The organism is Burkholderia sp. Bp8984 (genome assembly GCF_003853755.1).
Classification (GTDB): domain Bacteria; phylum Pseudomonadota; class Gammaproteobacteria; order Burkholderiales; family Burkholderiaceae; genus Burkholderia.
The window spans coordinates 111,111-167,385 of record NZ_QTQN01000008.1 but is presented as its reverse complement, the minus strand read 5'-3'; the positions used below and the strand labels follow the sequence as shown (position 1 = coordinate 167,385).

The window sequence follows — 56,275 nt, the reverse complement described above, 5'->3', positions numbered from 1 at the left end:
GCCGTGCTGGACCGGCAGGTGCAGGTGGCTCACGAGCTTCGGCACCTTCGCGTAGGTGTCGATCAGGCGCTGCGTGAATTCCTTCGGATGCGAGGTCGTGTAGCGGATTCGCTCGATGCCGGGGATGTCGGCGACGTATTCGATCAGCGTCGCGAAATCGGCGATTTCGGACGAGCCGGCCGCCAGCGCGCCGCGGTAGGCGTTCACGTTCTGGCCGAGCAGCGTGACTTCGCGCACGCCCTGGTCGGCGAGGCCGGCCACTTCGGTCAGCACGTCGTCGAGCGGGCGCGACACTTCATCGCCGCGCGTGTACGGCACGACGCAGTAGCTGCAGTACTTCGAGCAGCCTTCCATGATCGACACGAACGCGCTCGGGCCCTCGACGCGCGCGGGCGGCAGGTGGTCGAACTTCTCGATTTCCGGGAACGAGATGTCGACCTGCGCGCGGCCGCTCTCGCGGCGCGCGTCGATCATCTGAGGCAGGCGGTGCAAGGTTTGCGGGCCGAACACGAGGTCGACGTACGGCGCGCGCGACACGATCGACGCGCCTTCCTGGCTGGCGACGCAGCCGCCGACGCCGATCAGCAGGCCCGGCTTCGCTTCCTTCAGCTCGCGCACGCGGCCGAGATCGGAGAACACCTTTTCCTGCGCCTTCTCACGCACCGAGCACGTGTTGAACAGGATGATGTCCGCGTCTTCCGGGGTATCGGTCTTTTCGAGGCCTTCGGCCGCATTGAGCACGTCCACCATCTTGTCCGAGTCGTACTCGTTCATCTGGCAGCCGAAGGTCTTTACGTAAACTTTCTTGGTCATGGGGATTCGCCGTTCGCAGTGGTTGACCTGGGGGCGTCGTCAAGGGTGAATCGGGACGGCTGCTGCGATGCAGCGGCGCGTGCCGGTGCCGCGTGGCGGACCGGGGCGCGCAGCGCGCGTCGGGCGAGCCTCTCGCGCAACGCGTGAACGCGTGAAAAGCCGTCGGGAAAGCCTTCCATTATAGCTTTACGCGCCGTGCCGGGCGGGCGGCGGGTTGCGGCCGCGCGACGCCTTTCGTTGCATTCCGACCCTGATATGGCGGCGCGGCGGCCGTCAGCGGCACGCGTTCAGCAGGTCGTCCAGCGCCGCTTCCTCGCGCGCGAAGCGTTCGGCGAGGAAGTCGAGCAGCACGCGCACGCGCGGCGCCATGTAGCGCTTGCTGTGATAGATCGCGTGCAGCGGCGCGTCCTGGTGCCGCCAGTCGGGCAGCAGCACGCGCAGCCGGCCGGCGCGCACGTCGTCGGCGATGTCCCACAGCGACTTCAGCGCGATGCCGTGGCCGCGCAGCGTCCATTCGCGGGTCAAGCCGCCGTCGTTGGTCTCGAACGCGGTCGACACCGGCACCGTGTGGGTCTGCACCTCGTCGCCGCGCGTGAAGCGCCACGTGTTCATCGGGCCCGACGCGATCGTGATCACGTTGCAGGGAAAGCGGGCCAGATCGTGCGGGTCGGCCGGCACGCCGTGGCGCTCGACGAACGACGGCGCCGCGCACAGCACGCGCCGGTTCGCGGCGAGCCGGCGCGCGATCAGCGCGCCGTCGGGCGGGGCGGCGAAGCGGATTGCGAGGTCGATCTCGTCCTGCCACAGGTTCGACGCCGAATCGGACGCCGTCAGCGAGAACGTGACGCCCGGGTGCAGCGTGGTGAATTCGTCGAGCCAGTCGAGCAGCTGGTTGCGGCCGAAATCGGACGTCGACGACAACCGCACCTTGCCGGCCACCACGTTGCGGCCTTCCTGCAGCAGCGCATGCGCGTCGTCGAGCGCCTGCAGCGCCTGCCGGCAGCAGTTCAGGTAGAGCCGGCCTTCGTCGGTGAGCCGCAGCTGCCGCGTGGAGCGCTCGAACAGCCGCGTCGCGACCTTCGCCTCGAGCTTCGCAAGGCGCGCGCTCGCGGCGGCCGGCGTGAGGTTCAGCTTGCGCCCGGCCGCGGACAGGCTGCCCAGTTCGGCCGCCTCGACGAACAGCCGGATGTCGCCCAGTCGATCCATCGGATTTTCCAGAAATTTTTGAAAATGGTTCAAATGCCACGCCAATTATCAAAGATAGGCGTATTCGGGACAATGCGCGCAGATCCCGCCTTTTGTGCGGTGCGGCACCGACCGGGCGCCGCGTCCGCCGCCCTTTCGGAGAACGTCATGCCCATTCCGCTCCTGGCGCTCGCGATCAGCGCCTTCGCCATCGGCACCACCGAATTCATCATCATGGGCCTGTTGCCCGAAGTCGCGCACGACCTCGCCGTGTCGCTGCCGTCGGCCGGGCTGCTGGTCACCGGCTACGCGCTCGGCGTCGCGGCCGGCGCGCCGCTGCTCGCGGTGCTGACGAGCCGCATGCCGCGCAAGGCCGCGCTGCAGCTGCTGATGGCGATCTTCATCGTCGGCAACGTGCTGTGCGCGACCGCGTCCGGCTACGCGATGCTGATGGTCGCGCGCGTCGTCACGTCGTTCGCGCACGGCTCGTTCTTCGGGATCGGCGCCGTGGTCGCCGCGTCGCTCGTGCCGGCCGACAAGCGCGCGAGCGCGATCGCGCTGATGTTCACGGGCCTCACGCTGTCGAACGTGCTCGGCGTGCCGTTCGGCACGTTCGTCGGCCAGCTGCTCGGCTGGCGCGCGTCGTTCTGGATCGTCGCCGCGCTCGGCGTGCTGTCGCTCGGCGGCGTCGCGCTGCTGGTGCCGAACCGCCACGACAGCGGGCCCGTCGGCCTCGGCCACGAAGTGCGCGTGCTGAAGGAGCCGCAGGTCTGGCTCGCGCTGCTGATGACCGTGCTCGGCTTCGGCGGCGTGTTCGTCGTGTTCACGTATATCGCGCCGATCCTCGAAACCGTCACCGGCTATTCGCCGCGCGCGGTCGCGTTGATCCTCGTGCTGTTCGGCGCGGGGCTGACGGTCGGCAACACGCTCGGCGGCAAGCTCGCCGATCGCGCGCTGATGCCGTCGCTGATCGCGATCCTGGTCGCGCTGATGGCCGTGATGGCCGTGTTCGCGAAGACGAGCCACCTGCCGGTCGCGGCCGCGGTGACCGTGTTCGTATGGGGAATCGCCGCGTTCGCGACGGTGCCGCCGCTGCAGGCGCGCGTCGTCGAGAAGGCCGCGAGCGCGCCGCATCTCGCGTCGACGTTGAACATCGGCGCGTTCAACGTCGGCAATGCGGCCGGCGCGTGGCTCGGCGGCCTCGCGCTGGGGCACGGCTTCGCGCTCGACGCGCTGCCGTGGGTCGCCGTCGCGGTGACGTTCGCGGCGCTCGTCGTCACGTGGCTCGCGATGCGGCTCGATGCGCGCGCGCCGGCGCGCGGCGCCGCACCGGCCGCGCATTGATGGTGCATCGGGCGGCGGTGCACCGGCGCTATGGCGACAGGAAAAGGTTCGCGAGAAACGCATTCCTCCGCGATGCTGATAACGGTGTGAAGATAACTTCGTTTGCCGGGTCGGGGCCGGGTGATAGCGTCTCGATACGCGCCGTTCGTGGCGCAACCCGATTCCGATTCAGGCTTACCCCATTCGCAGGGCCGCGCGGCGGCCCGGAGGCCATGCTATGTCTTCACCCCTTGCGCTGGTGCGCGACGTGTCTTCCTTCGAATCCGGCAATGCCGTCGACGCGCGGACGTCCGCGTCGCTCGACGTCCTCGAGCAGGTCGTCGGCGTGAACCTCGCGCGCCTGCGCGCCGAGCGGCAGCTGTCGCTCGATGCGCTCGCGCGGCTGTCCGGCGTGTCGCGCGCGATGCTCGCGCAGATCGAATCCGCGCGCAGCGTGCCGTCGATCAAGGTGCTCTGCAAGATCGCCGCGGCGCTCAAGGTATCGGTCGCCGCATTCCTGCGCCGTCACGCGGTGAACGGCTTCGAGCACCTGGCGGCCGAGCGCGCGGCGCGCGTCGTCAGCTCGAACGGCCGCTTCTCGGCGCGCGCGCTGTATCCGGAAGGCGAACCGGCCGCGGCCGAGTTCCACGAGCTGCGGATCGCGCCGCTGCACACGGAGCCCGGCACGCGCCGCGCGCCCGGCACGACGGTCAACCTGGTCGTCAGCGAGGGCACGCTCGAAGTCAGCGTGCACGATCGCCGCCAGTTGCTCGCGACCGGCGACGCAATCGTGTTCGACGCCGACCAGCCGTACAGCCTGCGCAATCCCGGCGACAGCGAGGCGCGCGCGTTCCGCGTGACGGTGAGCCCCGAGGTGCCGCCGCGCTGGCTCGTGCCCGACGCCGCGCACGCGGCCGGCTGAGCGCGCGGGCGGGTCGCCGGGCCGGCGCCGGTTCCATCGGGACGCGCGCAGGCCCGGTGTCGGCCGTTCGGACGATGCCGTTAGACGGCGTCGTCAGTAAGGTTTTAGGTGTGGTTCGCTGCGCGGTGCGCGCAGCTGATGTATGCTTGGCCGGCCGTTCCACGGGGAGATCCCCGTGGCCGGTAATCAGTGCGTCTTCAGGGCGGGGCGAAATTCCCCACCGGCGGTAGGCTGGCGAAAGCCGGCGAGCCCGCGAGCGCCCGCGCATATGCGCGGGGTCAGCAGATCTGGTCGAATGCCAGAGCCGACGGTCATAGTCCGGATGAGAGAAGATGTGCAGATAGTCATGTCCGTCAGGGCCGCTTTGCCGTCCGTGCGAAGCGGGTTGTCGTTCTGTCTGTTTGCAATGCCCTGAAACGTTTTTCGCCCAAATCGTAATCGCGAGGAGCGTTTCACATGTCCTTCAAGTCCGTTTCGTCGGCACCTGCCGACGCCTTTGCCGATCTCCCGTTGCTGGATTCCGAACCGGTGCCGCCGCGCATCGCCGCCGCGCTCGACGCGTTGCGCGCGGGCCGCGCGGTCGTGTTGCAGGACGATCACGACCGAGAAAACGAGGCCGACCTGATCGTCGCCGCCGAACGCATCACGCCCGAGACGATGGCGCTCCTGATCCGAGAGTGCAGCGGCATCGTGTGCCTGTGCCTGACCGACGACAAGGTCCGCGCGCTCGAGCTGCCGCCGATGGTGCAGACCAACGAGAGCCGCAACGGCACCGCGTTCACCGTGTCGATCGAGGCGCGCGAAGGCGTGCATACCGGCGTGTCCGCGGCCGACCGCGTGACGACGATCCGCGCGGCGATCGCCGACGATGCGAAGCCGTACGACATCGTGCGCCCCGGCCACGTGTTTCCGTTGCGCGCGCAACCGGGCGGCGTGCTGGCGCGCCGCGGCCATACCGAAGGCACGGTCGACCTGTCGATCCTCGCGGGGCTGAAGCCGGCGGGCGTGCTGTGCGAGCTGATGAATCCCGACGGCACGATGACGCGCGGCGACGACGTCGAGCGTTTCGCGCAGCAGCACGGGCTGCCGATGCTGACGATCGCGGAGCTCGTCGAATTCCGCGAAGCGCTGGCGGCCGCGCGCGAGCGCTGCTGCGAGCCGGCCTGAGGGCCGGCATGGCGGGCGCACCGTGGCGCCCGCGGGTACGGCGTGCGCAGCGAGCCGCACGCCGGTGATGTCGCTCCGGCGCGGCGGTCGGTCAGGACTGCACGTCGCCGAATTCGCCGCGCAGGCCGGCCGCGACGAGCGCCGGCAGTTCATCCATCCTGCGCATGATCCGCGTGATGCCCATCGCGCGCAGCGCGTCCGCGTAGTTGTCGGGGATGTGGCTCGCGCCGACGAACGCGATCGTCTTCATGCCCGCCGCGCGCGCGGCGTTCAGGCCCGACACGCTGTCCTCGACGACGATGCAGCGCGCCGGCGCGACGCCAAGCGTGCGCGCCGCATGCAGGTACACGTCGGGGTAGGGCTTTGGCCGCGCGACCTGCTCGGAGCTGAACACGCGCTCGCCGAAGATTTCGGTGAGCGACGCGCGCTTCAGCGAGCTGCGCACGCGCACGAGCCGGCTGTTCGACACCACCGCGGCCGGCAGGCCGACCTTCAGCAACGCGTCGCGCACGCCGGTGATCGGCGCGAGCGATTGCGCGAGACCGGTTTCGATGTTGCGCTCGACGGTCTCGATGAAGTTGTCCGGCATCCGGATGCCGAAATGCGCTTCGAGCCCCGCGAGAAAGCGCGACGTCTGCTGGCCGAACGCAGACTTCGCGGCGGCTTCGAAATCGAGATGCGGGAAGGTGGCGGACAGCGTTTCGAGCAGCACGCGGTCGGCAATGACTTCGCTGTCGACGAGCACGCCGTCGCAGTCGCAGATAAGGTGATCGAGCATGATGGTGAAGAAGCGGGGTGTCGGCGACGCCGATCATGCCGCCATGATACGTGCTTTCGCGGCTGCGCCGTGCGGCGCGAGTGCCCGGTCACGATGACGCACCTCGTTGACGGAGGCGTCGTCGCGGCGCGAGCGCGGCGGACTCGTCGTCGATCACCGTTCCGACCCGCGAGCCCTTGCGTGTCGCGAAGCGTGGTCCCGGCGTCGAAGTCGTCCGGTATCGGCCACGGGCGATTCGCGGTGCCGGCGAAGCGACGATCGCGCGACGAAGTGAGTGGCCGGAAGCGCGCGGCAGGCCGTGCCGCGCGCAGGCTCGAGGTCGAATGACGGCGTGCTCAGGCCATCGCGTGCAGGCGCAGATACAGGCCGGCCGCCGCGGCGCCGCCGAGCAGCGGGCCGATCACCGGCACCCACGCATAGCGCCAGTCGCTGTCGCGCTTGCCGGGGATCGGCAGCAGCGCATGCATCAGGCGCGGCGACAGGTCGCGCGCCGGGCTCATCGCATAACCGGTCGGCCCGCCGAGCGAGATGCCGATGCCGAGCACGAGCAGGCCGACCGGCAGCGCGTCGAGCGCGCCGAGGCCGACCTGCGGCGACGCGAGATACAGCACGCCGAGGATCAGCACGAACGTGCAGATCGCTTCGGTCAGCACATTGTGCGTGGTGCTGCGGATCGCGGGCGCCGTGCAGAATACCGCGAGCTTCAGGTCCGCATCGACTTCCTTCGCGAAGTGCTGGCGATACGCGAGCCACACGAGCAAGGCGCCCGCCATCCCGCCGAGCATCTGCGCGAGGATGTAGCCGCCGACCTTCGACCACGCGAACTTGCCCGCGAGCGCGAGGCTGATCGTGACGATCGGGTTCAGGTGCGCGCCGCTGAACGATGCGGTCACGTAGACGGCGACGAACACGGCCATCGCCCAGCCCATCACGATCACGATCAGGTCCGCGCCCTTGCCCTTGGTCTTCGCCAGCAGCACGTTGGCGACCGCGCCGTTGCCGAGCAGCACGAGAATGGCGGTGCCGATGAATTCTGCAATATAAGGTGACATGTTTGTCTCTCGTAGGTCGCGGCGGACTCGCGCGTTGCGCGGTCCGCCGGTGTTGTTGTATTTCGTTCGGAGTTCTTGTGATTGCTGCCGCGGTGCTTACTGTACGTCGTCGGCCCACGCCTTCGCGGCGCGCACCGCGCGTTGCCAGCCGGCCATGCAGCGCTCGACCTGCTCCTTCGGCATCGACGGCGAGAAGCGGCGATCGAGCTGCCACTGGCTGCGCACTTCGTCGAGGTTCTTCCAGTAGCCGATCGCGAGGCCCGCGAGGTAGGCTGCGCCGAGCGCGGTCGTCTCGGTGATCTGCGGGCGCACCGCGTCGACGCCGAGCAGGTCCGCCTGGAACTGCATCAGCAGGTCGTTCGCGCTCGCGCCGCCGTCGACGCGCAGCTCGCCGATGCTGATGCCCGAGTCGGCTTCCATCGCGGCCAGCACGTCGAGCGACTGATAGGCGATCGCATCGAGCGCCGCGCGCGCGAGATGCGCGGACGTGGTGCCGCGCGTGACGCCGAACACCGAACCGCGCGCCCGTGCGTTCCAGTGCGGCGCGCCGAGGCCCGCGAACGCCGGCACCAGATAGACGCCGTCGGTATGCGGCACGCTCGCGGCGAGCGCTTCGATTTCGGCGGCCGTCTTGATGATGCCGACACCGTCGCGCAGCCACTGCACGACCGCGCCCGCGATGAAGATGCTGCCTTCGAGCGCGTACTGCACGTCGTTGCCGATCTGCCACGCGATCGTCGTGACGAGGTTGTTCTTCGACTCGATCGGCTTGTCGCCGGTGTTCATCATCAGGAAGCAGCCGGTGCCGTAGGTGTTCTTCACCATGCCCGACGTCGTGCACATCTGGCCGAACAGCGCCGCGTGCTGGTCGCCGGCGATCCCCGCGAGCGGGATCTTCGACGCGAACACCGTGGTTTTCGTATGGCCGTAGATTTCCGACGACGCCTTCACTTCCGGCAGCATGCTGCGCGGGATGTCGAGCAACTCGAGCAGCTCGCTGTCCCACTCGCGCGTGTGGATGTTGAACAGCATCGTGCGCGACGCGTTCGTCACGTCGGTCACGTGCAGCTCGTGCTTCGTGAAGTTCCACACGAGCCAGCTGTCGACGGTGCCGAACGCGAGCTTGCCCTGGCGCGCCTTGTCGCGCGCGCCCGGTACGTTGTCGAGGATCCAGCGGATCTTGGTCGCGGAGAAGTACGAGTCGATCGGCAGGCCGGTCTTCGCGCGCACCTTCGCCTCGAGGCCCTGTGCTTTCAGCGAATCGCAGAAGTCGGCGGTGCGGCGGTCCTGCCACACGATCGCGTTGTAGACGGGCTGGCCCGTCTCGCGATCCCAGACGATCGTCGTCTCGCGCTGATTGGTGATGCCGATCGCGGCGATCGACGTGCCGTTCAGGCCGGTGCGCGTGACCGCCTCGGCGGCGACACCCGCCTGCGTCGACCAGATTTCCTGCGGGTCGTGCTCGACCCAGCCGGGTTGCGGGTAGATCTGTTCGAATTCCTTCTGGGCGATCGATACGATGTTGCCCTGGCGATCGAACAGCATTGCGCGGGAGCTCGTCGTGCCCTGGTCAAGCGCGAGGATGTACTGATCCTGCATGTCTCTCATCTCCATCCGTGGATTGGCGTAGTTGTGATGCGCGCCGCATGTTACGCGGCGCGTCGGTGAATCAACGTCGGTCAGGCAACTGCAACTGCAAACGGATCACGCGTGCGGCGCGTGCGCGGCGGCGAACCACGCATCGACCGCGGCCGTCACCGCGTCGAGCGTGCCGGGCGCGACGTGCAGGCCGAGCTTCGAGCGGCGCCACAGCACGTCCTGCGCGCAGGTCGCCCATTCGACGTCGCGCAGGTAGCGCAGTTCGGCGTCGTGGATGCCCGGGGCGATCTCGGCGCCGAGGTCGGCGAGCGACGTCGCGCCGTCCACAACGCGTTCCGCGCGCGTGCCGTATGCGCGCGCATAGCGGCGCGCAAGCGCGGCGGGCAGCCACGGATGGCGTTTCGCGAATGCGTCGGCGAACACGTCGAACTTCGCGTTCGCGATGTCGCCGCCCGGCAGCGGCGCGCCGGCCGTCCAGGTCTTCGCGTCGCGGCCGAGCGCGCGACACAGCAGGTCGGCGGCTTCCTCCGCGAGCTTGCGGAACGTCGTGATCTTGCCGCCGAACACCGACAGCAGCGGCGCGCCGGCGCCGTCGTCCATCTCGAGGCGATAGTCGCGCGTGACGGCCGACGCGTTCGCCGCGTTTTCGTCTTCCAGCAGCGGGCGCACGCCCGAATAGGTCCAGTGCACGTCGGCCGGCGAGATCTTGCGCTTGAAGTAGCGGTTGATCGAGTCGCACAGATACTGCGTCTCGTCGCGATCGATCGCGACCTTCGCGGGATCGTTCGTGTATTCGACGTCGGTCGTGCCGATCAGCGTGAAGTCGTGCTCGTACGGAATCGCGAAGATGATCCGCTTGTCCGGGTTCTGGAAGATGTATGCGTGGTCGTGATCGAACAGGCGCCGCGTGATGATGTGGCTGCCCTTCACGAGCCGCACGCTGTGCTGCGCGCCGCGACCGAGCGCGCCGTGCAGCACTTCGCCGACCCACGGGCCGGCTGCGTTCGCGACCGCGCGCGCACGCACGACGCGGATCGAGCCGTCCGCGTGCCGCAGCCGCGCTTCCCATTCGTCGCCGCGGCGTTCCGCCGACACGAGTTTCGTGCGCGTGAGGATCTCGGCGCCGCGCTCCTTCGCATCGAGCGCGTTCAGCACGACGAGGCGCGCGTCGTCGACCCAGCCGTCCGAATACACGAAGCCGCGCTTGATCGAGTCGATCAGCGGCGCGCCGGCCGCGTGGCGGCGCATGTCGATGCCGCGGGAGCCGGGCAGCAGTTCGCGCTTCGCGAGGTGATCGTAGAGGAACAGGCCGATGCGGATCAGCCAGGCCGGCCGCAGGTTCGGCATGTGCGGCATCACGAAGCGCAGCGGCCACATGATGTGCGGCGCCGCGCGCAGCAGCGTCTCACGCTCCTGCAGCGCTTTGCGGACGAGTCCGAATTCGTTGTATTCGAGGTAGCGCAGGCCGCCGTGAATCAGCTTCGTGCTGGACGACGACGTGTGCGACGCGAGGTCGTCCTGCTCGCAGAGCAGGACCGACAGGCCGCGGCCGGCCGCATCGCGCGCGATGCCGGCGCCGTTGATGCCGCCGCCGACGACGAGCAGATCGTAGCGATTCGGTTGGGTCACCTGCTGTCCTTATCGTCTGATGGAAATGGACGAACATGAAATGTTCGAATTCGAAATTTAACGAACGAAATCGAAAAAGTAAAGTTCGAAAAAGCGGGGCCAGTAGCGCGTGGCGCGATCCCGGACGATACTGGCGCAATCGACCGTTTCGCGAGGTGAATCATGCGTATTGGGATGTGGGCCGGCGCGTGCGCCGTCGTCCTGGCAGGGTGCAGCGCCGGCACGCCGCCGCTTGCCGGCAACTGGCGGGCGCCGTCGTTCGTCGACCTGCAGACGTCGTGCGGCGGCACCGCGCGCGACTGGGGCGCGGACGCGCAGCCGGTCTATTCGACGCTGTACGACGCGTATGTGGCGAAACGGTATCGCGGGCTGACGCAGGCGAACTATTGCGCGTTCGTAAACGAACTTTCGGCGCACTATGCGGCGCCCGACGCGGCGGGGCGCGCCGGATGGGTCGCGTATTTCAACGGCGCGCGCGCGCAGGCCGTCAGCTGGCGGGCCGCGGTCGATCCGACGCTGCGCGGCGGCTGACGCCGGAGCGCTGCGGGAGGCGGGAAAAGCGGCTCGGCCGGAAATCCGGCCGGCGCGCTCAAGTCAGGAACAGCGGGACTTCAGGAATAGCGGCATTTGATGGATCGCAACGCGGCGTCGCCGGTTTCGGTCACGCAGTATTTGCGTCCCGATCCCAGCCCTTCCAGCCGCACGAGCTGCTGTTCGAGCAGCGCGTCGAGTTCATCGCGATCCATGTCCCCATGATCGGGGGCATCCTTCACAAGCAGTAGCGTGGCGAATTCATGCGGACTCAGCATCGTTCTCTCCATGGCAATCGGTTTGCCCGCGCAGCCGGCGCAAACGCCGCTGCGCGATACCCGGCGGGGTATGGCTTGGGGGGAAAGCTGTATTCGCCGGCCTTCGGATTCGCACACGCCTTGGCACGGGCGGATCGCGCGAACGGGCCGGGGAACTGGAGTCTAGTCGAGCGCGCGGGCAACGACAAATCGTGCCCCGTTAATTTTCAGTTTGACAGGCACGCAAACCGCTAGCGGTTCAGCGGGCGCGCCAACTTCTTGATTTCACTTGAAGTTTCAGGTGCGGTGCAGCATCGCGCGGGTCATTCCGCGGGGTCATTCCGCGACGTACACCTGGGTGCCCGCGTTCGCCACCGCGTCGGCCATCTCCGGCGGCAGTGGCTTGTCGGTGAAGAGTGCATGAACCTGGCTCAGGTGGCCCTGGCGCACCAGCGCCGGACGGCCGACCTTCGAATGATCGGCGACGAGGTAGACCGTGCGCGCATGCTGCATGATCGCCTCGGCCACGCGCACCTCGCGCGTGTCGAAGTCGCGCAGCGTGCCGTCGGCTTCGATCGCCGACGTGCCGATGATCGCGTAGTCGACCTTGAACTGGCGGATGAAGTCGATCGCGAGCTCGCCGACGATGCCCTTGTCCCACGGCCGCACGATGCCGCCCGTGATCAGCACCTCGCAGTCGGGATAGCCGCTCATCATCGACGCGACGTTCAGGTTGTTCGTGATCACGTGCAGCCCGTGATGACGATTCAGTGCGCGCGCAACTTCCTCGGTCGTGGTGCCGAGATTGATGAACAGCGACGCCTGGTCGGGGATGTGCGACGCGGCGAGCGCCGCGATGCGCCGCTTCTCGTCATGGAACATCCGCTGGCGCGCGGTGTACGACACGTTTTCCGAGCTGGTCGGCAGGCTCGCGCCGCCGTGGTAGCGGCGCAGCAGGTTCAGGTCGGCGAGCCAGTTCACGTCGCGGCGGATCGTCTGCGGCGTGACCGCGAAGTGCGCGGCGAGATCGTCGACGGTCACGAAGCCGTCGCGCTGCACCCATTCGAGCAGTTCCTGCTGGCGCGCGTTGAGGGTGAGGCGGGGATCTCGGGTCATGGCTCGGCGGTCGGATCGTGAGGCGGAGCGGGTATTGTAAGGGCGGGAAGGGCGTTCGACCGGCCTGCGGCGCATCACCGCCCGGAATTCATGCGGAAAGTACATGGATTCATGTGACAAATGAATTTGTGCGATCGCGCGGATCGCGCTGCAATGGCGGACTGTCCGCGCATGCCGGTCGTGCGTCCGGCGCGTTCATTCAGCTTTCGACGAGGTGGAACCGATGACTGGCTTCAACTGGCACAACCCGTATCCGACGACCCGCATCCCGGTATTCGCGCGCAACGTCGTGTCGACGTCGCACCCGCTCGCCGCGCAGGCCGGGCTGCGGATGCTGTGGAAGGGTGGCAATGCCGTCGATGCGGCGCTGGCCGCCGCGGCCGCGATCACAGTGGTCGAGCCCGTGTCGTGCGGGCTCGGCGGCGATGCGTTCGCGCTCGTGTGGGACGGCGGGCGGCTGTCCGGGCTGAATGCGTCGGGCGTCGCGCCGGCCGCATGGAGTCCCGACTATTTCCGCAAGCGCCACGGCGAGGACGCGCACGGCATCGCGAACAAGCCGACGCGCGGCTGGGACACCGTCACGGTGCCGGGCGTGATCGCGGGCTGGGAAGCGCTGCATGCGAAGTTCGGCTCGCTGCCGTTCGCGGATCTGCTCGAGCCGGCGATCGAGATCGCCGAGCGCGGCTATGCGGTGTCGCCGATCGTCGCGCACAAATGGGCGGCCGCGGTGCCCGAACTGCAGGGACTGCCGGGTTTCGCCGACACCTTCATGCCGCGCGGGCGCGCGCCGCACGTCGGCGAGCGCATGTGCCTGCCGGGCCACGCGCAGACGCTGCGCACGCTCGCGAACGACGGCCCGCGCGCGTTCTACGAAGGCGCGCTCGCCGCGCAGCTCGCGGCGTTCGCGCGCGAAGGCGGCGGCGCGCTGACCGAAGCCGACCTGCGCGCGTACCGGCCGGAATGGGTCGAGCCGATCGGCAAGCGCTTCGGCCGTCATACGATTCACGAGATCCCGCCGAACGGGCAGGGCATCGCCGCGCTGATCGCGCTCGGGATCGCCGAGCAGGCTGGCCTGAGCGAATGGCCGGTCGATTCGGTCGACTCGCAGCACCTGCAGATCGAGGCGATGAAGCTCGCGTTCGCGGACGTCTATCGCTACGTCGCCGATCCGCGCGCGATGGACGTGACGCCCGCGCAGATGCTCGACGATGCGTATCTCGCGGAACGCGCGAAGCTGATCGATCGCGCGCGCGCGACGCACTTCGCTGCCGGCCGCCCGCAGTCGGGCGGCACGATCTACCTGTCCGCGGCGGACGAGCGCGGGATGATGGTGAGCTTCATTCAGTCGAACTACATGGGCTTCGGTTCGGGGCTCGTCGTGCCCGGTACCGGCATTGCCCTGCAGAACCGCGGGCACGGCTTCTCGATGGACCCGGCGTCGCCGAACGTCGTCGCGGGCGGCAAGCGGCCGTTCCATACGATCATCCCCGCGTTCGTCACCGAGGAAGTCGACGGCCGCAGCGAGGCCGTGATGAGCTTCGGCGTGATGGGCGGCGACATGCAGCCGCAGGGCCACCTGCAGACCGTCGTGCGCATGCTCGGCTACGGGCAGCAGCCGCAGGCCGCCTGCGACGCGCCGCGCTGGAAGGTCAATCGCGACTTCACGCTCGACGTCGAGTCGACGATGAAGCGCGAGACGGTCGACGGGCTCGCCGCGCGCGGCCATACGATCAAGTCGATCGACGATCCTTACATGGATTTCGGTTCGGGGCAGTTCGTGTGGCGTCTCGATCGCGACGATCCCGACCGCGGCTACGTGGCCGCGAGCGACAGCCGTCGCGACGGTCTTGCGGCCGGTTTCTGACGGAACGCTTCCAGCGTTGTGCCCGACGGGCGGCCGGATGGCCGCCCGTTTTGCCTGGATGCAGCGCATGCCGTCGCGCGCGCGCAACCGGTTCGAACAACTCATCTAACGATCCGCAACATGCGCGGCGGAACTGCGCGCGGCGGGCATGGTCAGTGCTTTGAAGCACGAACATAAAAGTCCGGCTAAGATGCCAGCATGGTTCGGCCGGACCAATCCACTAATAAATGCAAGCAAAACGTCGCCTGCGGGCACGCCGGGCCTGAGCGAAGAGATGGGCCGGCCGGCCGCGCGACGACTGGGAGCGCATCACCATGCCTACTGAAACGACGCATGTCATGCCATGGCGTATCGAGGACATCGACCTGAACCGGATCGATCGTCAGCGCGCCGCCGCGAACGAGGATCTGCTGCTGTTGCTGTGCGCGTCGTCGTTCATCGAAAGCGGCTCGGATCTCTACACGAGCAACCTGAGCGAGTTCTTCAACGACGATCCGGAAGTGTCCGCGTGGCTCAACAATGCGTGGGAGCACGAGGAACTGCAGCACGGGCGCGCGCTGAAGGCGTATATCGCGCACGTGTGGCCGGAGTTCGACTGGGACACCGCGTTCGCGAATTTCTTCGCCGAGTATTCGAAGACCTGCTCGGTCGACGCGTTCGAGAAGACCCGCGCGCTCGAGATGGTCGCGCGCTGCGTCGTCGAGACGGGCACGGCCACGCTCTATCGCGCGATCAACGAATGCTCGGACGAGCCGGTGCTGAAGGAAATCACCGACAACATCCGCTCGGACGAAGTGCGTCACTACAAGCACTTCTTCAAGTTCTTCAAGAAGTACAACAAGCTCGAAGGCAACGGCCGTCTCGCGGTGCTCGGCGCGCTGATGCGCCGCGTGATGGAAATCAAGAACGAGGATTCCGAGATCGCGCTGCGCCACGTGTTCGCCGTCCGCTACCCGGATCGCGTCGGCGACAGTCAATACAACCGCGAGCGTGCCGCGCGCATCAGCTCGCTCGTGCGGCGCAACCTGTCGGCCGACATGTGCGTGAAGATGCTGCTCAAGCCGCTCGACCTGCCCGCGAAGATCCAGCCGAGCGTCCACTATCCGCTGACGAAGATCACGCGGCACGTGTTCATGCGCTGATCGTCACCGCGCGGTCCGGCGCGCGTATGCTGCGCGATCATCATCTGCTTTTCACCGGGGCCGCCATCATGACCGATTCCCATCGCCACGCGCTCGAACAATGGACGTTCGACGCGTGGCCGCCGGCCGTCGTTGCGCTGTTCGACGGCACCGCGCTCGAACGCCATGCCGACTTCGCCGCATCGCTGATCGTCGCGACCGACGACGGCCAGCTGCGCACGACGCTGCTCAGCGTCGGCGAGATCCACGCGCGCGACGCGCATACGCTGCTGCTCGCGCTCTGGCCGCAATCGCGCGCGGCGCGTGCGCTGACGCAACGGCGCGCGGCCGCGTTGACGCTCGTCGCGGACGGCGCATTCTTTCAGGCACAACTGAGGATCGAGCCGCTCGAAGGGGACTTCGGGGGCCTTGCCGGATTCGCTGCGACGATCGCGCACGGCGATGCGCAGCGGGTCGGCTATGCGCGTCTCGCGACGGGCGTCACGTTTGCGCTGGAAGGGGAGGCGCGCGCCGAGGTGCTCGCGCGCTGGCAGCGCCAGGTCGAGCACCTGCGGCGCGCGGCCGCGCGGCTTCAGTGACCGCGCTGGCCGCTGCGCGACGAACGGTTGCGGTTCGCGTGCGCGGCGTTGCCGTTCGCGGGGCGCGCGCCGTTGCCGCCTGACGGGCGGCCGCCGCCGCTGGCGTTGCCGCTCGCACCGCCGGCCGCGCGCGGCTTGGCCGCCTTCGCGGCCTTCGGCTGCGCATTGCCGTCGCGCTTCGCGGCCGGCTGGCCCGAGCCGCCTGCACGCGGCTGGCGATTGCCGCCACCGCCGCCACCGCCACCGCCGCGCGGCTGCTGGCCGCGGCGTTGCTGGATCGGCTCCGGCTTCGCGGTCGGATCGGGTTCGAAGCCCGCGATCACTTCCTGCGGAATCTCGCGCTTGATCAGCCGCTCGATGTCGCGCAGCAGCTGCTTCTCGTCGACACACACGAGCGACACGGCTTCGCCGGTCGCGCCTGCACGGCCCGTGCGGCCGATCCGGTGCACGTAATCTTCCGGCACGTTCGGCAGGTCGAAGTTGACGACGTGCGGCAACTGGTCGATGTCGATCCCGCGCGCGGCGATGTCGGTCGCGACCAGCACCTGCAGCGTGCTGTTCTTGAATTCCGCGAGCGCGCGTGTGCGGGCCGACTGGCTCTTGTTGCCGTGGATCGCCATCGCGCTGATGCCGTCCTTCGTCAGCTGCTCGGCGAGCCGGTTCGCGCCGTGCTTGGTGCGCGTGAACACGAGCACCTGGAACCAGTTGTGTTCGCGGATCAGGTGCGTGAGCAGCTCGCGCTTGCGATCGCGGTCGACCGGGTGGATCTTCTGCGCGACGCTTTCCGCGGTGGTGTTGCGGCGCGCGACTTCGATCAGCGCCGGCGAATCGAGCAGGTTGTCGGCGAGCGACTTGATCTCGTCGGAGAAGGTCGCCGAGAACAGCAGGTTCTGGCGCTGCGGCGGCAGCTTCGCGAGCACGCGCTTGATGTCGTGGATGAAGCCCATGTCGAGCATCCGGTCGGCTTCGTCGAGCACGAGGATGTCGAGATCCGACAGGTCGATCGTCTTCTGCTGCATGTGATCGAGCAGACGCCCCGGCGTCGCGACGACGATGTCGACGCCGCGCTTGAGCGCATCGATCTGCGGATTGATGCTGACGCCGCCGAACATCACGGTCGAGCGCAGCTTCAGGTACTTGCTGTACGCGCGCACGCTTTCCTCGACCTGGGCGGCGAGTTCGCGCGTCGGCGTGAGGATCAGCGCGCGCACCGCGCGCTTCGCGCCGCGATGCTCGGCGTAGAACGTATGCAGGCGCTGCAGGATCGGCAGCGTGAAGCCGGCGGTCTTGCCGGTGCCGGTCTGTGCGCCGGCGAGCAGGTCGCCGCCGCCGAGGACGGCAGGGATCGCCTGCTGCTGGATGGGCGTCGGCGACGTGTAGCCGAGCTCGTTGACCGCCTTGACAAGCGGTTCGGCCAGGCCGAGAGATTCGAAAGACATAGATACCACTCTTGAGTTTTATGATCGGCGACGCCTCGCGCGGCCAGCGCGGGGAACGGCGTCGCAAAAAAGCAAAGGGGCGCGGAACGCAGGTCGCTCACCTGTTGCGGCGAGATCGGCGTACCGTTGTTGCCCCACGACATCCGGATATACGTGACGACTGCCGCGACTTCCTGGTTCGACAGCGACTGTGCGAACGGCGGCATCCCGTACGGACGCGGATTCTTGAACGTGCTCGGCGGATAGCCGCCATTCAGCACCATGCGGATCGGGTTGACCGCCGATTCCATCACGATCGAATGGTTGCCCGCGAGCGGCGGATACGCCGGCGGCTTGCCCGCGCCGGTTTCGGCGTGGCAGGTCGCGCAGTTGTCCGCGTAGATCTTCTTGCCCTGGTCGAACAGCGTGTTGCCGAACTGCTTCGACGGCTCGTACTGCATGTTCTTCGGCGCTTCAGCCTTCTGCGGAATCGACTTCAGGTACGTCGACATCGCGCGCGTATCTTCGTCGCTCATGTACTGCAGGCTGTTGTGCACGACGTCGGCCATCGGGCCGAACACCGCACCCTTGTTCGACACGCCGGCCTGCAGCAGGTCCGACAGCTCCTGCACGTGCCAGTCGCCGAGGCCGAGTTCCTTGTCGTTCGTCAGCGACGGCGCATACCAGTTCTGCAGCGGGATCAGGCCGCCCGCGAAGGCTGCCGAGTTCACCGGGCCGCCCATCATGTTGATCGACGTGTGGCACATCGAGCAGTGGCCGAGGCCTTCGACGAGGTACGCGCCGCGGTTCCATTCGACCGACTTGGTCGGATCCGGCTTGTACTCGCCTTCCTTGAAGAACAGCGTGCGCCAGCCGATCAGCAGGTTGCGGTTGTTGAACGGGAACTTCAGTTCGTGCGGACGGCTCGGCACCGAGACCGGCGGGACCGAACGCAGGTACGCGTAGATCGCGTCCGAGTCGGCGCGCGTGACCTTCGTGTAGCTCGCGAACGGGAAGCCCGGGTAGAGCAGGCTGCCGTCCTTCGAACGGCCGGTGTGCATCGCGCGGTAGAAGTCGTCCGACGTCCACTTGCCGATGCCGTCCTTGTCGTCCGGCGTGATGTTCGGCGTGTACATCGTGCCGAACGGCGTCGCCATCGGCAGGCCGCCCGCGAACGACTTGCCGCCGCGCACGGTGTGGCACGCGATACAGTCGCCGACGCGCGCGAGGTATTCGCCCTTCTTGATCAGCGCGGCCTGGTCGGCCGGCGTGGCCGCGACGGCGGCAGCGCCGTGCAGCGTGTCGTTGCCCGGCCACAGGACCGGCACGAGGGCGGCGGCCGCGACGATCGCGACAGCCGAGAGTGCAAACAGGGACTTGCGTTTCATTGTGTCTGTCTCCCTTGCCTTATTGCGGTTCGCTGCCGCAGGCGAGCGGAGTCTTCATCGAACGCGCCGGTGCCGGCACGGGGTTGGCGGGCGCCGGTTGCGCGGCGAGCCATGCGGTCACGGCCGTCACGTCTTCGTCGGAAAGCTTCGCGGCGATGTCGTGCATGCAATCCGGTGCCTTCGCGTGGCGGTTGCCCGAGCGCCATGCGCCGAGCTGTGCGCTCAGATAATCGGCGTGCAGGCCGACGAGGCCCGGGATCGCCGGCTGCATGCCGGTCAGCCCTGCGCCGTGGCAGGCCACGCAGGCCGGCAGCTTGCGCGACGGATCGCCTTGCGTGACGAGCTGCTTGCCGCGCGCGAGCGTGGCAGCCGGCAGCGTCGGCTTGGCCGGCGTCGGGTACGGCGGACGTTCGGCCGAGAAGTGCTCGGCGATTTCCTTCAGGTAATCGTCGTTCAGGTAGGTCAGCAGATAGTTCATCGGCGGGTACTTGCGCCGGCCATCACGGAAGTTGACGAGCTGGTTGTACAGGTACTCCGCCGGCTTGCCGGCAAGACGCGGGAAATAGTCGTTGTCCGTGCCCTGGCCGTGAACGCCGTGGCATGCGGTACAGCCGCGCACACGCTCGGCCATCGTATCGGGTGCCTTGAGCGGCGCCTGCTGGGCGTGCGCTTGCTCCGTGGGCTTGGTCTGCGCTTGGGCAGCGCTCATAAGGCCCGCGCCACCGATCAGGAGAACGGCAAGCAACGGACGGAAGAGGCGTCTTGAAGACACACGAGACTCCATGTTTATTCGTCGGGGACCTGTCCGGGCTACGATCGGCTCGGCGCATGGACGGCAGGACAGCCGGGCTGCTGCGACGCGGCATTCTATCATCGATGGGTAATGACGGCTATTTGGCAAAAGGTCATCGGTTCCTGCCTGTTTACGACTTGCGACAATTTGACGCGCTATCTGCACGCATCGTGCGAACCGGCGTGCGCTTTGACCATCGAAGACCGTACACTCGCGGGTCGCGCGGCGCCGCCTCCGCCGCAGATCCAGTCATTTCTCCCGTTTCCGGATTCATCGATGACGTTCCTTACCGTGCCGTTGCCGTCTTCCCGCTGTCGTTCCACTTGCCGCCGCGCCGCCGGCCGGCCGTTCCCGGGAGGATGCGCGCGATGAGGATAGACAGCTTGTGGATCGGGCAGGTCGCGCTGGCGGCATTGATGGACGCGACGTTCGCGATGGCGGTCGGCTCGGCGCTGCTCAAGGCGTGGCTCGGCAAGGACGGCGCGCGGCCGGTCGTCGCGCCGTCGCATCCCGCATGGCTGCGCGCGCAACATTCGCTGGTCGCGGCGGCGCTCGCGCTCGTGCTCGCCGATCTCGGCTGGCTCGTGTACGAAGCCGCGGCGATGAGCGGCGCGGGGCTCGGCGGTGCGTTCGCCGCGATTCCCGTCATGCTCGCGCAGACCCACGCGGGCTTCGCGTGGAGCGTCGCGTTCGCCGGCGCCGTGGCGCTCGCGATCGTCGCGCTCGCGAAGCCGGACGGCCCGGTCGCGCACGCGGTGCTGTGGCTCGCGGTGATCGTGGTCGCGGGCGGCAAGGCGTCGCTCGGCCATGCGGCCGATACCGGCCTGCTGTCCGCGGCGGTCGGCGTGCAGACGCTGCACCTGCTCGCCACCGCGGTGTGGGGCGGCCTCGTGCTCGCGGGCGGGCTCGCGGTGCTGCCGGTGCTCGGCTCGTCGGTCGCGCGCGGCGCGCTGATCCGGATCGGCCAGCACCTGTCGCGTACGTCGGTGATCGCGGTCGTCTTCGTGCTCGGCACGGGCGTGCTCAATGCACTGCGCGGGCTCGGCGGCGCGCTCGCGCCGCTCGACGGCAGCACGTGGGGGCGCGTGCTGCTGCTCAAGCTGTTGCTCGTCGCGCTCGCGCTCGTGCTCGGCGGGTTGAACCGCTTCTCCGCGCTGCCGCGCCTGCGCCGTACCGCGTCGACCGAGGATGCGCACACGTTCCGCAACATCCTGCATCTCGAGGCGCTGACGATGATCGGCGTGTTCGTCGCGGCCGCCGTGCTGGCGTCCTGCGTGCCGGGGTTCGCGGCGCTCGGCTGACGGCCGGCTCGGCGCGGCGCAGGGCCGGGTGCCCGCGCGCCGCGTGCTGCGGATGCAAGAACGGCCGCCTGCCGGGCGGCCGTCTCGAAGCCGATGCGCGGCATGCCCGCCGCGCAACGCGTCTCATCTCACCTCGGCATCACCACTCGGCGACGCTGCCGTCCGCGTGGCGCCACACCGGGTTGCGCCAGCGGTGGCCCGTCTTCGCCATCTCGCGCACCTTCTCCTCGTTGACGTCGATGCCGAGCCCCGGGCCCTGCGGGATCGCGACGAAGCCGTCCTCGTAGCGGAACACCTCGGGGTTGCGCAGGTAGTCGAGCAGGTCGTTGCCCTGGTTGTAGTGGATGCCGAGGCTCTGTTCCTGGATGAACGCGTTGTAGCTGACCGCGTCGAGCTGCAGGCATGCGGCCAGCGCGATCGGGCCGAGCGGGCAGTGCAGCGCGAGCGCGACGTCGTAGCTTTCCGCGAGCGTCGCGATCTTGCGGCACTCGGTGATGCCGCCCGCGTGCGACGCATCGGGCTGGATGATGTCGACGTAGCCGCCCGCGAGGATGTGCTTGAAGTCCCAGCGCGAGTAGAGCCGCTCGCCGAGCGCGATCGGCGTGTTGGTCTGGTTGACGATGTCGCGCAGCGCCTCGGCGTTCTCCGACAGCACCGGCTCCTCGATGAACATCAGCTTGTACGGATCGAGCTCCTTCGCGAGCACCTTCGCCATCGGCTTGTGCACGCGGCCGTGGAAGTCGACGCCGATCCCGACGTGCGGGCCGACCGCGTCGCGCACCGCCGCGACGTTCGCGATCACCTGCTCGACCTTGTCGTAGGTGTCGACGATCTGCAGCTCTTCGGAGCCGTTCATCTTCACCGCCTTGAAGCCGCGCTCGACCACTGCGCGCGCATTGTTCGCGACGTCGCTCGGCCGGTCGCCGCCGATCCACGAATACACCTTGATGCGCTCGCGCACCTGGCCGCCGAGCAGTGCATGCACGGGCACGCCGTGATGCTTGCCCTTGATGTCCCACAACGCCTGGTCGACGCCCGCGATCGCGCTCATCGTGATCGGGCCGCCGCGGTAGAAGCCGGCGCGGTACATCACCTGCCAGTGATCCTCGATCAGCAGCGGGTCGCGGCCGACCAGGTAGTCGGCGAGTTCCTGCACCGCGGCCTCGACCGTGTGTGCGCGGCCCTCGACGATCGGCTCGCCCCAGCCGACGATGCCCTCGTCGGTCTCGATCTTGAGGAACAGCCAGCGCGGCGGGACGACGAAGGTTTCGAGGCGGGTGATTTTCATGTCGCTTGTCTCCAGGGTGGACCGGCGCGGACGTGCGGACGCGGCGGCGGTCGAGTACGTGACGACGATCCTAGCGTAGCGCGTTAAAAAATAGTATTAATAGCACTATTGTGCAGATAGTGGGCAGCCGCGGCGTTGCCCATCACCGGAGAACGATCATTCAACGCGACCTGCATGGACAGACGGCCTTCCGGCTGGCGACGGCGATCCTGCGGGGCGACTATCCGCCCGAGTCGCTGCTGCCGCGCGAGCCGGACCTGATGGCGATGTTCGGGGTGAGCCGCACGGTGCTGCGCGAGGCGCTGCGCACGCTGACGTCGAAGGGACTGGTCGAATCGCGGCCGAAGGTCGGCACGCGCGTGCGGCCGCGCCGCGCATGGAACCTGCTCGACGCCGACCTGCTCGACTGGTACGCGCGCGTCGCGCCGCCGCTCGCGTTCGCGCTGAAGCTGCAGGAAATGCGCGAGATGATCGAGCCGCATGCAGCCGCGCTGGCTGCTCGCACGCATACGCCCGAAGCGTTCGATGCGATCGATGGCGCGGCGCGCGCGATGGCCGCCGCGCGCAACGTCGACGAGTGGGTGCGTGCGGACCTGCGTTTTCACCTGAGCGTGCTGGAGGCCGGTGGCAACGAACTGCTGGTGCCGCTCGGCGCGCTGATCGACCGCACGCTGGAAGCGCAATTGCATCTGAACGCGCGCCGGGCGCACGTCTACAACGCATCGCTCGCCGAGCACGTTGCCGTCAGCGATGCGATCCGCGTGCGCGACGAGGACGGCGCGCGCCGCGCGATGGCGTCGCTGCTCGCGGTGACGCGCGCGCGGATCGAGATGGCGTGACGGAAAGGGACGGGCGGTGCGGCGCCGTCAGGCGTTCGCGCAGCCGCCCGGCTTGACGATGCGCTCCGTCGATGGCGGGTACTTCGCGAGCAGGCTCGCCGGCCGCCGCGGACGCGCGACCAGGTCGCCGCCGCAGTTCGGGCAGCGGCCCTTCAGCACGTCGTCGGCGCAGGTCGCGCAGAAGGTGCATTCGAACGTACAGATGCGCGCTTCCGCTGAATCGGGCGGCAGGTCCTTGTCGCAGCATTCGCAGCCGGGGCGCAGTTCGAGCATGACGGTTTTCCTTGGTCGGAGAGGGTCGGGACGGGCGCCGCCGGACGTTGCGTGCGGCGCATGCGAGCGCTACTGTACGCGTTTGGACCGGCCTGGCCAACGGTGTCCGCCCGGATACCGCCGACGCGCACGGGCCGCCCCGGGAGACGACCATGCTTTATCACGGAAGCTGTCATTGCGGCGACGTGAAGTTCGAGGCACAAGGCGACCTGCAGGGCGTGATGGCCTGCAACTGCTCGATCTGCCGGCGCAAGGGCGCGCTGATGTGGTTCGTGCCGCGCGATCACATGACACTCCTCACGCCCGACGACAATCTCGCCACCTACCTGTTCAACAAGCACGTGATCCGCCATCGCTTCTGCAAGCGCTGCGGGATCCACACGTTCGCCGAGGGGACCCATCCGGACGGCACCGCGATGGCCGCGATCAACGTGCGATGCCTCGAGGATGTCGATCTCGATGCGCTGCCCGTCACGCACTACGACGGCCGCTCGCACTGAGCGGCGCGTCGTTGCATGAGCGCGCGGGCCGCCGTCAGGACGGCTCGACCTGCGGCGCCGGCGTTTCCGCCTGCGGCGCGGGGCCCGTCGTGCGCGTGCCGGCCGCGGCCGGGCGTTCGATCAGCGGCGCGAGCGCCGGCGCCATCGACTTCAGCAACTGCACGGCCATCGCGCTCGTGAAGTCGTAGCGCGCCGCGTAAGGTTCGTGCGCGGTCGCCGTCAGCACGCCGAAGAAGCGGTCGCCGAGCACGAACACGAACGTGCCGCTGCGATTGACCTTGCGCGACTCGATCAGCCGCGCGCCGCGCGCGTAGACATTGAAGCGCTGGTCGCCCGTCCCGGTCTTGCCGTAGACCTGCAGCGTCTTGCCGTCGGGCAGCGTGAAGCCGCCCGACAGGCGCCGCGCCGTGCCGTTCAGCACGACGTCGCGCAGCAGCGTGCGCGCCACGTTGACGATCTCCGGCGACAGCATCGGCTGCGGCTGCGCGGCCGCGCGCACGAAGCGCGTTTCGTACGGCGTGCCCTTCGCGAAGTCGAGGCGCGTGATCGTCTCGGTCGGCGCCTTTCGGCCGCCGGTCGCGATCAGGCCGATCAGTTTCGCGAGCGCGTCGGGCTGGTCGCCCGATGCGCCGATCGCGGCCGCGTAGGACGGCGTGACTTCCTCGAACGGGTAGCCGAGTGCGCGCCACGCCTTCGTGATTTCCGCATACGCGCGCAGCTCGACCATGCGGCGGATGCGCCGGTCCTGGGTCGCGTGGTAGCGCGTCTTGTACAGCCACGAGTACGTGTAGAAGCGCGCATCGCGGCTGTCGCGCCGGACCTCGGCGAGCGACGCGTTCGGGTGGGCGCGCAGGTAGTTGAGCGTCCACAGCGCGAGTGGGTGGACGCTCGCGATATAGCCGCGATCGTTGAGGTTGAAGCGGTCGATCGCGTATTTCGCGTAGAGCGCGGCGAGATCGTCGTCCGACAGCGTCGCGGCCGGCGTGCCTTTCAGCTGCGCGCGCATCTGCGCATCGAACCACGCGAGCGATTCGTTCGGCGCGACGCTGCGCAGCACCGTCGCGATCTTCGGCGGCGACTTGCGCACGGTCTGCAGCAGCAGCGCGAGCGCATCGTCGGGCGCCTTGCCCGCATAGCGCGTGTAGTAGCGCTTCACGTAGACCTGGCTTTCGCCGTCGACGAACTGCTCGAGGTAATGCTTGCGCTGCGCCGGATCGTCGAGCCACGACGACGACGGGCCGGCCGCCTGCAGCATCTCGTAATGGACGATGTCGCGCATCAGCCGCACGAACACGAGGTTGACGGAGTGCTCGAACGCCGTATGCAGCGTCAGGATGCGGCCGTTGTCCGATTTCTCGAAGTTCGAGAACACCTGCGCGCCGCCGCCCGTGTAGAACACGTCGGGGCTCGCCGAGTACTTGCGTTCGACCGACGCGTCGAGCATCGCCTGCAGCGAGCGGTCGCGCGTATGCGACAGGTAGTCGAGCGCCCAGTGCGACAGCCCGTCGAGCGGGTCGGGCTTCACTTTCGCGAGTTGCGCGTTCGACAGGTTGCCGTAGCGCGCATGCAGGTCGGAGACGATCTGCAGGTAGGTGATCAGTGTGCGCAGCTTCGCGGTCGAGCCGAGGTTGATGCGGCCGCCGCGGTTCACGTCGAACGGCTGGTTCACGCTGTCGGTCTGCACGCGCAGCATGTTCGCGCCGTTGCGATGCTCGTACAGCGTGAAGCTGTACGTGAGGTGCGACGGGTCGTCCTTCGGCGCGAGCATCTCGAAGCCGTACAGGCCGGCGGCCTGCGCGCCGTCGCGGGTCGACGCCTTCGCGAGCCGTTCGGCGACCGCCTGCTGCACGCCGTTGTCGAGCGTGCTGGTGGCTTCCAGGTCGAGCTGGTCGAGCTGGTACAGGTCGCTGATCCCGAGTGCCGACAGCAGCGACGCGCGCGCGGACGACACGGCCTTGCGCGACACGAACGACTGCACGTGCGCGGCGGCCGGCGGCGCGCTGCGTTCGATCTGCGCGGCAAGCGCCGCATCGCGCAGCGCGGGCGAGATCACGCCGCCGTTCGACAGGAGCCGCAGGTAGCTGTCGGTCAGCTTCTGCAGCGCCGGATAGCCGCGATTCAGGAAGTACGACGGCGCGCGCTGCGCGATGATCAGCGACAGCACTTCGCGGAACGTCTTGCCCTGTTCGTCGACGTTGTCGCCGGTCGTCGGCGCGGACAGGATGCGGTTCACGTCGTTGAAGTCGCGGCCGTACCACGCGGCGAGACCGTCGCCGATGCCGGTGATTTCTCCCACGTGCGGCCGCGCGGCGAGCGGTACCGAGTTCAGGTAGCGCACGACGATCGCGCGGCGCGCGAGCATCGTCTGCGGGCCGTTCATGTAGGCGAGGATCGACGCGGACGCGATCTGCCGCAGCTTCTCCGGCGGCGTCGCGGTGCGGCCGTCCGGCGAATGGCGGAACTTCTCGATTTGCGTCGCGAGCGTGCTGCCGCCCGGGCGTGCCTGATGACGGTTGACGACGTGCAGCGCCTGGTCGGCGAGCGCGCGGCCGAAGCGGCCCCAGTCGATCGCCGGGTTGCGGTTCGGCTGGTTCGCGTCGAGCAGGTAGCGATCCTCGATGAACAGCAGCGAATCGGCGACGACGCGCGGCACCGTGTCGAAGTCGGCGTACACGCGTTGCGGGAACACGGTCGCGAACAGCGGCGAGCCGGTCGAGTCGAACAGCATCAGCCCGGCCTGGTCTTTCTCTTCGTAAGGCAGGAACAGGCCGCGATCGGCGAGCGACAGCATCCGTTCCGAATCGCGCGCCTGCTTGCCGATGACGAAGCCGCGCGCGAGCAGATGTTGCTGGAACGCGGGAAGCAGCGAATAGCCGAGGCGCTGGTCGTACGGCCCGTTGACGGGGAAGCGGATGTGATCGCTCGCGCCCGCCTCGACGGTATAGCCGATGTCGCGGGTGAGCTCGGACAGGTAGCGCGCCTGCAGGCGCGACGTCTCGAACTCGGTCATCACGAGCCGGGCAATGATCGCCACCGCGATCACCAGCGCGGCGAGCAAGGACCACTTGATCCACGTCCAGACCGATGCACTCCCGGTCACGCGCGGCAGGATGCGATTCAGCGGCCGATTCATGGCGGCGTCTCCCTGAAGGCGCAGGCTCCGGCCGCACCCCATTAAGGATTAGTGTAGTCCTCCGCAGCGGGCTGCCAAGGGTGGTTCACTACCGAGATGCGTCGGCGCAACGCGCATGCCTGTGACATGCGGGAACCGGCCGGTGGTGCGGTGGCGCGTGTCGCCGTGACGTAACGTTTGCGCGTTCCGCTCGCGTGCCCGCGTGTGTCAACGGCGACGAGGGTGGCCGTGCCGATCGCGCTGATCGTTTTACGCACCGGCCTTGTGCATTGCGAAATCGCGACAAATCGGGTCCGATCGTATTGCCGAAGTCATGGCGCGATGCGCGACGAAGCTACGCGTTTCCGAGATAGCCGGATGCACGGGCCGCAGGTACGATCGCCGGATATGGGCGCATGTCCGTTTTCGCCGGGGGTGCCATGTCGATTCATCCCGTCGCGCTCGTTTGCACGGCGATCCTGGGGTTGATGCTGTTCGGGCTCGGCCTGGTCGTGTCCGTCACGCGCTTCCGGCGTACCACCAATTCCGGGTGTGCGTCCGATCCGACCGACGGATTGCACAAGATCGTGCGCGCGCATGGCAACACGGCCGAATACGCACCGTTTCTCGCGGTGCTGTTTCTCTATTTCGGCGCACACGACCCATCGCGCGCGATCGTCTCGTTGATCGTCGCGGCAACCGCGTGCCGCTGCCTGCTCGTGATCGGATTGCTCGCATGGCCGACCATGGCGAGGCCGAATCCCCTGCGTTTCATCGGTGCGCTCGGCACGTATCTGTGCGGCGCCGCGCTATGCGTCGCGCTGTTCGTCTGAGCAGGCCGCTGTCGCCATGGCAGCTTCGCGGGATCGTGCCGCCGCGCGGTCTCGACGAAGCAGTGGATCAGCTGGCCGCACGACCGAATCGCGCACCTGCTTGCCGATGACGAAGCCGCGCGCGAGCAGTTGCTGCTGGAATGCGGGAAGCATCGAATAACCGAGGCGCTGGTCGTACGGCGACGCCGGCGTTGGTAAAAATGGCGCGTGATTACAGCCTTTCATTCACCTGACGAAATGATCGATCAGGTGATCGATGAAAAGCCGCGCGTTGCGAGGAAAATGGCGCCGGCTCGGGTATACGACGTTCATCTCGAGTTCCTCGAGCCGATAGTCGGCGAGCAGTTCGCGCAGCCGGCCGGCGGCGAGATCCGGTGCGGCGAGGAAGTCCGGCAGCACCGCGATGCCCATGCCGGCGAGCGCCCAGTTGCGGATCAGCCCGATGTTGTTGGGCTCGTGGTGCATCGACGCGATCGTTTCCTCGACGCGGTCGATTTCCTCGATTACGTGCCGGATCTGGGCGAGGTACAGATGACCGGCGTCGCTATCGCCACAGAAGCTTCGCGGGATCGTGCCACCGCACGGCCTCGACGAAGCAGTGGATCAGGTAGTCGCACGCGACCGTGTTGAGCGCGTCGCGGCGCGTCAGCACGCCGGCCGACACGGTCGGAATCGTCTCCTTCACGTCGATCGTGACCATCCGTTCCCGGATCCAGTCGACTTCCATGAAATGCTTCGGCACGCACGACACGGTGTCGGTGTGCACCGACAGCGAGAACGCCGCGCTGAACGAGGTGCATTCGACGATCGGCTGCGGCGCCCGGTAGCCGTGCGCGACGAACACGTTCTGCAGCAGCCGGCCGATGCTTTCAGGCGACGTGTTCAGCACCCACTGCGCATCCTGCAACTGCGCGAGCGACGTGCAGTGGCGCAGCGGATTGCTCGCGCGCGTCATCAGGATCAGCTCCGATTCGAGCAGCGGCCGGAACGTGAATTCGGGTGACAGCCGCGTCGCATCGACGATCGCGATCACGAAGTCGAGCGAGCCGTCGCGCAGGCGCGGCAGCGCCGTGTCGAGAAAGCCTTCGCGCACGTCGAGGCGGATCGTCGGCATCCGCTGCCGAAACGCGTCGAGCGCGGCCGGCAGGAAACCGAGCGACATCAGCGGCGTCAGCGCGCACGCGAGCGCGCCTTCCTTGCCGCCTGAAAGCTGGATCACGTCGTCGCGCGCGTGCTGCATCTCCGCGAGGATCAGGCGCGCACGCGCATAGACGGCCTGCCCGAAGCGCGTGAGCTGCGCGCCGCGCGCGTTGCGCGTGACGAGCGGCACGCCGAGGTCCTGCTCGAGTTCGCGGATCGCCTTCGTGAGCGCGGGCTGCGACAGGTGGATCGCGCGCGCGGCGGCGCGCAGGCTGCCGTGTTCGGCGATGGCGGCAAGCGCCCGGAGCTGGTGGTGTTTCACGGCGTGGCAGGGCGCGGCGGCAGTGGCGACCTTCGCATCCTACACCGCGGCGGCGCGCGAAAAGCACGCGATAACCGGGCGTTATCACGATCGGAAAATGTCGCTCCGGGCTGCGTATTTTGAATGCCTAGACTGCATGCGCAGGCCGTCGAACGGGCCGCGCACCAGACCCGCATAACCAGTACGGAGACTCATCTTCATGAAGGCGCCCCGAGCGGACAGCATGTTCGGCGGGCATGTCGGCGACGTTGCCGCATCCCCGTCCAATCGCCAGCTGATCGTCGCGATCACGATCGGCAACGGCCTCGAATTCTTCGATCTCACCGTGTTCAGCTTTTTCGCGGTGCTGCTCGGCAAACTGTTCTTTCCGGCCGCGTCCGCGCAGCAGCAATTGCTGATGTCGGTCGCGACGTTCGGCGTCGGCTTCATCGCGCGGCCGGTCGGCGGCGTCGTGATCGGGCTCGTGGCCGACCGCTTCGGCCGCGTGCCGGCGATGAACCTCACGCTCGTCACGATGGCGCTCGGCACCGGGATGATCGGCATTCTGCCGACCTATGCGCAGATCGGCATCGCGGCGCCCGTGCTGGTCGTGCTCGCCAGGCTGCTGCAGGGCTTTTCGGCCGGCGGCGAGGTCGGCGTGTCGACGTCGCTGCTCGCCGAACGCGCGCCGCCCGGCGAGCGCGGCTACTACACGAGCTGGCAGTTCGCGAGCCAGGGCGCCGCGGCGCTGGCCGGCTCGTTCGTCGGCTTCCTGCTGTCGCATTTCCTCGCCCCCGCCGCGCTCGAATCGTGGGGCTGGCGCGTGCCGTTCCTCGCCGGCGTGCTGATCGCGCCGGTCGGCCTGTATCTGCGCGCGCGCTTCAATGCGATCGAGCAGCACGCGCCGGCCGCGGCCGCGCGGCGCTCGTCCGCGGTACTCGGCACCGTGCTGCGGCGCGACGGCGGCGCCGTGCTGACCGCGCTCGGCCTCGTGGTCGGCGGCACCGCGGCGCACTTCATCGTCCTCTATTACATGTCGACGTACGCGATCCGCGTGCTGCACCTGCCGATGGATACCGCGCTGTGGTGCGGAATCCTGTCAGGTGCGGTGATGTTCGTCGCCGCGCCGATCGGCGGACGGCTGTCGGACCGCACCGGCAGCAAGCGCGTCGCACTGTGGACGCGCGTGGCGCTGACCGTGCTGATCCTGCCGGGCTTCTGGCTGATCCGTGCGGTGCCGTCGATCGCGACGATGTACGCGGTCGTGATGCTGCTCGCCGCGCTGCACTCGATCAATGCCGGCGCGAACGGCGTGATCCTCGCGGAACTGTTTCCGAAGAGCACGCGGGCGACCGCGCTGTCGATCGCGTATGCGGGCGGCGTGTCGATCTTCGGCGGCTTCGCGCAGTTCATCGTCACCTGGCTGATCGGGGCAACCGGCAATCCGGCCGCGCCGGCGTGGTACGTGATCGTCTGCGGCGTGCTGTCGCTCGTCGCGCTCGCGTTTGCGTCCGATCGAAGCGCTCAGGATGACTGACCGATCTTCCTTTTCTTCCATTCGCCCCATGACCACCACCGTTTCGTTTTCGTCGTCGCCGGCCGACGTTGCCGCCGGCGACCTGTGCGACCTGCCCGCACGCACCATGCTCGATCTGCTGAAGGCGCGGCAGATCAGCGCGTGCGACCTGCTCGATGCGCATCTCGCGCGCATCGCGACGGTCAACCCGCGCGTGAACGCGCTCGTCACTGTCGTCGATCCCGATGCGCTGCGTGCCCGCGCACGCGAGATCGACGCACGCTGGGCGCGCGGCGAATGGTTGGGGCCGCTGCACGGGCTGCCGGTGTCGCAGAAGGACCTGACCGCGACGCGCGGCGTGCGCACGACCTTCGGCTCGCCGCTGTTCGCCGATCACGTGCCGCAGCACGACGCGCTGATCGTGCGCCGCTGCGCGAGTGCCGGCGCGCTGATGATCGGCAAGTCGAACACGCCGGAATTCGGCGCCGGCTCGCATACGTTCAACGCGGTGTTCGGCGCGACCCGCAACCCGTGGGACCTGACGCGTTCCGCGGGCGGCAGCAGCGGCGGCGCTGCCGCGGCGCTCGCCTGCGGGATGAATCCGCTCGCGTGCGGCAGCGACATGGGCGGCTCGCTGCGCAACCCGGCCGCGTGGAACAGCGTGGTCGGGCTGCGGCCGTCGCCGGGCCGCGTGCCGCGCGCGCCGGACCTGAACGGCTGGGCGACGCTCGGCGTCGACGGGCCGATGGCGCGCGACGTCGCCGACACCGCGCTGCTGCTGTCCGCGATCGCCGGGCCGAGCGGCGAAACCGCGACTGAAATCGCGGAGCCGGGCGCGCGCTTCGCGCAGCCGCTCGAACGCGATTTCCGCGGCACGCGCATCGCGATGTCGCGCGGCTTGCCCGGCGTGCCGGTCGATCCGGAGATCCGGCGCGCCGTCGATGCGCAGGCGCGCGTGTTTGCGTCGCTCGGCTGCGAAGTCGAATTCGACGATCCCGATCTTTCGGAAGCCGAAGAAGTATTCCGCATCGAGCGTGCCTGGATGATCGGCACGCTGGTCGACGGCTTCGACGAACGGCAGCGTGCCGCGCTGAAGCCCGAACTCCTCGACGAATACCGGCTGCATCGGTCGCTCTCGGCCGCGGATCTCGGCCGCATGTTCGTGCGCAAGACACGGCTGTTCGACCGGATGCGTGCGTTCATGCAGCGCTATGCGTTCTACCTGCTGCCGACGACGCAGGTGATGCCGTTCGACGCCGCGCTGCGCGTGCCCGCCGATGTGCGCGGTATCGCGAACACGACCTACATCGACTGGATGCGCGTGTGCTGGCTGCTGTCGTCGACCGAGGCGCCGATCCTGTCCGTGCCGTGCGGTTTCTCCGCGACCGGCTTGCCGATCGGCATGCAGATCGTCGGCCGCTACCGCGACGACTGGGGCGTGCTCCAGTTCGGCCATGCGTACGAAGTCGCGGCCGGCAGTCGCCGGACGCTGCCGCCCGTCGTCGCCGACGCGCTGCGCTGACCACTTTTCCCGGCTGATAGCGGACCGTTCCGGTCCGTGCCGGCAGGCCGCGCGCCTGCGGGGGGCGCGCACGCCAGCGTTTGGCCATTCGACCCGCGCAATGGAGATCTCTCGATGAAACAACGGCTGTTGGCAGGCGCGGGCGTCGCGCTGATCGCGGGTGCGGCGCACGCACAGAGCAGCGTCACGCTGTACGGCATTATCGATGAAGGGCTGACTTACTCGAGCAACGTCGCGGTGACCGGCGCGAACGGCGTGGCAAGCGGCAAGCCCGCGCTGCGGATGCTCGGCGGCGTGCAGCAGGCGAGCCGCTGGGGGCTGCGTGGCAGCGAGGATCTCGGCGGCGGGCTGAAGGCCGTATTCACGCTCGAGAACGGGTTCGATCCGAGCACCGGCAAGCTCGGGCAGGGCGGGCTGATCTTCGGCAAGAAGGCGTTCGTCGGGCTGTCGGGACCGCTCGGCACCGTCACGCTCGGGCGGCAGTACGACACCAACGTCGACTTCCTCGGCCCGCTCGAGGCCGCTGCGCTGTTCGGCGGCTACATGGTCGCGCACCCCGGCGACCTCGACAACGTGAACAACGCGAACTCGACCAACGACGCGATCAAGTTCACCAGCAACGACTACGGCGGGTTGCGCGTCGCCGCGATGTACGGGGTCGGCGGCGTGGCGGGCGCGACGACGCGCAACCAGGTGTGGTCGGCCACGGCCGGCTACACGCGCGGGCCGCTCGCGGTGGCGGCCGGCTACCTGAATGCGCGCAATCCGAACGTGTCGTTCTTCGGCACGACCGGCAGCCCCGCGCCGACCGTGGGCGGCGTGCCGGGCAACAACATGCTGTCGCCGGTGTATTCGGGCTATGCGTCGGCGCGCACGTTGCAGGTCGTGGCGCTCGGCGGCACCTATGCGATCGGTGCGGTGACGCTCGGCGCGATGTACACGAACACGTCGTTTCGCCAGCTCGGCGATCTGTCGTCCGGCCCGAATCCGGGTGGCGTGTCCGGCAACGCGGTGTTCAACGACGCCGAGGCGAGCGTGCGCTATCAGTTCACGCCTTACCTGTTCGGCGGCGTGGCGTACGACTACACGCGCGGCGGCGGCGTGGACGGCCGCGACGGCGCGACGTATCACCAGGTTGCCGCGGGGCTCGACTATTTCCTGTCGAAGCGCACCGACGTCTACGTGAGCGCCGTGTTCCAGCGTGCGTCGGGCACCGACTCGACCGGGCATGCGGCGGTCGCGGCGATCAACGGCCCCGGCGCCTCCGCGAACGACCGGCAGTTCCAGGCGCGGATCGGCATGCGCCACAAGTTCTGATCAGGGAGACGGCGAGCGGCTGCGCGGTGATATCCTCGCGAAACGCCCGCGACCGACGGGTGGATACCGACTGCCCGCACGCGGCCCGACGCCGTGCTGCGCGGCGTTTCCGAGGGAGAGCCGAACCATGAGCCGCAAATTCATTCTGAAGGGCGACACGACCGATCACGGCGGCGTCGTGCTCGACGGGATCGCCAATTCGTCGTTCGACGGCCGCGAGCTTGCCTATCTCGGCGCGCCGGTGTTCTGCGCCGCGTGCAAGACCCAGGGGGTGATCGTCTCCGATGGCGGCGAGCGGACGATGACCGTGATGGGCAAGGTCGTCGCGCTCGAACACGACCTGTGCCAGTGCCTGTGCGCGCCGCAGCCGAAGCTGATCCCGTCGCAGGGGACGGGCACCATCTCGGGCTGATGCCCGTCGACTCCGTGCGACGCGCGCGGCGCGCCGCCCGTCGTCAGACGCTGCCTGCGGTCTCGATCACCAGAATGCGCGCTTCTCCGAGCGGATGCGCGACATGTTCGGTGCCGACCGTCGCATGGAAGACGTCTCCCGTTTCGAGCACCGTCGCGTGCTCGATGCCTGCTTCGCGGTAACGCATCTCGACGCGGCCGTCGAGCACCGCAAAGACTTCCTCGCCGTCGTTCACGTGCCACCGGTACGGCTGATCGGTCCAGTGCAGGCGGACCGTGATGCCGTTCAGGTTCGCGATGTCCAGCGCGCCCCATGCGCGCTGTGCGGTGAAGGCGGTGCTGCGGATGATGTTCATCGGTAGGTCCGGTCCGTGAATGTGAAGGCTGCGGAGCGCGGGCAGGCTGCACGTCCGCGCGCCGGTTTCCGTGTACCGGGGATCAGCGCGACATCGCGCGCAAGGCCGCGTCGATCGTCTGCTTCCGCTTCTCGAGCCCCGCAGCCGAACGCTCGGTCACGCGCTTCAGGACCGATGCCGGCGCGGTATCCGGCGAGCCTGCATCGAACGGCGGCGCGGGCGCATATTCGAGCGCGAGCTGGATCGCCTGCGCCTCTTCGTCGCCGACCAGTTCGGCGGCGATCGTCAACGCGAAGTCGATGCCGGCCGTCACGCCGCCGCCGGTGATCAGGTTGCCGTCGCGCACCACGCGTTCGCGCACGGGCACCGCACCGAGCGGCGCGAGCAGCGCATGAAACGCCCAGTGCGTCGTCGCGCGGCGGCCGCGCAGCAGGCCGGCCACGCCGAGCAGCAGCGCGCCCGTGCAGACCGACGTCACGTAGCGCGCGGCGGCCGCGCGCTGCTGCACGAACGCGATCGTTTCGGCATCGAGCAGCAGCTCGTTGATCCCGATTCCGCCGGGCACGCAGATGACGTCGAGCGGCGGGCAGTCGTCGAACGTGCAGGTCGGCGCGAGCGCGAGGCCGCTGCTCGACGCGACGGTGTCGCGCGATTTCCAGACCAGATGAACCGCCGCGTCGGGCAGCGATGCGAGCACGTCGTGCGGGCCGGTGAGATCGAGTTGCTGGACACCCGGAAACACGAGAAAGCCGATATGCACGGTCATGCGAACACTCCGAAGGGAAGGGGCGGCGCCGCGGCCGGCGCACGATGGACAGATCGATTCTAGGCGCGTAGTGTTTGGCGAAATTGCCAGATCGCCCACGTTTTCAGCCAATCGCCATGCCAGCCGCTCCGCGCTCGATCCTGATCCTCGCGTTCCCCCGTGCGCAGTTGCTCGACGTGACCGGGCCGCTGCAGGTGTTCGCCTCCGTCAACGAACTCGCGCAGGAGTGCGGCCGGCCCGCGCCGTATGCGCCGCGCGTCGTGGCCGCCGAGGCGGGGCCGGTCGAGACGTCGTCGGGGCTCGTCGTGATGGCCGATTCGCTGCGCTCGGCCGGGCGGCCCGACACGGTGATCGTGGCCGGCGGCAAGGGCGTGCAGGCCGCGTCGCGCGATGCGCGCACGGTGCGCTGGGTCCGTCAGCAGGCGCAGCGCGCACGACGTGTCGCGTCGGTCTGCACCGGTGCGTTCCTGCTCGCCGAGGCCGGCCTGCTCGACGGGCGGCGCGCGGTCACGCACTGGGCGCGCTGCGACGAATTCGCCGCGCGCTATCCGAACGTGCGCGTCGAGCCCGATCCGATCTTCATCCGCGAAGGCGCGCTGTGGACGTCGGCCGGCGTGACGGCCGGCATCGATCTCGCGCTCGCGCTGGTCGAGGAGGATCTCGGGCGGGCGATCGCGCTCGATGTCGCGCGCGAACTCGTCGTGTTCCTGAAGCGGCCGGGCGGGCAGGCGCAGTTCAGCGCGATGCTGTCGATGCAGCGCACCGACGACCGTTTCGGCGAACTGCATGCGTGGATCGCCGAGCACCTGACGGCCGACCTGTCGGTGCCGGCGCTCGCCGAGCGCGTCAGCATGAGCGAACGCAGCTTCGTGCGGCACTACCGCGCGGGGACCGGCCGCACGCCCGCGCGCGCGGTCGAACAGATTCGCGTCGAGGCCGCGCAGCGCTTGCTCGGCGAAACCGCGTGGCCCGTCAAACGGATCGCCACGCGGTGCGGCTTCGGTTCGGAAGAGACGCTGCGGCGCAGTTTCGTGCGCGTGCTCGGCGTGTCGCCGCAGGGCTATCGCGAGCGGTTCGTGCGATAACGTGCCGGTGCGCGGCGAGCATGCCGCGCGTGGCAACCGGGGACGGAGCCGTCGACGTTCGGAACTGCGCGAATCGCGATCACTTTCGAGTCCGAAACGCTGCGACTATTCGGGCGAGGAGAACAATGGGCGGGGGCTTGTGCCGCACGCGTTGCGCGCTCTATTCTGTTCCGTTGGCGATTCGAAGGGGGCGCAGCATGGACCGCATCCAGGCAATGGAAGTTTTCACCCGCGTGGTCGACGCGAACAGCTTCACGCGCGCGGCCGACACGCTCGCGATGCCGCGCGCGTCGGTCACGACCATCATCCAGAATCTCGAGGCGCTGCTCGGCGTGCGCCTGATGCACCGGACGACGCGCCGGCTGTCGCTGACGCCGGAGGGCGCCGCGTATTACGAGCACTGCGTGAAGATCATCTCGGAGATCGCGGAAGCCGACGCGAGTTTCCAGACCGGCAACCGCAAGCCGAGCGGCGTGCTGCGCGTCCACATGCCGAGTTCGCTCGGGCGGCGCGTCGTGCTGCCGGCGCTGTCGATCTTCCGGCAGCGCTATCCGGACATCACGCTCGATCTCGGCCTGGCGGACCGCTACGTGGATCCGGTCGAGGAGGGTATCGACTGCATGATCCGGGTCGGGCCGCTAGAAGATTCGTCGATGGTCGCGCGGCGGATCGGCATGCTCAAGCGTGTGACCTGCGCGTCGCCCGACTATCTCGCGCGTCACGGCGAGCCGCAGGAGATCGCCGACCTGGCGGACCATCATGCGGTGAATTTCCGCGCGAGCCACGGCGCGCGGGCGATTCCGTGGGTGTTCATGATCGAGGGCAAGCCGGTCGAGGTGCGGATGAACGGCAGTGTCACCGTGAACGATTCGGATGCGTACGTGACGTGCGGGCTCGAAGGGTTCGGGATGATCCAGCCGACGCTGTTCATGGTGCTGCCGAACCTGCGCGACGGCACGCTGGTCGAGGTGCTGCCCGATTGCAATCCGAAGCCCAAGCCGATCTCGATCGTGTATCCGCACAACCGGCATCTGTCGCAGAAGGTTCGCGTGTTCGCGGACTGGATCGCGGAGCTGTTCGAGTCGACGCCGGCGCTGGAGGGCGGGGAGAACTGGCGGGGGAAGGTGCGGGCGGCGGCCGTGGAGGAGCGGGGATCGGTGGTGGCGTAACGTGTGGGATGCGCGTGCCTGCAGGGCAGGCGACGCGCGAATTCCTCGCACGCGCCGGATGACGCAATGAAAAAAGCCGCTGATCCTTGCGGAACAGCGGCTTTTCGCATTTGGTGGCGAATCAGGGACTCGAACCCCGGACCTGCGGATTATGATTCCGTCGCTCTAACCGACTGAGCTAATTCGCCGAAGACTTGAATTATGCTGATGTGCCGCCGGGCTGTCAACACCTTTTTTCGTCTTCCCTGAAAAAAGTTGCCGGCGGCCCGTTCGGGCAGTGTAGCGGGCGGGGTGGCCGCCCGCTACCCGACCTCAATCCTGCGCGTAGATATTGGAGTCCTTCGTCTCCTTGACGAACAGCACACCGATCACGAACGTGGCCAGCGCGATCACGATCGGATACCAGAGCCCCGAGTAGATGTTGCCCTTCGCCGCGACGATCGCGAATGCGGTCGCCGGCAGGAAGCCGCCGAACCAGCCGTTGCCGATGTGATACGGCAGCGACATCGACGTATAGCGGATCCGCGTCGGGAACATCTCGACCAGCATCGCCGCGATCGGGCCGTAGACCATCGTCACGTAGATCACGAGGATCGTCAGGATCACGATCGTCATCGGCCAGTTGAGCTGCGCCGGGTCGGCCTTGGCCGGGTAGCCGGCCGCCTTCAGCGTCGACGCGAGCGTCTTGTCGAACGCCGCGCCTTGCGCCTTCGCGTCGGCCGCCTTGCCGTCATACGCGGGGATCACCGTATCGCCGACCTTGATCTGCGCGGTCGTGCCAGCCGGTGCCGCGACGTTCTCGTAGTTCAGGCCGGCCTTCGCGAGCGCGCTCTTCGCGATGTCGCACGAGTTCGTGAACTTCGACGTGCCCACCGGGTTGAACTGGAACGAGCAGGCGGCCGGATCGGCGAGGACCGTGATCGGCGCCTTCTGCGTCGCGAGTTCGAGTTGCGGGTTCGCGTAGTGCGTAAGCGCCTTGAACAGCGGGAAGTAGGTGAGCGCCGCGATCAGGCAGCCCGCGAGGATGATCGGCTTGCGGCCGATCTTGTCCGACAGCGAGCCGAAGAACAGGAAGAACGGCGTGCCGATCAGGAGGGCGATCGCGATCAGGATGTTCGCGCTGGCGCCGTCGACCTTCAGCGTCTGCGTGAGGAAGAACAGCGCGTAGAACTGGCCCGTGTACCACACGACGGCCTGGCCGGCGGTCAGGCCGACGAGCGCGAGGATCACGAGCTTCAGGTTCTTCCACTGGCCGAACGCTTCGGTCAGCGGCGCCTTCGACGTCTTGCCTTCCGCCTTGATGCGCAGGAACACCGGCGATTCGTTCAGCTGCAGCCGGATCCACACCGACACCGCGAGCAGCGCGATCGATGCGACGAACGGCACGCGCCAGCCCCAGCTGCCGAACGCTTCCTCGCCGATGAAGGTGCGCACGCCGAGGATCACGAGCAGCGACAGGAACAGGCCGAGCGTCGCGGTCGTCTGGATCCACGCGGTGTAGAAGCCGCGGCGGTTCGCCGGCGCATGCTCGGCGACGTAGGTCGCCGCGCCGCCGTACTCGCCACCGAGCGCGAGGCCCTGCAGCAGCCGCATCGCGATGAAGATCACGGGCGCCGCGATGCCGATCGATGCGTAGCCGGGCAGGAAGCCGACCACGAAGGTCGAGATGCCCATGATCACGATCGTCACGAGGAACGTGTGCTTGCGGCCGACGAGGTCGCCGAGCCGGCCGAACACGATCGCGCCGAACGGACGCACGGCGAACCCGGCCGCGAAGCCGAGCAGCGTGAAGATGAATGCCGCGGTCGGATTGACTCCGGAGAAGAAGCTCTTGCTGATGTAGGCCGCGAGTGAGCCGGCCAGGTAAAAGTCGTACCACTCGAACACGGTGCCGAGCGACGACGCGAAGATCACCTTCTTCTCTTCGCCCGTCATCGGCGAGTGCGAAATTTGCCCGCCTAACGTTGCCATGAATCGTCTCCAAGTCCCTTGATATAGATGTGTGGCCGCCTTGGGTGGGCGGGCCTGTCGACGATTATTGGCACGGAAACTTACGGCGCACTGACTCGCGGGCGCAAAACGACTGCACGTTAACCCGCGCCGAATCGGCCGTTTCGTGCCCCGATCGTGTCGCGGCAGGGCGGTAAAACGCCGGTTTCGATGCGATCGCAGCGCGTATGCGGCGGTATGCGGTTCGGATCCGCCCGTATCAGGATCGATCCGCGGCGGTGTCCGACAACGGCAGGCTGACGCGCACGAGCGTGCCAGCGAGGCGCGGTGCGCTCTGATAGACGTGATCGTCGAGCGTCAGCGTGCCGCCGTGCTGCGCGGCGATCTCGCGCACGATCGCGAGCCCGAGGCCGCTGCCGTCGCCTTCGCGGCCGAGGATCCGGTAGAAGCGCTCGACCACGCGCTCGCGTTCGCCGGCCGGGATGCCGGGGCCCGTATCCTCCACTTCGAGATGCACGCGCCGCGCCGCAGGCTCGGCCCGCACGCGCACCGTGATGCGGCCGCCTTCGGGCGTGTAGCGGATCGCGTTGTCGACCAGGTTGCCGAGCATCTCGCGCAGCATCACGGGATTGCCGTCGACGTCGAGCGGCGTGTCGTCCTCCGGGCCTTCGTAGCCGAGGTCCATGCGCTTCGCGAGCGCGGCCTGCACCCAGTCGCGCACCGTGCGGCGCGCGAGCGCCCCGATCTCGACCGGCTCGAAGGTCAGCCCGCTCGCGCGATTCTCGGCGCGCGCGAGCGCGAGCAACTGCGTGACGAGCCGGGCGGCCTGCTCGGAGCTCGTCGCGATCTGCTCGAGCGAACGCTGGACGTCGGGCGGCACGGGATGGCGCAACGCGAACTCGGCCTGCGTGCGCAGCCCCGCGAGCGGCGTCTTCATCTGGTGCGCGGCGTCGGCGATGAAGCGCTTCTGCAGCGCCATGTTCTGTTCGAGGCGCGCGAGCAGGTCGTTGAACGACGTGACGAGCGGCTCGATCTCGGGCGGCGCGCGCTGCGCCTCGACGGGCGACAGGTCGTCGGGCCGCCGCGCGCGGATGTGCGCCTGCAGCGCGTTGAGCGGCGCGAGCCCGCGCGACAGCCCGAACCACACGAGCAGGATCGCGAGCGGCAGGATCACGAATTGCGGCAGGATCACGCCCTTGATGATGTCGTTCGCGAGCGCGTTGCGCTTGTCGAGCGTCTCGCCGACCTGCACGAGCACGGGCTGCGTGCTGCTCGACTCCGGCAGCGCGACGGTCGTATACGCGACGCGCACGTCGTTGCCGCGCAGCAGGTCGTCGCGGAACACGACGACGCCCGGCGGCGGGCGGTCCTCGTCGCGCGGCAGCGGCATGTCGGCCTCGCCCGCGACCAGCTCGCCGCGCGTGCCGAGCACCTGGAAGTAAACGCTGTCGACGTTGTCCGCGCGCAGGAAGTCGCGCGTCTGCTGCGGCAGCGTCAGCTCGGCGACGCCGTTGACCGGATGGATCTGCCGCGCGAGCACGTACGCGTTGGTCTCGAGCGCGCGGTCGAACGGGCCGTTCGCGATCGTTTTCGCGACGAGATAGGTGACGGCGATGCTCATCGGCCACAGCAGCAGGAGCGGCGCGAGCATCCAGTCGAGGATTTCGCCGAACAGCGAGCGCGGGCGCGCGGCCTCGGGCGTATCGGTTTCGTCGGGCGGCGCGAACGGGTTCGCGTAGCGCGCGTCGCGCACGGCGTCGGCGGCGGACGATGGCTCGCCGGTCGGATGGCGGGAATGGGCCGGCGTGGCCATCGCGGCGACGGCCGGGTTCAGCGCAGCGGCGTGCCGGCCGCCGCGGGCTGGGGCGCGGCCGGGTCGGCTGGCGCCGCGGGCGCGACTTTCTCGAGGCAGTAGCCGAGGCCGCGCACGGTGGAAATCCGCACGCCGCTCGGCTCGATCTTCTTGCGCAGCCGGTGCACGTACACTTCGATCGCGTTGTTGCTGACTTCCTCGCCCCATTCGCACAGATGGTCGACGAGCTGCTCCTTCGACACGAGCCGGCCGATGCGCTGCAGCAGCACCTCGAGCAGCCCGAGCTCGCGCGCGGACAGATCGAGCACGCGCTCGTTCGCATACGCGATGCGGCCGACCTGGTCGAACGCGAGCGAGCCGTGGCGCACGACGGTCGGGCCGCCGCCCGCGCCGCGCCGGGTCAGCGCGCGCACGCGCGCCTCGAGCTCGTTGAGCGCGAACGGCTTGGCCATGTAGTCGTCCGCGCCGAGGTCGAGCCCCTTCACGCGCTCGTCGACGCTGTCGGCGGCGGTCAGGATCAGCACGGGGAGGTTGGAATTGCGCGCGCGCAGGCGCTTCAGCACGTCGAGCCCGGACATCTTGGGCAGCCCGAGATCGAGGATCAGCAGGTCGAAGGACTGCATCGACAGCGCGGTATCGGCCTCGATGCCGTTCTTCACGTGGTCGACCGCATAGCCCGATTGGCGGAGTGACCGGGTGAGGCCGTCCGCGAGTATGCTGTCGTCTTCGGCGATGAGAATTCGCATGTTGCTGACCGATGGCCGGCGGGGCGTGCGCGCCGGCGCGGCTGTCTCCGAAGTTATCCGTGTACAACGCAGCCTGCATTGCGGGCTTGCATAAAACACTGTTTTTTTATACAGTGTCTGCATTCGTGGGCAGCGCTTGAAAGCGGGCGCGCCTCTGACAGACGCTGCTCATCATAGCAAAGGACGATTCATGGAAGATAGCAAGAAGGGCTCCGGGATGACCGCCGAGAAGAGCAAGGCGCTGGCGGCCGCACTCGCGCAGATCGAGAAGCAGTTCGGCAAAGGGTCGATCATGCGGATGGGCGACGGCGAAGCGGCCGAAGACATCCAGGTCGTCTCCACGGGCTCGCTGGGTCTCGATATCGCGCTCGGCGTCGGCGGTCTGCCGCGCGGCCGGGTGGTCGAGATCTACGGTCCGGAATCGTCGGGTAAAACCACGCTCACGCTGCAGGTCATCGCCGAGCTGCAGAAGCTGGGCGGCACCGCAGCGTTCATCGACGCAGAGCACGCGCTCGACGTCCAATATGCAGCGAAGCTCGGCGTGAACGTGCCGGAGCTGCTGATCTCGCAGCCGGACACCGGCGAGCAGGCGCTCGAAATCACCGACGCGCTGGTGCGCTCGGGCTCGATCGACATGATCGTCATCGACTCGGTCGCGGCGCTCGTGCCGAAGGCGGAAATCGAAGGCGAGATGGGCGATTCGCTGCCGGGCCTGCAGGCTCGCCTGATGTCGCAGGCGCTGCGCAAGCTGACCGGCACGATCAAGCGCACGAACTGCCTCGTGATCTTCATCAACCAGATCCGGATGAAGATCGGCGTGATGTTCGGCAACCCGGAAACCACGACGGGCGGCAACGCGCTGAAGTTCTACTCGTCGGTGCGTCTGGATATCCGCCGGATCGGCTCGATCAAGAAGAACGACGAGGTGATCGGCAACGAAACCCGCGTGAAGGTCGTCAAGAACAAGGTGTCGCCGCCGTTCCGCGAAGCGATCTTCGACATCCTGTACGGCGAAGGCATTTCGCGCCAGGGCGAGATCATCGATCTCGGCGTGCAGGCGAAGATCGTCGACAAGGCCGGCGCCTGGTACAGCTACAACGGCGAGAAGATCGGCCAGGGCAAGGACAACGCGCGTGAATTCCTGCGCGAGAACCCGGAAATCGCCCGCGAGATCGAAAACCGCATTCGCGAGTCGCTCGGCGTTGCCGCGATGCCCGATGGCGTAGTCGACGAAGCCGAGGCGATGGACGAAGAAGAGTGATGGTCGGGCGCCGAGGTCACGCTGGCGAACCGGACCCGAGCGACGCGCCCGACACGGCGGGCCGCTCCGGCCGGCGAGCCGCGTCCTCGGGGGCCGACCGGCGGGGCGCGGGCAGTCAGTCCGCGCACCGCACCGCGACGAGGGCATCCGACGATGCCCTCGTTTCGTTTGAGATCACCGCACCGGTCGATCCGTTCGACGACGACGAATCGTTCGACGCGCACGACCGGTCGCGCCGTCGCGTGTCCGGTGTCGGCTTCCCGGGCGAGCGCGCAGCCGATGCGGCGGCGTCGGTCAAGGAAGATGTGTATACGCGCAGCAGCCAGCATCCGCGTCGCACACGCCGTGCGGCCGGCGGTTCAGGCAGCGCTGCTTCCGGCGACGAGGCCGGCGCCACCGGGCGCAAGTCGTCGAAACCGCCACGTTCGCTGAAGGGCCGCGCACTCGGCTATCTGTCACGGCGCGAATACAGCCGCGCCGAACTCGCGCGCAAGCTCGCGCCGTACGTCGGCGAGGACGAATCGGTCGAGCCGGTGCTCGATGCGCTGGAACAGGAAGGCTGGCTGTCCGATGCACGCTTTGCCGAGAGCCTCGTGCATCGCCGCGCATCGCGCGTCGGCGTCGCACGCATCGTCAGCGAACTGAAGCGCCATGCGGTCGGCGACAACCTCGTCGAGGAAGTGAATGCGCAGTTGCGCGAGACCGAGTGGACCCGCGCGCAGGCCGTCTGGCGCAAGAAATTCGGTGCACTGCCGCAAACGCCCGCCGAGCGCGCGAAGCAGGCGCGCTTCCTTGCCGCGCGCGGCTTTTCGAGCGCGACCATCGTGAAGTTGCTGAAGGTCGGCGACGATTTCCCGATCGACGACTGACCGCTTCGGTCGCGCGCGCTGCGCGCGATTTTGCTGCAATGCAACCGTTTCCGGACAGGCGGGAATACCCGCCGTCGCGGCCGGATGCCTCAAATACCCAATATGCTAAAATCCACGGGTTTTCCTCTTCGGCCTCAACCTCCAGCATGCCGCTATCCGAGCCCGTGCCCCGTCAGTTGCGACATCGACGCGCAATCCGAGCGGAAGCCTACGAGCGCGACGACGGCTTGTGGGACATCGAAGCCTGCCTGACCGACCACAAGCCGCGCGATGTCGCGCTTGCGTCGGGCATCCGGCCCCAGGGCCTGCCGATCCACGAACTCTGGCTGCGCGTGACCATCGATCGTGACCTCAATGTCGTCGACGCCGAAGCGTCTTCGGAGTGGGTTCCCTATCCCGGTCACTGTCAATCCGCCCCTCCCGCCTATCGGGCCCTCATCGGGCTCAACCTCTTCCGCAATTTCCGCCGCAACGCGAACCGGCTGCTCGCCGGCGTCGCGGGCTGTTCCCATCTGACCGAACTGTGCGCCGTGCTGCCGACGGCAGCGATCCAGGCGTTCGCCGGTGACGTGTGGAACGTGCGCGAAGAGGGCGGCGAAGGGCCGGACCATGACGGCGAGCACGTCGAGCCGCCTTTCCAGCTCGGCCGCTGCCGGGCATTGCGGTTCGACGGCGAGGTCGTGCGGCAGTACTACCCGCGGTGGTACGGCCCGCTTCGGCCGGATCTGCCCGGTGAGGGCAGCACGAAGGAATGAACGGAAATCATTCGAAGAAGCGTCTTAAGCGACATTTCATCCAACTCTCAGACTGAAGGGAATCACGCATGAAGATTCACGAGTACCAGGGTAAGGAAATCCTGCGGAAATTCGGAGTCGCGGTACCGCGCGGCAAGCCGGCGTTCTCGGTTGACGAGGCCGTCAAGGTGGCAGAAGAGCTCGGTGGCCCGGTTTGGGTCGTGAAGGCTCAGATTCACGCGGGTGGCCGTGGCAAGGGCGGCGGCGTGAAGGTGGCGAAGTCGATCGAGCAGGTCCGCGAATACGCGAACCAGATCCTCGGCATGCAGCTCGTCACGCACCAGACCGGTCCGGAAGGCCAGAAGGTCAACCGCCTGATGATCGAAGAAGGCGCCGACATCAAGCAGGAACTGTATGTCAGCCTCGTCGTCGACCGCATCTCGCAGAAGATCGTTCTGATGGGTTCGAGCGAAGGCGGCATGGACATCGAGGAAGTTGCCGAAAAGCACCCGGAACTGATCCACAAGGTCATCGTCGAGCCGTCGACGGGCCTGCTCGACGCGCAGGCCGACGACCTCGCCGCGAAGATCGGCGTGCCGGCTGCTTCGATCCCGCAAGCACGCGCGATCCTGCAAGGCCTGTACAAGGCGTTCTGGGAAACCGACGCATCGCTGGCTGAAATCAACCCGCTGAACGTCTCCGGCGACGGCAAGGTCATCGCACTCGACGCGAAGTTCAACTTCGACTCGAACGCGCTGTTCCGTCACCCGGAAATCGTCGCGTACCGCGACCTGGACGAAGAAGATCCGGCTGAAATCGAAGCGTCGAAGTTCGACCTCGCGTACATCTCGCTCGACGGCAACATCGGCTGCCTCGTGAACGGCGCAGGCCTCGCGATGGCGACGATGGACACGATCAAGCTGTTCGGCGGCGAGCCGGCGAACTTCCTGGACGTCGGCGGTGGCGCGACGACCGAGAAGGTCACGGAAGCGTTCAAGCTGATGCTGAAGAACCCGGACCTGAAGGCGATCCTCGTGAACATCTTCGGCGGCATCATGCGCTGCGACGTGATCGCGGAAGGCGTGATCGCCGGTTCGAAGGCCGTGAACCTGAACGTGCCGCTCGTCGTGCGCATGAAGGGCACGAACGAAGACCTCGGCAAGAAGATGCTGGCCGATTCGGGCCTGCCGATCATCTCGGCTGACAGCATGGAAGAGGCTGCGCAGAAGGTTGTCGCGGCTGCCGCAGGCAAGTAAGCGCGCTCAATGAATAGGTATGGCGGCGCGGTTTGCACGCGACGCCAATCGAACAGAGGTCAAAATACATGTCGATTCTGATCAACAAGGACACGAAGGTCATCACGCAGGGCATTACCGGCAAGACCGGTCAATTCCACACGCGCGCCTGCCGTGAATACGCAAACGGCCGCGAAGCATTCGTCGCGGGCGTGAACCCGAAGAAGGCCGGCGAAGATTTCGAAGGCATTCCGATCTACGCGAGCGTCAAGGAAGCGAAGGCCGAAACCGGCGCGACCGTGTCGGTCATCTACGTTCCGCCGGCAGGTGCTGCTGCTGCGATCTGGGAAGCGGTCGAAGCCGACCTCGATCTCGCGATCTGCATCACGGAAGGCATTCCGGTTCGCGACATGATCGAAGTGAAGGACCGCATGCGTCGCGAAGGCCGCAAGACGCTGCTGCTCGGGCCGAACTGCCCGGGCACGATCACGCCGGACGAACTGAAGATCGGCATCATGCCGGGTCACATCCACCGCAAGGGCCGCATCGGCGTCGTGTCGCGTTCGGGCACGCTGACGTATGAAGCGGTTGCGCAGCTGACGGCACTGGGCCTCGGCCAGTCGTCGGCAGTCGGTATCGGCGGCGACCCGATCAACGGTCTGAAGCACATCGACGTGATGAAGATGTTCAACGACGATCCGGATACGGATGCGGTCGTGATGATCGGCGAAATTGGCGGTCCGGACGAAGCCAATGCCGCCGAGTGGATCAAGGACAACATGAAGAAGCCGGTCGTCGGCTTCATCGCTGGCGTCACGGCGCCTCCGGGCAAGCGCATGGGCCACGCCGGCGCGCTGATCTCGGGCGGTGCGGATACGGCCGAAGCGAAGCTGGAAATCATGGAAGCGTGCGGCATCACCGTCACGCGCAACCCGTCGGAAATGGGTCGCCTGCTGAAGAAGGCGCTGTAATTTCCGCGTGGTTCATCCTGCAAAAAACGCCGGCTTCGCCGGCGTTTTTTGTTATGCTCGCGCAATGAATTTGTAAGCCCCGGGGCTGCGCGATGCATGTTCCGGCATTGACCCGGGCCGCCTGTTCGACAGCCGTTGCCCCGCACCCGATCACCCGATACTGCTCATGCTTGAATTCCTGACGTCGCTCCACTGGGGCGCGGTGTTTCAGATCGTCATCATCGACATTCTCCTCGGCGGCGACAACGCGGTCGTGATCGCGCTCGCATGCCGCAACCTGCCCGCCAACCAGCGGCTGCGCGGCGTCGTGTGGGGCACGGCCGGCGCGATCCTGCTGCGGGTCGCGCTGATCGCATTCGCGGTCGTACTGCTCGACGTGCCGTTCCTGAAGTTCGGCGGCGGCCTGCTGCTGCTGTGGATCGGCGTCAAGCTGATGGCGCCGGACGCCGATGCGCACGACAACGTGAAGCCGGCCGACCGGCTGTGGGACGCGGTGAAGACGATCGTTATCGCCGACGCCGTGATGAGCCTCGACAACGTGATCGCGATCGCCGGCGCGGCCGAGCAGGCCGATCCGTCGCACCGGCTGGCGCTGGTGATCTTCGGGCTCGTCGTCAGCGTGCCGATCATCGTGTGGGGCAGCACGCTGGTGCTGAAGCTGCTCGACCGCTTTCCGGTCGTCGTCGCGCTGGGCGCCGGGCTGCTGGGCTGGATCGCCGGCGGGCTGATGGTGCACGACCCGGTCGGCGACCGCTGGCCGGTACTCGATACGCAGGCCGCGATCTACGGCGCGAGCATCGCCGGCGCGCTGTTCGTCGTCACCGCGGGTTACGCGCTCCGGCGCCGCCGCGGCGTCCCGCGCGCGCATTGACGTTGGCCGTCCGGCCGACTGCCGGGGCCGCGGCCCGCTGGCTACGATCGAAACGCCTGCCTGATCCGGCAGGCGTTTTTCGTTTCCGGAGCCAGTCATGTTCGAAGCCTTTTCCGTTTCCCTGTTCCGTCGCATCGCCGCCGATCTGCGGCGCGCGCGCCGGCCGGCGCCGCGCTGGCGGCCGGCCGGCTTCACGCTGATCGAGCTGATGATCGTGCTCGCGATCGTTGGCGTGATCGCGGCCTATGCGATTCCCGCGTACCAGGATTACCTCGCGCGCTCGCGCGTCGGCGAGGGGCTCGCGCTCGCGTCGTCCGCGCGGCTCGCGGTCGCCGACAATGCCGCGAGCGGCGCGGGCCTCGACGGCGGCTACAGCCCGCCGGCCGCCACCCGCAACGTCGAATCCGTCGTCATCGACGGCGACACGGGCCAGATCACGGTGGCGTTTACCGCCCGCGTCGCCGCGGCCGGCGCGAATACGCTCGTCCTCGTGCCGTCCGCGCCGGACAAGGCCGATACGCCGACCGCGCGCGTACCGCTGAAAAAGGGCACGATGCAGGCCGGGGCGATCGCATGGGAATGCTTTGCCGCCGGCAAGGCTGCGTCGTCGCTCCCGGCGCCGGGCGCGGGCCCGCTGCCGGCGGAGGCCGCGACGTTGCCCGCGAAATATGCGCCGGCGGAATGCCGCGCGTAGGGGCGGGGGCATGCCGGCCAGTGCGGGGCCGCGTGCACGGCACGGCGCCCGCCGTGCCGGCGGGTTGCGCCGGTCGCACCGGTCGCGCCGCGTCGGGTGACGGTGCGACGGGCCCGCACAGAGCGGGGAAAGTTTTGTATAGTGCGCCGATTGCTGACATCCGGTTCGCTCATGCCTTCTACTTTTTCCCGTTCGTTGCCGCTCGTTGCGCTGGCTGTCGCCCTGATCGTGCCGTACTCGATCACGAATCACACGTATCCGATTCCAACCTTCTATTCAGAATTTGCCGCGCTGGTGCTGTATCTGCTGGTGGGGCTCTCCGTCGTCCTGCTCGCGCGCACGGGCCGCCCGGCCGAGCCGTTCGCCGCGCCGGCCGCGTTCGTCGCGCCGCTCGGGTTCGCGGCGGTGCTGATCGCGCAGGTCGCGCTGATGCCGCTGAAGGTGCCGTCGATGAACTGGCTGGCGGTCGGCTATCTGGCCGCCGCGCTGGTTGCGATGCAGGCCGGCTACACGCTCGCGCGCGAGGGGCTCGCCGAAGCCGTCGCGCGAATGATGTCCGGCGCGCTGCTCGTCGGCGGGGTGTTCGCGGTCGCGAGCCAGATCGTTCAGCTGTTCCATCTCGAGTCCGCGGTGTCGCCGTTCGTCGTCGTGTACAACATCGCGGTCGATCGCCGCCCGTACGGCAACATGGCGCAGGCGAACCACCTGGCGACCTACATCGCGTTCGCGCTCGCGGGCGCGCTGTATCTGGCGCAGACGCGCCGGCTCGCGGCATGGGCGTGGCTCGCGCTGTCGATCGCGCTGTCGGTCGGGCTCGCGCTGACGGTGTCGCGCGGCCCGTGGCTGCAGGTCGCGGTGCTGGTCGTCGCGGGTTTCTGGATGGCATGGCTCGAGTCGCGCCGCGCGCCGGGCAACCGCCGCGCATGGCTGATGCCGGTCGCGCTCGCGGTGATCTTCGTCGCGGTGAACGTCGCGGTGCGCTGGGCCAACGTGCACTTCCACCTGGGACTCGCCGAGTCGGCGGCCGACCGGATGCGCGACGCGGGGCAGATCGCGCCGCGCCTCGCGCTGTGGAAGTACGGGCTTGCGATGTTCCGCGAGCATCCGTTGCTCGGCGTCGGCTGGGGCGAATTCCCGTCGCACCAGTTCGCGCTCGTGCGTACGCTCGGCGGTGTCGAGATCGCGAACAACTCGCACGACATCTTCATCGACCTGCTCGCGAAGTCCGGCCTCGTCGGCCTCGGCGTGCTCGTCGTCGCGCTCGTCACATGGTTCGTGCGCGCGGTGCGCGCGCCGCAGTCGAGCACGCGCGTGTTCGGCCTCGCGCTGATCGGCATCCTGCTGATGCATGCGCTCGTCGAATATCCGCAGCAATACATGTTCTTCCTGCTGCCGGCGATGTTCGTGATCGGCCTGCTCGACGTGAAGCCGCTGCGTATCCTGCCGGGCCGCGTGGCGTTCGGGTTGTTCGCGGTGCTGTCGGTCGGCGGCGTGCTGGCGGCAGTGCCCGTGCTGCGCGACTACCAGCGCGCGGAAGTGCTGTACTACGGCAGCGAACCGGCCGCGCAGTACCGCGACGCGCCGTCGCTGCTGTTCGGCGCGTGGGGCGATTACGGCGCGGCCACGCTGCTGACGATTTCGCCGGACAACCTGCCGCTCAAGCTCGTCGCGCACGAGCGCGCGATCGCGCTGCTGCCCGGCGAGACGGTGCTGCGCCGCTATGCGACGCTGCAGGCGCTGGCCGGCCGCGACGCCGACGCGCTCGATACGGTTGCGCGCCTGCATGTGTTCGCGAAGGAGTTGAAGGATTGGCCGCAGCAGCTTGGGTTGCTGTACAAGCTGTGCGACCAGCAGCCGGCGCTGAAGGCGTTCAAGGCGGCGGTGGTCGCGAAGTACGGAGAAGTCCCGGCCGACGCGGACGACGACGACTCGGACGACGATTCGGAGTGACGCCGCGCGGCGCCGGGCGGGGAATCCCGGCGTCGGTCGGATTGCGGTGGAGCAGGGGAGCGATGGCAGCCCGGGACGGTGCGGCGATTGCTTCCCGCGAAGAATGGATGCCGGCCGGATACGGCGCGATTCGCGTCAACCATTGTCAAATCGCCGCCACGCGCGAGGCGGCGCGTGCACAATGCGCGAAAGCGTTCGCGTGCATGGCCGCCCGGAGCGGGCTGCCGGCACGAACGCTGCCCCCGGATTTCCGGGAACCCGCGCAGCAGGATCGCGACCGGGCAACCATCGGTCGTGCGGCCGCAACGGGGCGCCGGTCCGATGGCCGCGGCGCGGGGCGATGCACGCGATGCGGCCGGACGATGTCGGCCGGCGCGGCAATCGTCCGCAACAGTACTCAAGAACGATATTCGACCATGGCTCTTCGCTCGACCATCCTGATCCTGCCTGCCGTCGCCGTGCTGCTTTCCGGCTGCGCGATGCTGTCGTCGTCGCAGGACAGCAAGCTGACCTGCCGCATTCCGCGCGCCGTCTACCCGGATGGCGCGAAGCCGCTCACGCGTCCCGTCACCGTGCTCGTGCGCGCGCTGATGACGACCTCGGGCGAAGCCCAGAACGTCACCGTGACGACCAGCAGCCGCAATGCCGCGGCAGACCGCGCGGCCGTCGACGCGATGACGCATGCGACCTGCGCGCAGACCGGCGCCACCGCGAATCCGTTTCTGCTCACGCAACCGTTCGTGTTCGAGCCGCGTCGCGGCGAGTGATGCGAGGCACCGTGGCCGCTGATGCGTGTGCGGCCAGGGCCGTCGTACGCGAGACAGTTCGCTGCGGCTCGCGATTGCGCAGCCGCAGCGAGGGCCGGCCACCGAGGCTTCCGGTGCGCGCTCAGAAGGTCCGTTTCTTCAGCGTATAGGCATGCAGCCAGTACAGCGTGTTGGTCTGCGCGTCGAAGTAGCCGCCCTGTGCGGTCTTGTCGGTCGTTTTATTCCACGATTTGCCGGCGTCGGTGCTGCTGAACGTCAGGTCGACCGGTGCGCCGCCGCCGGTGCCGCCGCTTCCGGAGTTCGGATCGGTCGCATAGACGAGCAGGAGGCCGTTGCGACCGATGCTCATGCTGTCGAGCGTGAGCTTCTCGTCGAACGTGCGCAGTTGCTGCACGGCCTCGGGATGGTCGTTCGTCCACGTGGAAATGGCGCCCGTCCGGCGGCCGTTGTCGGGACCCTCGCCGTTTTGCGGCTTGTCGAGATGCGACAGCGTGTACAACGAATAACGTGACCCTGATCCCGGCGTGGGTGGCGTGGTGTCGAGCGCAGTGACGACCTGGCCTGGCAGCACGGTATCCGTCACGAATGCGTGCTGCCCCCAGTCGAGCCGATCGACCACGCTGTGACCCGGCGCTTCGGCAGTCTGTGCGACGTAGTAGGCGATCCGCAGAACCCCGTCCGGGCCGAGGCTGATTGCATTGAAATCCTGGCGCGTGTCGCTGCCGCTGTGGGCATCGGCCGGCACGTCGATCGCCTGCCACGTGTTTCCGCCGTCCGCGGTCCGCCATATGCGGGGGCCCCAGCCGGCCGCGTAGCCACGTTGCGGATCGAGAAAGAGCAGGCGGCCGATGTTCCGGTTTTCGGGCCATTGAAGTTGCGACCATGTCTGGCCGCCATTGCTCGATTTCCACAGCCTGGTGGTTTGCGGCGCGTTGCCGCCGTGCGCCTCGGGAGCCTTGTAGTTCATCCATGACGTGCTGATGAACTGAACGGTCCAGTCCGGCGAGTACCACCAGGCGGCCTCCTGGCCAACCTGCTGGAAATGGCGCTTCATCCCGCCGTCGATCGTGCCGCGGAAGAAGCTGATCGTCATGCGGTTCAGCAACTCGCCGGTGTCGTTCATCCATGCTTCGGTCGGCTCGGGCCGCTGCGGCTCGTTCGATTCGGCCTGCGGCTTGAACGTCACTTCGGGATTGGCGAGCTTGACGCTCATCACGTCGTTGCCCTTGATGCGGAAGTTGCCGCCGCCATACGGCGCGTCGTCCCGCATGAAGCTTGTCGAAATCGTCTCCCAGCCCGTCGTCATATTTACGTACCCGTATGTTGCAATGGCCAGGGCAACGAGGCCACCGGCGATCCATTTCCAGCGCTTGTGTTTTCGCATGTCACTTTTTCAGCAAACGTTCGAGCGCGCGGTTAACTTCGTCGGCCGCATCCGAACCCCACTCGCGTGCCTTGTCGGCGGCGTCCGAACCCCACTCGCGCGCCTTGTCGGTGGCGTCCGAGCCCCACTCGCGGGCTTTGTCGACCGCGTCCTTGCTCCATTCGCGCGCTTTTGCCTTGGCGACGGGAATGCCCGCGTCGATTGCCTGTTTGCGCGTGCGCCCGTCGGCCCATTCCTCGATGTTCGGCCGCCTGCCGATCTTGATGAGATCCGAGACCGGCAGGCCGGCCAGCCCTCCGTCCAGATACGCCAATGGGTGAGTGACAAAGGCGAAGGTCTTGAACGTATCTCCGCCCTTGTCCAGTTCCAGTTCGTATCGCTTCACCTGCATCGAGAGCTTGCCGTTTCCCGGTTTCGCGCTATTGAATGCGATCTGGTTTCCCTGCATGTTCTGATACAGCCCGATCTCGATGTATTTCTGAAGCCACCAGCGCGCGTTATCCAGCCATTTCTTTCCTTTTATCGTGAGGGCGGGATAGAGATTGGCGCCGTAATCCGAGCAATAGTAGTAGCCGTAACTCACATAGTAATCGGGCGGCTTATGCCCGCACCCGATATGACGCATCATGAAATTACCGTGGCGGGACCAGTCCGAATCGGTGCTTTTCGGTTTGATCAGTTCCTCTCGCCGATGCAGCAGTTCATGGACGACTTTCTTGTCTTTCCACGGATCCCATGACGTTGCGAATTTCTTCACGGTCTCCCATGCGCTCGACACGCTGACCTTCTCTACCGTTTCCCAGTATTCGCCGTGAAGCGGCAGGTAGTAGAACGGGCAAGTCCCCACGATGGAATCCGCCGCCGGCGTCACATGCTTGTCGCAGATATTGATCGCCACCTTCGGCCGATCCTTGTACCCCGTCGGCGTCAGCATCCCCGCGCCGGTACCCAGCACGTTGTCCTTCTGTTGCACGTCAGCCATTCGATTTCCCCAAGAACTTGACGACGACGTCGTGCGGCACGTGGCTCTGCGTGAGCCCGGTCTCGCCTGCCGCGTTGGTGACGCCTTCCGAGATCAGCGTGCCGTTCGAGAACATCTGGTATCGCGTATTCGCGACCGGAATGTCGGTGCCGGCCCAGTGCGCGATGAACGCCTGGTCGTAGTTGCCGCTCGAGTTCGGCAGCGTCGGCATGGTTTGCGACAGGTGCGTGGGGCCGTTGAACAGGTGCTGCGCACCCTTGATGTCGATCTTGCCGGGCGCGTGCACCTCGATGTTGCCGTCCGCGATGCGGATGTAGGCGCCGCCGGAAGTCAGCAGGATTTCTTTCGCTGCCGCGCCTTCGATCGACTGCGTGGCCGCCACCAGTTTCAGCGCCTTCTGCGCGGTCAGTTCGATGTTGTCCGCCTGCGCCTGGATTTCCACCTTGCCCTTGCCGGCGAACAGCTTCATGCCTGCGTTCTGCGCGAACAGGCTGATCCGGTCGAGGACGCTCGCGATCAGCGACTTGCCGGCCGCGACGTGCGTGCTTTGTCCGCTGACGAGGTTGACGTGCCGGTCCGCGGCGAACTGCACGGACTGCTGCGTCGACAGCGCGATGCCGGCCGGGCTGCCGAACAGCATCACGGGCTCCTTGAACGCGTTGGCCGTGCCGGTGCCGCCGCCGGCGGTCCTGCCGCCCGCGGTGCTGCCGCTCACGCTGTTCTGCGTCGCGTCGCTGAACTGCTTCAGCGCCGTGTGGCCGGGGTCGAGCGACTCGCCCTGATGCTGCGCGCTGACCTCCGACATCGTTTCCATCAGGCCTTCCGCGCGGACGAGCTGCTGTTGCGTTTCCTTCACGTCGAGCGGCTGGCTTGCCGGCTGCTTCGGGTGCGTCGTGACGTACAGCCCGCGGCTCGCGCGCACCGCGCCGTATGCATCCGAGCGCAGGTCGAAGCCGCTGCCGAGATAGCTGCCGCGATCGTTGCCCGTGTGGTCGATCAGGTAGCCCAGGTGCAGGTGCGTGTTGGCCTGGCTGCTGTACAGGTGTACGCGGTTCTGCGACGTCGCGTCGTCGAGCACCAGCTGGTTGTAGCCGGCACCCGCATATTCCTTCGACCGGTAACCGGACAGGATGCCGTTGCTGTGCCATTGCGGGCTCGTCGCACCGTTGTAGACCTTGCCGACGATGATCGGACGATCGCAGTCGCCGCCGAGGAAGTCGACCAGCACTTCCTCGCCGCTGCGATGCGGATGAACGGCGCCATAGCCGTTTCCGGAATCCGATGCCGTGGCACGCAGCCAGCACGACGCCTTCTCGTCGCCGTCGTTCAGGCGATCCCAATGGAATCGGACCTTGACCCGGTTGAGCGCGTCGGTGTGGACTTCTTCGCCCTGCGGTGCGACGACGATCGCGGATTGCAGATGCATCGGCGGTTTCGCGTGCTCGAATGGGCTGCGGAACGGCACCGTCGTGCGCTGCGCCTCGATGCTGACCTGGAAAATACCCTCGCTGCCGTCCGGATGCCGGACGTACGACAGATCCGTGCCGCCGGCTCGCACGAGCGCGCCGATGTCGGCCTGCAGGCTGTGCGGGAACCCGGCCTGTCGGTCGGCGACGGGCAGGTTGTTGGCGATCAGCCAGGCCGTCTCGATCACCGCGAAGCGGCGCTGGCCCGCGTCGTCCTTGTCGTGTTCGGGGTGATCGGCGAGCTCGAACGTGCGTCCCGCATCCATGCGCCGGACGCCGCCGATGCCGTGAAAACGCTTCGCAAGCGACTCCTGCTGCTCCATCCAGAGCTTCGACAGATGGTCGCCGCGAGACTGTTCGGGGTACGTGTAGGCGCCGGTGTATTCGTAGACTTCGAGCTGCTGCGGCAGGTCGCCCTGGTTCGCGATCGTCGGCAGATGAGTCGCCTTCGGATTCGACGCGGTGGGCGGCTGCTTGTAGTCGAACGTGCGCGTCGTACGCTCGACGCTGCGCAGCGTGCGCGTGCCGGAGAACTGGACGAGCGTGTCGGCCTCGTCGCGTGCGCCGGCGTGATGAAAGCGCACGGTCGGCGGCGACAGCGCGGGCAGCGCGTCGATCCGGTCGACGACGACGAGCGTGTGTGACTTGCCGTCTTGCGCCTGCTCCCAGAAACCGTACAGGCCTTCCGATTCCAGCAGGCGGTGCACGAAGTTCCAGTCGTCCTCGTATTGCATGCAGAACGAGCGGGACGGCAGCGGCTGGTAGAGCCTGAAGTCGAAGCAGCCCCTGGCTTGCGGGTGCTGGTTCAGGACGTCGGCGATGATCTCGTCGGCGGGTTTGTCCTGCCAGATGCGCTGGTCGCGGCGGAACTTCAGGAAGTGCAGGAACGACGCGAAGACGATCTGGTAGTGCGTGAGGCCGCTGTCCGACCCGAGCCGGCGGGCAGCATGCACATACCCGTGGTGCGGCGCGTACGACTTGTCGGCCTGCTGGATCCGCAGCGTGACGGGCTGCGCGATCAGCTTCTTGAGCTCGATGTCGTCGGACACCGACACGGCGTCGACGGTGAACTCGAAATGACGCCCGAGCCGGGAGCGTCCCTTGACGCGATGGGGCAGCAGGACGTCAGGGCCGAGCGGCGTCTCTAGCTGGACGAGTCGTTCGTCCTGGATCGGCCCGGCCAGCCGTGCGTTTCTCAATGCTTGCGAATTCATCACCCGTGCTCGCTTTTTTTGTGCTGGGTCGCACGCTCTCCCGTGCGGAATCCGCCAATTGTATGAGATAAACGCCAGCTATCT

General features: G+C 67.7%; 48 protein-coding genes, 1 tRNA gene, 2 pseudogenes and 1 riboswitch (1 of these 52 running past the window's edge). Of the genes and pseudogenes, 26 read left to right on the top strand and 25 right to left on the bottom strand.

All coding sequences use genetic code 11. From position 1 onward, the window contains the following. Nucleotides 1-813: the 5' portion of a tRNA (N6-isopentenyl adenosine(37)-C2)-methylthiotransferase MiaB gene (gene miaB / locus DID98_RS11310; protein ID WP_044846802.1), read on the bottom strand. It extends 561 nt beyond the left edge of the window; the window shows 813 of its 1,374 coding nt (coding positions 1-813); its start codon is at nt 811-813; its stop codon lies beyond the left edge, outside the window. A gap of 273 nt (nt 814-1,086) precedes the next feature. Further along, on the bottom strand, nt 1,087-2,019 hold the full coding sequence (locus tag DID98_RS11305; RefSeq protein WP_044846801.1) for a LysR family transcriptional regulator: 933 nt from the start codon (nt 2,017-2,019) through the stop codon (nt 1,087-1,089). Nucleotides 2,020-2,166: 147 nt separating this feature from the next. Here DID98_RS11305 and DID98_RS11300 point away from each other — a divergent pair, with 147 nt between their 5' ends. The 3 genes from DID98_RS11300 to ribB all read left to right on the top strand — a co-directional run bounded on the left by DID98_RS11300 (nt 2,167) and on the right by ribB (nt 5,410). Beyond that, a complete protein-coding gene (locus DID98_RS11300) occupies nt 2,167-3,342 on the top strand; it encodes an MFS transporter (protein ID WP_124488631.1) in 1,176 nt (391 codons plus the stop codon). A 217-nt stretch (nt 3,343-3,559) separates the two neighbouring features. Next, entirely contained in the window at nt 3,560-4,243 is a 684-nt protein-coding gene (locus DID98_RS11295) for a helix-turn-helix domain-containing protein (RefSeq protein ID WP_044846799.1), read from the top strand. A 189-nt stretch (nt 4,244-4,432) separates the two neighbouring features. Further along, nucleotides 4,433-4,581, top strand: a riboswitch (FMN riboswitch). Between the two features lie 118 nt (nt 4,582-4,699). Continuing rightward, complete coding sequence (gene ribB / locus DID98_RS11290) at nt 4,700-5,410, top strand: 3,4-dihydroxy-2-butanone-4-phosphate synthase (protein ID WP_124488632.1); 711 nt, start codon at nt 4,700-4,702, stop codon at nt 5,408-5,410. A gap of 91 nt (nt 5,411-5,501) precedes the next feature. Here ribB and DID98_RS11285 read toward each other — a convergent pair whose 3' ends face one another. The 4 genes from DID98_RS11285 to glpD form a co-directional block, all read right to left on the bottom strand. Continuing rightward, entirely contained in the window at nt 5,502-6,188 is a 687-nt protein-coding gene (locus DID98_RS11285; protein ID WP_124488633.1) for an HAD family phosphatase, read from the bottom strand. A gap of 335 nt (nt 6,189-6,523) precedes the next feature. Continuing rightward, nucleotides 6,524-7,240, bottom strand: a complete 717-nt coding sequence (locus DID98_RS11280) for an MIP/aquaporin family protein (RefSeq protein WP_044846788.1) — start codon at nt 7,238-7,240, stop codon at nt 6,524-6,526. A gap of 96 nt (nt 7,241-7,336) precedes the next feature. Then, on the bottom strand, nt 7,337-8,839 hold the full coding sequence (glpK, locus tag DID98_RS11275) for a glycerol kinase GlpK (protein ID WP_124570699.1): 1,503 nt from the start codon (nt 8,837-8,839) through the stop codon (nt 7,337-7,339). 105 nt (nt 8,840-8,944) lie between these two features. After that, a complete protein-coding gene (glpD, locus tag DID98_RS11270; protein ID WP_044846786.1) occupies nt 8,945-10,468 on the bottom strand; it encodes a glycerol-3-phosphate dehydrogenase in 1,524 nt (507 codons plus the stop codon). Between the two features lie 162 nt (nt 10,469-10,630). On the opposite strand from glpD, the gene DID98_RS11265 reads away from it, so the two are divergent. After that, a complete protein-coding gene (locus tag DID98_RS11265) occupies nt 10,631-10,999 on the top strand; it encodes a hypothetical protein (protein ID WP_044846785.1) in 369 nt (122 codons plus the stop codon). An 80-nt stretch (nt 11,000-11,079) separates the two neighbouring features. Here DID98_RS11265 and DID98_RS11260 read toward each other — a convergent pair whose 3' ends face one another. Both DID98_RS11260 and DID98_RS11255 read right to left on the bottom strand, forming a co-directional pair. Then, nucleotides 11,080-11,277, bottom strand: a complete 198-nt coding sequence (locus DID98_RS11260; RefSeq protein WP_044846784.1) for a hypothetical protein — start codon at nt 11,275-11,277, stop codon at nt 11,080-11,082. A gap of 315 nt (nt 11,278-11,592) precedes the next feature. Further along, the gene (locus DID98_RS11255; RefSeq protein WP_044846783.1) at nt 11,593-12,372 is read right to left on the bottom strand and encodes a DeoR/GlpR family DNA-binding transcription regulator; all 780 of its coding nucleotides are present in this window, start codon (nt 12,370-12,372) and stop codon (nt 11,593-11,595) included. A gap of 223 nt (nt 12,373-12,595) precedes the next feature. Here DID98_RS11255 and DID98_RS11250 point away from each other — a divergent pair, with 223 nt between their 5' ends. The 3 genes from DID98_RS11250 to DID98_RS11240 all read left to right on the top strand — a co-directional run bounded on the left by DID98_RS11250 (nt 12,596) and on the right by DID98_RS11240 (nt 15,956). Then, on the top strand, nt 12,596-14,236 hold the full coding sequence (locus DID98_RS11250; protein WP_124570698.1) for a gamma-glutamyltransferase family protein: 1,641 nt from the start codon (nt 12,596-12,598) through the stop codon (nt 14,234-14,236). 314 nt (nt 14,237-14,550) lie between these two features. Next, nucleotides 14,551-15,378, top strand: coding sequence for a ferritin-like domain-containing protein (locus tag DID98_RS11245; protein WP_044846781.1), 828 nt, complete (start codon nt 14,551-14,553; stop codon nt 15,376-15,378). A gap of 68 nt (nt 15,379-15,446) precedes the next feature. Next, nucleotides 15,447-15,956: a hypothetical protein gene (locus DID98_RS11240; protein ID WP_044846780.1), complete on the top strand. Its 510-nt coding sequence runs from the start codon at nt 15,447-15,449 to the stop codon at nt 15,954-15,956. On the opposite strand, the gene DID98_RS11235 is transcribed toward DID98_RS11240, so the two are convergent. The 3 genes and pseudogenes from DID98_RS11235 to DID98_RS11225 all read right to left on the bottom strand — a co-directional run bounded on the left by DID98_RS11235 (nt 15,950) and on the right by DID98_RS11225 (nt 19,546). Then, nucleotides 15,950-17,395 carry a DEAD/DEAH box helicase gene (locus DID98_RS11235; protein WP_124486899.1) on the bottom strand — a complete coding sequence of 482 codons (1,446 nt, stop codon included), beginning with the start codon at nt 17,393-17,395 and terminating at the stop codon, nt 15,950-15,952. The two genes, DID98_RS11240 and DID98_RS11235, sit on opposite strands and share 7 nt — an antisense overlap. A gap of 74 nt (nt 17,396-17,469) precedes the next feature. After that, nucleotides 17,470-18,762: pseudogene (locus DID98_RS11230) on the bottom strand (c-type cytochrome); the annotation flags it as partial. A 19-nt stretch (nt 18,763-18,781) separates the two neighbouring features. Further along, complete coding sequence (locus DID98_RS11225) at nt 18,782-19,546, bottom strand: c-type cytochrome (protein ID WP_044844542.1); 765 nt, start codon at nt 19,544-19,546, stop codon at nt 18,782-18,784. A 377-nt stretch (nt 19,547-19,923) separates the two neighbouring features. On the opposite strand from DID98_RS11225, the gene DID98_RS11220 reads away from it, so the two are divergent. Then, nucleotides 19,924-20,856, top strand: coding sequence for a CopD family protein (locus tag DID98_RS11220; protein WP_124486900.1), 933 nt, complete (start codon nt 19,924-19,926; stop codon nt 20,854-20,856). A gap of 139 nt (nt 20,857-20,995) precedes the next feature. Here the strand turns inward: DID98_RS11220 and dgoD are convergent, their stop codons facing one another. Further along, nucleotides 20,996-22,144 (bottom strand): galactonate dehydratase, encoded by a 1,149-nt coding sequence (dgoD, locus tag DID98_RS11215; RefSeq protein WP_044844540.1) that lies wholly within the window; start codon nt 22,142-22,144, stop codon nt 20,996-20,998. 119 nt (nt 22,145-22,263) lie between these two features. On the opposite strand from dgoD, the gene DID98_RS11210 reads away from it, so the two are divergent. Further along, on the top strand, nt 22,264-22,983 hold the full coding sequence (locus DID98_RS11210; RefSeq protein ID WP_260426203.1) for a FadR/GntR family transcriptional regulator: 720 nt from the start codon (nt 22,264-22,266) through the stop codon (nt 22,981-22,983). A 27-nt stretch (nt 22,984-23,010) separates the two neighbouring features. Here DID98_RS11210 and DID98_RS11205 read toward each other — a convergent pair whose 3' ends face one another. Beyond that, a complete protein-coding gene (locus DID98_RS11205; RefSeq protein WP_124486902.1) occupies nt 23,011-23,256 on the bottom strand; it encodes a DUF1272 domain-containing protein in 246 nt (81 codons plus the stop codon). Nucleotides 23,257-23,408: 152 nt separating this feature from the next. Between DID98_RS11205 and DID98_RS11200 the strand changes: the two genes are divergently transcribed. After that, nucleotides 23,409-23,756, top strand: coding sequence for a GFA family protein (locus tag DID98_RS11200; RefSeq protein ID WP_124570697.1), 348 nt, complete (start codon nt 23,409-23,411; stop codon nt 23,754-23,756). A gap of 34 nt (nt 23,757-23,790) precedes the next feature. On the opposite strand, the gene DID98_RS11195 is transcribed toward DID98_RS11200, so the two are convergent. Further along, nucleotides 23,791-26,889 carry a transglycosylase domain-containing protein gene (locus DID98_RS11195; RefSeq protein WP_124486904.1) on the bottom strand — a complete coding sequence of 1,033 codons (3,099 nt, stop codon included), beginning with the start codon at nt 26,887-26,889 and terminating at the stop codon, nt 23,791-23,793. Between the two features lie 419 nt (nt 26,890-27,308). Between DID98_RS11195 and DID98_RS11190 the strand changes: the two genes are divergently transcribed. Then, entirely contained in the window at nt 27,309-27,701 is a 393-nt protein-coding gene (locus DID98_RS11190) for an MAPEG family protein (protein ID WP_124486999.1), read from the top strand. A 225-nt stretch (nt 27,702-27,926) separates the two neighbouring features. Here the strand turns inward: DID98_RS11190 and DID98_RS11185 are convergent. Together DID98_RS11185 and DID98_RS11180 are read right to left on the bottom strand one after the other, a co-directional pair. After that, a pseudogene (locus tag DID98_RS11185) lies at nt 27,927-28,247 on the bottom strand (LysR substrate-binding domain-containing protein); the annotation flags it as partial. After that, complete coding sequence (locus tag DID98_RS11180; RefSeq protein ID WP_124570696.1) at nt 28,246-29,163, bottom strand: LysR substrate-binding domain-containing protein; 918 nt, start codon at nt 29,161-29,163, stop codon at nt 28,246-28,248. The gene DID98_RS11180 and the pseudogene DID98_RS11185, both read right to left, overlap by 2 nt. Before the next feature lie 199 nt (nt 29,164-29,362). Between DID98_RS11180 and DID98_RS11175 the strand changes: the two genes are divergently transcribed. The 4 genes from DID98_RS11175 (at nt 29,363) to DID98_RS11160 (ending at nt 33,909) form a co-directional block, all read left to right on the top strand. Beyond that, nucleotides 29,363-30,679 carry an MFS transporter gene (locus DID98_RS11175; protein ID WP_124486907.1) on the top strand — a complete coding sequence of 439 codons (1,317 nt, stop codon included), beginning with the start codon at nt 29,363-29,365 and terminating at the stop codon, nt 30,677-30,679. Nucleotides 30,680-30,707: 28 nt separating this feature from the next. Beyond that, the gene (locus DID98_RS11170) at nt 30,708-32,180 is read left to right on the top strand and encodes an amidase (protein WP_124570695.1); all 1,473 of its coding nucleotides are present in this window, start codon (nt 30,708-30,710) and stop codon (nt 32,178-32,180) included. Between the two features lie 114 nt (nt 32,181-32,294). Then, nucleotides 32,295-33,497, top strand: a complete 1,203-nt coding sequence (locus tag DID98_RS11165) for a porin (protein WP_124570694.1) — start codon at nt 32,295-32,297, stop codon at nt 33,495-33,497. A gap of 127 nt (nt 33,498-33,624) precedes the next feature. Beyond that, nucleotides 33,625-33,909, top strand: a complete 285-nt coding sequence (locus tag DID98_RS11160) for a PAAR domain-containing protein (RefSeq protein ID WP_044844531.1) — start codon at nt 33,625-33,627, stop codon at nt 33,907-33,909. A gap of 43 nt (nt 33,910-33,952) precedes the next feature. Here DID98_RS11160 and DID98_RS11155 read toward each other — a convergent pair whose 3' ends face one another. Both DID98_RS11155 and DID98_RS11150 read right to left on the bottom strand, forming a co-directional pair. Then, nucleotides 33,953-34,264 (bottom strand): cupin, encoded by a 312-nt coding sequence (locus DID98_RS11155; RefSeq protein WP_124486910.1) that lies wholly within the window; start codon nt 34,262-34,264, stop codon nt 33,953-33,955. A gap of 82 nt (nt 34,265-34,346) precedes the next feature. Continuing rightward, on the bottom strand, nt 34,347-35,030 hold the full coding sequence (locus DID98_RS11150) for a DJ-1/PfpI family protein (RefSeq protein ID WP_124570693.1): 684 nt from the start codon (nt 35,028-35,030) through the stop codon (nt 34,347-34,349). A 116-nt stretch (nt 35,031-35,146) separates the two neighbouring features. On the opposite strand from DID98_RS11150, the gene DID98_RS11145 reads away from it, so the two are divergent. Next, nucleotides 35,147-36,115, top strand: coding sequence for a GlxA family transcriptional regulator (locus DID98_RS11145; protein WP_124570692.1), 969 nt, complete (start codon nt 35,147-35,149; stop codon nt 36,113-36,115). Nucleotides 36,116-36,312: 197 nt separating this feature from the next. Beyond that, entirely contained in the window at nt 36,313-37,284 is a 972-nt protein-coding gene (locus tag DID98_RS11140) for a LysR family transcriptional regulator (protein WP_124486913.1), read from the top strand. 111 nt (nt 37,285-37,395) lie between these two features. Here the strand turns inward: DID98_RS11140 and DID98_RS11135 are convergent. The 4 genes from DID98_RS11135 to DID98_RS11120 form a co-directional block, all read right to left on the bottom strand. Beyond that, a tRNA-Met gene (locus tag DID98_RS11135) sits at nt 37,396-37,472 on the bottom strand. A 124-nt stretch (nt 37,473-37,596) separates the two neighbouring features. Then, nucleotides 37,597-39,255 (bottom strand): MFS transporter, encoded by a 1,659-nt coding sequence (locus DID98_RS11130; RefSeq protein WP_124486914.1) that lies wholly within the window; start codon nt 39,253-39,255, stop codon nt 37,597-37,599. 238 nt (nt 39,256-39,493) lie between these two features. Then, nucleotides 39,494-41,047 (bottom strand): sensor histidine kinase, encoded by a 1,554-nt coding sequence (locus DID98_RS11125; protein WP_124570691.1) that lies wholly within the window; start codon nt 41,045-41,047, stop codon nt 39,494-39,496. 17 nt (nt 41,048-41,064) lie between these two features. Further along, on the bottom strand, nt 41,065-41,793 hold the full coding sequence (locus tag DID98_RS11120) for a response regulator transcription factor (protein ID WP_124486916.1): 729 nt from the start codon (nt 41,791-41,793) through the stop codon (nt 41,065-41,067). A 190-nt stretch (nt 41,794-41,983) separates the two neighbouring features. Between DID98_RS11120 and recA the strand changes: the two genes are divergently transcribed. From recA to DID98_RS36220, 9 genes are all read left to right on the top strand, one after another. After that, entirely contained in the window at nt 41,984-43,054 is a 1,071-nt protein-coding gene (gene recA / locus DID98_RS11115) for a recombinase RecA (RefSeq protein WP_044844523.1), read from the top strand. After that, a complete protein-coding gene (gene recX, locus DID98_RS11110) occupies nt 43,054-43,923 on the top strand; it encodes a recombination regulator RecX (RefSeq protein WP_124486917.1) in 870 nt (289 codons plus the stop codon). Before recA ends, recX begins: the two co-directional genes overlap by 1 nt. A 146-nt stretch (nt 43,924-44,069) precedes the next feature. Then, nucleotides 44,070-44,678: a DUF2889 domain-containing protein gene (locus tag DID98_RS11105; RefSeq protein ID WP_044844521.1), complete on the top strand. Its 609-nt coding sequence runs from the start codon at nt 44,070-44,072 to the stop codon at nt 44,676-44,678. A 68-nt stretch (nt 44,679-44,746) separates the two neighbouring features. Then, nucleotides 44,747-45,913 carry an ADP-forming succinate--CoA ligase subunit beta gene (gene sucC, locus DID98_RS11100; protein ID WP_006755512.1) on the top strand — a complete coding sequence of 389 codons (1,167 nt, stop codon included), beginning with the start codon at nt 44,747-44,749 and terminating at the stop codon, nt 45,911-45,913. 68 nt (nt 45,914-45,981) lie between these two features. Beyond that, nucleotides 45,982-46,863 (top strand): succinate--CoA ligase subunit alpha, encoded by an 882-nt coding sequence (sucD, locus tag DID98_RS11095; protein ID WP_006477916.1) that lies wholly within the window; start codon nt 45,982-45,984, stop codon nt 46,861-46,863. Between the two features lie 166 nt (nt 46,864-47,029). Continuing rightward, entirely contained in the window at nt 47,030-47,734 is a 705-nt protein-coding gene (locus DID98_RS11090; RefSeq protein ID WP_044844520.1) for a TerC family protein, read from the top strand. Nucleotides 47,735-47,831: 97 nt separating this feature from the next. Further along, entirely contained in the window at nt 47,832-48,428 is a 597-nt protein-coding gene (locus DID98_RS11085) for a pilin (RefSeq protein ID WP_044844519.1), read from the top strand. Nucleotides 48,429-48,599: 171 nt separating this feature from the next. Beyond that, on the top strand, nt 48,600-50,378 hold the full coding sequence (locus DID98_RS11080; protein WP_124570690.1) for a Wzy polymerase domain-containing protein: 1,779 nt from the start codon (nt 48,600-48,602) through the stop codon (nt 50,376-50,378). A 107-nt stretch (nt 50,379-50,485) separates the two neighbouring features. Next, nucleotides 50,486-51,145 carry a TonB family protein gene (locus DID98_RS36220; protein ID WP_260428061.1) on the top strand — a complete coding sequence of 220 codons (660 nt, stop codon included), beginning with the start codon at nt 50,486-50,488 and terminating at the stop codon, nt 51,143-51,145. Nucleotides 51,146-51,266: 121 nt separating this feature from the next. On the opposite strand, the gene DID98_RS11070 is transcribed toward DID98_RS36220, so the two are convergent. From DID98_RS11070 to DID98_RS11060, 3 genes are all read right to left on the bottom strand, one after another. Then, a complete protein-coding gene (locus DID98_RS11070) occupies nt 51,267-52,451 on the bottom strand; it encodes a glycosyl hydrolase (protein ID WP_124570717.1) in 1,185 nt (394 codons plus the stop codon). A 79-nt stretch (nt 52,452-52,530) separates the two neighbouring features. Further along, the gene (locus DID98_RS11065; protein ID WP_044844515.1) at nt 52,531-53,511 is read right to left on the bottom strand and encodes a hypothetical protein; all 981 of its coding nucleotides are present in this window, start codon (nt 53,509-53,511) and stop codon (nt 52,531-52,533) included. Next, a complete protein-coding gene (locus DID98_RS11060) occupies nt 53,504-56,191 on the bottom strand; it encodes a type VI secretion system Vgr family protein (RefSeq protein WP_124570689.1) in 2,688 nt (895 codons plus the stop codon). The genes DID98_RS11065 and DID98_RS11060 overlap by 8 nt, the downstream gene beginning before the upstream one ends. Nucleotides 56,192-56,275: the final 84 nt, after the last annotated feature.

Bases quoted from the DNA above. Each gene is read 5' to 3' on its own strand.
- DID98_RS11265 (WP_044846785.1), top strand. From the start codon at position 10,631: ATGCGTATTGGGATGTGGGCCGGCGCGTGCGCCGTCGTCCTGGCAGGG.
- DID98_RS11120 (WP_124486916.1), bottom strand. From the start codon at position 41,793: ATGCGAATTCTCATCGCCGAAGACGACAGCATACTCGCGGACGGCCTC.
- DID98_RS11130 (WP_124486914.1), bottom strand. From the start codon at position 39,255: ATGGCAACGTTAGGCGGGCAAATTTCGCACTCGCCGATGACGGGCGAA.
- DID98_RS11060 (WP_124570689.1), bottom strand. From the start codon at position 56,191: ATGAATTCGCAAGCATTGAGAAACGCACGGCTGGCCGGGCCGATCCAG.
- DID98_RS11200 (WP_124570697.1), top strand. From the start codon at position 23,409: ATGCTTTATCACGGAAGCTGTCATTGCGGCGACGTGAAGTTCGAGGCA.
- DID98_RS11245 (WP_044846781.1), top strand. From the start codon at position 14,551: ATGCCTACTGAAACGACGCATGTCATGCCATGGCGTATCGAGGACATC.
- DID98_RS11125 (WP_124570691.1), bottom strand. From the start codon at position 41,047: ATGGCCACGCCGGCCCATTCCCGCCATCCGACCGGCGAGCCATCGTCC.
- DID98_RS11205 (WP_124486902.1), bottom strand. From the start codon at position 23,256: ATGCTCGAACTGCGCCCCGGCTGCGAATGCTGCGACAAGGACCTGCCG.
- DID98_RS11235 (WP_124486899.1), bottom strand. From the start codon at position 17,395: ATGTCTTTCGAATCTCTCGGCCTGGCCGAACCGCTTGTCAAGGCGGTC.
- sucD (WP_006477916.1), top strand. From the start codon at position 45,982: ATGTCGATTCTGATCAACAAGGACACGAAGGTCATCACGCAGGGCATT.
- glpK (WP_124570699.1), bottom strand. From the start codon at position 8,839: ATGCAGGATCAGTACATCCTCGCGCTTGACCAGGGCACGACGAGCTCC.
- DID98_RS11145 (WP_124570692.1), top strand. From the start codon at position 35,147: ATGCCAGCCGCTCCGCGCTCGATCCTGATCCTCGCGTTCCCCCGTGCG.
- DID98_RS11150 (WP_124570693.1), bottom strand. From the start codon at position 35,030: ATGACCGTGCATATCGGCTTTCTCGTGTTTCCGGGTGTCCAGCAACTC.
- DID98_RS11065 (WP_044844515.1), bottom strand. From the start codon at position 53,511: ATGGCTGACGTGCAACAGAAGGACAACGTGCTGGGTACCGGCGCGGGG.
- DID98_RS11190 (WP_124486999.1), top strand. From the start codon at position 27,309: ATGTCGATTCATCCCGTCGCGCTCGTTTGCACGGCGATCCTGGGGTTG.
- DID98_RS11260 (WP_044846784.1), bottom strand. From the start codon at position 11,277: ATGCTGAGTCCGCATGAATTCGCCACGCTACTGCTTGTGAAGGATGCC.
- DID98_RS11225 (WP_044844542.1), bottom strand. From the start codon at position 19,546: ATGGAGTCTCGTGTGTCTTCAAGACGCCTCTTCCGTCCGTTGCTTGCC.
- recA (WP_044844523.1), top strand. From the start codon at position 41,984: ATGGAAGATAGCAAGAAGGGCTCCGGGATGACCGCCGAGAAGAGCAAG.
- DID98_RS11080 (WP_124570690.1), top strand. From the start codon at position 48,600: ATGCCTTCTACTTTTTCCCGTTCGTTGCCGCTCGTTGCGCTGGCTGTC.
- DID98_RS11165 (WP_124570694.1), top strand. From the start codon at position 32,295: ATGAAACAACGGCTGTTGGCAGGCGCGGGCGTCGCGCTGATCGCGGGT.
- DID98_RS11155 (WP_124486910.1), bottom strand. From the start codon at position 34,264: ATGAACATCATCCGCAGCACCGCCTTCACCGCACAGCGCGCATGGGGC.
- DID98_RS11085 (WP_044844519.1), top strand. From the start codon at position 47,832: ATGTTCGAAGCCTTTTCCGTTTCCCTGTTCCGTCGCATCGCCGCCGAT.
- DID98_RS11105 (WP_044844521.1), top strand. From the start codon at position 44,070: ATGCCGCTATCCGAGCCCGTGCCCCGTCAGTTGCGACATCGACGCGCA.
- DID98_RS11175 (WP_124486907.1), top strand. From the start codon at position 29,363: ATGAAGGCGCCCCGAGCGGACAGCATGTTCGGCGGGCATGTCGGCGAC.
- DID98_RS11240 (WP_044846780.1), top strand. From the start codon at position 15,447: ATGACCGATTCCCATCGCCACGCGCTCGAACAATGGACGTTCGACGCG.
- DID98_RS11250 (WP_124570698.1), top strand. From the start codon at position 12,596: ATGACTGGCTTCAACTGGCACAACCCGTATCCGACGACCCGCATCCCG.
- ribB (WP_124488632.1), top strand. From the start codon at position 4,700: ATGTCCTTCAAGTCCGTTTCGTCGGCACCTGCCGACGCCTTTGCCGAT.
- DID98_RS11090 (WP_044844520.1), top strand. From the start codon at position 47,030: ATGCTTGAATTCCTGACGTCGCTCCACTGGGGCGCGGTGTTTCAGATC.
- recX (WP_124486917.1), top strand. From the start codon at position 43,054: ATGGTCGGGCGCCGAGGTCACGCTGGCGAACCGGACCCGAGCGACGCG.
- DID98_RS11070 (WP_124570717.1), bottom strand. From the start codon at position 52,451: ATGACGACGGGCTGGGAGACGATTTCGACAAGCTTCATGCGGGACGAC.
- DID98_RS11305 (WP_044846801.1), bottom strand. From the start codon at position 2,019: ATGGATCGACTGGGCGACATCCGGCTGTTCGTCGAGGCGGCCGAACTG.
- DID98_RS11285 (WP_124488633.1), bottom strand. From the start codon at position 6,188: ATGCTCGATCACCTTATCTGCGACTGCGACGGCGTGCTCGTCGACAGC.
- DID98_RS11160 (WP_044844531.1), top strand. From the start codon at position 33,625: ATGAGCCGCAAATTCATTCTGAAGGGCGACACGACCGATCACGGCGGC.
- DID98_RS36220 (WP_260428061.1), top strand. From the start codon at position 50,486: ATGCCGGCCGGATACGGCGCGATTCGCGTCAACCATTGTCAAATCGCC.
- dgoD (WP_044844540.1), bottom strand. From the start codon at position 22,144: ATGAAAATCACCCGCCTCGAAACCTTCGTCGTCCCGCCGCGCTGGCTG.
- DID98_RS11195 (WP_124486904.1), bottom strand. From the start codon at position 26,889: ATGAATCGGCCGCTGAATCGCATCCTGCCGCGCGTGACCGGGAGTGCA.
- DID98_RS11300 (WP_124488631.1), top strand. From the start codon at position 2,167: ATGCCCATTCCGCTCCTGGCGCTCGCGATCAGCGCCTTCGCCATCGGC.
- DID98_RS11255 (WP_044846783.1), bottom strand. From the start codon at position 12,372: ATGACCCGAGATCCCCGCCTCACCCTCAACGCGCGCCAGCAGGAACTG.
- DID98_RS11220 (WP_124486900.1), top strand. From the start codon at position 19,924: ATGAGGATAGACAGCTTGTGGATCGGGCAGGTCGCGCTGGCGGCATTG.
- DID98_RS11140 (WP_124486913.1), top strand. From the start codon at position 36,313: ATGGACCGCATCCAGGCAATGGAAGTTTTCACCCGCGTGGTCGACGCG.
- sucC (WP_006755512.1), top strand. From the start codon at position 44,747: ATGAAGATTCACGAGTACCAGGGTAAGGAAATCCTGCGGAAATTCGGA.
- DID98_RS11280 (WP_044846788.1), bottom strand. From the start codon at position 7,240: ATGTCACCTTATATTGCAGAATTCATCGGCACCGCCATTCTCGTGCTG.
- DID98_RS11295 (WP_044846799.1), top strand. From the start codon at position 3,560: ATGTCTTCACCCCTTGCGCTGGTGCGCGACGTGTCTTCCTTCGAATCC.
- DID98_RS11170 (WP_124570695.1), top strand. From the start codon at position 30,708: ATGACCACCACCGTTTCGTTTTCGTCGTCGCCGGCCGACGTTGCCGCC.